The sequence below is a fragment of the Paracoccus sp. SY genome, assembly GCF_002901215.1.
GTDB classification, from domain to species: Bacteria; Pseudomonadota; Alphaproteobacteria; order Rhodobacterales; family Rhodobacteraceae; genus Paracoccus; species Paracoccus acridae.
In genome coordinates, this window is the sequence record NZ_NWMQ01000007.1 from 109905 (window position 1) to 150956 (window position 41052).

Consider the following 41052-nt stretch of genomic DNA (forward strand, 5'->3'; position numbering starts at 1 on the left):
ACCACCGGCAGGCCAGCGGCGAACTGGGCTATTTCCAGCACAGCTTCCGCGTCTATGACCGCGAGGGCGCGCCCTGCCCCACCCCCGGCTGCGCGGGCACGGTCCGCCGGATCGTGCAGGGCGGGCGGTCCAGCTTCTTCTGCCCGGCCTGCCAGCGCTAGGCCGCTTGGCTTTCCCGCCGCGCATTTGATAGGGTCCGCCGCGAACGCATCGCAACGGGGACGCAGCCATGGCCTATGAAACCATCATCGTCGAGATCGAGGACAGCGTCGCCCTGATCCGGCTGAACCGCCCCGAGGCGCTGAACGCGCTGAACACCGCGCTGATCACCGAACTGGGCCAGGCCCTGCTGGACGCCGACCGCAACGACAAGATCCGCTGCGTGGTGCTGACCGGCAGCGAAAAGGCCTTCGCCGCCGGCGCCGACATCAAGGAGATGTCCACCAAGACCTTCGTGGACGCCTATGACGAGGATCTGTTCGGCGCGAAGATCGACACCATCACCCGCATCCGCAAGCCGATCATCGCCGCCGTCAGCGGCTATGCCTTGGGGGGCGGCTGCGAACTGGCCATGATCTGCGACTTCATCATCGCATCCGACACCGCCAAGTTCGGCCAGCCCGAGATCAACCTGGGCGTCATCGCGGGCATCGGCGGCACGCAGCGCCTGACCCGCTTCGTGGGCAAGTCCAAGGCCATGGACATGCACCTGACCGGCCGCTTCATGGACGCGGCCGAGGCGGAACGGTCGGGGCTGGTCAGCCGCGTGGTGCCCGCAGCCAAGCTGATCCCTGAGGCCATGGCCGCCGCCCGCAAGATCGCCGAGAAATCCCAGATCTCGGTCAAGGCCGCGAAGGAGGCCGTGAACCGCGCCTATGAGACGACCATGACCGAAGGGATCCTGTTCGAGCGCCGCAATTTCCAGGCGCTGTTCTCGACCGAGGATCAGAAGGAAGGCATGGCCGCCTTCCTGGAAAAGCGCGAAGCCCAGTTCCGCGACCGCTGATTCCAGGCCTTCTTTTAGGGCTTTCCTTTTCGGGCGCCATGCCCTATACGCCCCGGCTTACATGCGCGTGGGCCCGCTTAGGCAAGAATCATGACCGCTTCTCCGTGAAGCGGTTCCTTGGGTCTTTTGCGCGAACGAAACGCTGAAAGACCGATAGGATCCAGAACCCATGGCCAATACGCCCCAGTCCAAGAAACGCGCCCGCCAGATCGAGCGTCGCACCGACATCAACAAGGCCCGCCGCTCGCGCATCCGCACCTTCATCCGCAAGGTGGAAGAAGCCATCGCGTCCGGCAATGCCGATGCGGCCAAGGCGGCCCTGCAGGCGGCACAGCCCGAACTGATGCGCGGCGTGACCAAGGGCGTGGTCCACAAGAATACTGCATCGCGGAAAATCTCGCGCCTGGCGTCGCGCGTGAAGGCACTGTCGGCGGTCTGATCCTTGCGCCCTTCCGGGGCGGAATCCGCTTGAAATCACGGCCCCGCGAAGTGCGATTCCAGACATCGGGTGCGGTTCCTTGCCGCGCCCGATTTTTCTTTGCCGCACCTGCGCAATGTGGCAAAAATGCCTACATATCAAGGCGTTCAAGATTCTTTCCTTTTGAGTCAAGGGTCTCGGAGATTCGATCCGGCAAAGGCTTTGTCAAGCGCAGAGTTCGGTTGCAGCCCCAGCGGCGCCATGGATAACCTGATGATGCGATTCACGTCGCTGTGTTGGGGACGGGCCTGTCGGACGGCGGATTTTTCCGCATCGACAGGTCGGGCACCGGGGCATCAGGCGCCCCGCAAGCCCTCGAGATTCTTGCAGACGGCTGCCACTGGCTGCATGGAAGCTCGTGTCTAGGATTTGAACTCGGGCGCAGGCCCCGTCATGTGACCCGTCTTGGGCCGCAGGATGGGGTGTTGTCTGCAGTTCAGCCATCCGACCCGCGTCGCGGATCCTGTTTCGCCGGAAGGTCCGGCGAAGGCTGGGGACAGGATAGATAGGGCAAGACCATGGACGAGATTTGGGGCCAGGCATGCGCCGCGCTTGAAACAAGCGTGGGACCGAACAACTTCAACCACTGGATCAAGCCGCTGCGCCTGACGGGCGTGGATGCGGGAATCGCGCATTTCGCAAGCCCGACGCGCTTCATCTCGGACTGGGTCAACCGCCACTTCGCCAAGGACATCCTTGGGGAACTCAGCCGCCACGGCCAGCCCGTCGAAAGGCTTCGGTTCGATGTGGTCCCGCAGACCGCGCCCGGCCGCGCCCGCCCCGCGCCTGCGCCGACCGCTGCCGCTGCCGCGCCTGCGAAGCCCATGCGGCCCGTCGCCTCGGCCGCGGCGCCCGCGACGGCGCGGGTGGGGCGCACCGACCTAGGGGCACCACTCGATCCCCGCTATACCTTCGGCAATTTCATCGTCGGAAAGCCCAACGAACTGGCCCATGCCGCCGCGCGCCGCGTGGCCGAGGGCGGGCCCGTGGGCTTCAACCCGCTGTTCCTTTATGGCGGCGTGGGCCTGGGCAAGACCCACCTGATGCATGCCATCGCCCACGATTACCAGACGCGCCACCCGATGGCGCAGGTGCTGTATTTGTCGGCGGAACAGTTCATGTACCGCTTCGTGCAGGCGCTGCGCGAAAGCACCATCATGGATTTCAAGGGCATGTTCCGCAACGTGAACATGCTGATGGTCGACGACGTGCAGTTCATCGCCGGAAAGGACAGCACACAGGAAGAATTCTTCCACACCTTCAACGCCCTGGTCGATCAGGGCAAGCAGATCGTGATTTCCGCCGACCGTGCCCCCGCCGAGATCAAGGGGCTCGAGGAACGGATCAAGTCGCGCCTGTCCTGCGGGCTGATCGTGGACCTGCATCCCACGACCTATGAGCTGCGCCTGGGCATCCTGCAATCCAAGACCGAAGGCTTCCGCGCCCAGCAGCCGGATCTGGAAATCGGCACCGGCGTGCTGGAATTCCTGGCCAACCGCATCACCACCAACGTCCGCGTTCTAGAAGGCGCGCTGCAGCGCCTGTTCGCCCATGCCAGCCTTCTGCGCCGAGAGATCACGCTGGAGGTGGCCCAGGAATGCCTGGCCGACATCCTGCGCACCAACGACCGCAAAATCTCGATCGACGACATCCAGCGCAAGGTGGCGGAACATTACAACATCCGCCTGGCCGACATGGTGGGCCCCAAGCGCGCCCGCAACGTGGCCCGGCCCCGCCAGATCGCGATGTATCTGGCGAAACAGCTGACCAGCCGGTCCTTGCCGGAAATCGGGCGCCGCTTCGGCGGGCGCGACCACACCACGATCATGCACGGGATCCGCAAGATCGAGGAACTGGTCACCGAGGATCACGCCCTGGCCGAGGATGTCGCCCTTCTCAAGCGCCTGCTGGAAGCATAAGCGACTTGTGAGGGCGCGTCGGTCTGGTTACAAATCAGGTCCGTTCACGGGCCGGATGGCCGAAGGCACAGGGAAAAGCGATGAAATTCTCGATCGAGCGTGCGGTTCTGGTCAAGGCCGTGTCTCAGGCCCAGTCGGTTGTGGAACGTCGCAACACCATTCCGATCCTGGCCAACGTCCTGATCGAGGCCACGCCCGATGGCGTCAGCTTCCGCGCCACCGACCTGGACACCGAGGTGGTGGACCAGGCCCCCGCCCAGGTCGAACGCCCCGGCGCCACCACTGTCAGCGCGGTGATGCTGAACGAGATCGCGCGCAAGCTGCCCGACGGCGCCCTGGTGCAGATCAGCACGGATGAGGCCGCAGGCCGGCTGTCGGTGCAGGCCGGGCGGTCCAGCTTCAACCTGGCGACCCTGCCGCGCGAGGATTTCCCGGTGATGGCGTCCTCGGAGTACAGCGTCAACTTCAAGGCCAAGGCCGACCTGCTGCGCCGGCTGTTCGACAAGGCGAAATTCGCCATCTCGACCGAGGAGACGCGCTACTACCTCAACGGCGTCTACATGCATGTGGCGCAGGTTGACGGCCAGCCGATGCTGCGCTGCGTGGCGACCGACGGGCACCGCCTGGCGCGGATCGACGCGCCCCTGCCGGTCGGCGCGGACGAGATGCCGGGCGTGATCGTGCCGCGCAAGACGGTCGCGGAACTGCGCAAGCTGCTGGACGACGACGATACCGATATCGCGGTTTCGGTCAGCGAGACCAAGGTGCGCTTCGCCACGCCCACGCTGACGCTGACCTCCAAGGTCATCGACGGGACCTTCCCCGATTATTCGCGCGTGATCCCCCTGAACAACGCCCGCAAGCTGGAAGTGGACGCCACCGACTTCGCCCGCGCGGTGGACCGTGTGGCGACCGTCAGCAGCGAACGGTCCCGTGCGGTCAAGCTGGCTCTGGACCAAGACCGGCTGATCCTGTCGGTGAATGCCCCCGACGCGGGCGCGGCCGAGGAGGAGTTGATCGTGGCCTATGCCGACGATCCGCTGGAGATCGGCTTCAATGCCAAATACCTGCAGGAAATCGCGTCCCAGGTGGACCGCGACAATGCGGTGTTCCTGTTCAACGGCTCGGGCGATGCGGCGCTTATCCGTGAAGGCGGCGATCAAAGCGCCGTCTATGTCGTCATGCCGATGCGGGTGTGACGCTTACCCGTCTTTCACTTGCGCAGTTCCGGTCCTGGTCCCGGCTTGACCTGGATCTGGACCACCGGCCCCTGGCGATCTTCGGCCCGAACGGATCGGGCAAGACCAATATCCTGGAAGCCGTGTCGATGCTGGCACCGGGCCGCGGCCTGCGGGCCGTGCCCGCGCCCGACCAGGCCCGGCAGGGCAAGGATGCGGGCTGGCGGATCCGGGCCATGATCGACGGCCGCCCGGTCGAGACCGTGGCCCCGCCGGGCCAGCCGCGCGGCGTCAGCATCGACGACAAGCCGGTGGCGCAGACGGCCCTTGGACGCCTGCTGCGGATCATCTGGCTGGTACCCGCCATGGACCGGCTGTGGTCCGACCCGCCCGAGGCACGCCGCCGTTTCCTGGACCGCGTCACGCTGAGCCTGCATCCCGACCATGCCGACCTGGCCCTGACCTATGACCGGGCGATGCGGGAACGCAACCGCCTGCTAAAGGACCAGATCGGCGATCCGGGCTGGTATCGCGCGCTGGAGGCGCAGATGGCCGAGGCCGGGGCCGCCCTGACCCGCAATCGCCGCGACGCCCTGCAGGCGATCATGGCCGCGCAGGACGGCGGCGATTTCCCCGCCGCCGTCCTGGCCCTGCTGCCGGGCGAGGGACAGGCCGACGATCCCGACGAAGGCAGCATCGCCGACCGCCTGTCCGCCATGCGCCCGCGCGACATGGCGGCGGGCCGCACGCTGACCGGTCCGCATCGCGCCGATCTGGGCGCCCATTGGGGGCCGCAGGACATGCCCGCCGCGCTGTCGTCCACGGGGGAACAGAAGGCGCTTCTGCTGTCGCTGATCCTGGCCAATGCCCGCGCCCTGTCCGACCAGCCGGTCGTGCTGCTGCTGGACGAGGTCGCGGCCCATCTGGACGCCGACCGCCGCGCGGCGCTTTACGACCGCATCTGCGGCCTGCCCGCGCAAAGCCTGCTGACCGGCACCGGGGCCGAGCTTTTCGACAGCCTGGGACCGCGGGCGCGCCGCCTTTCGGTGACCAAGACAGAGGGGCGGTCGCAGGCCACCGAAACGACCGGCTGAACCCTGCCAAAAAGGCAGAAAAATCCCGTCTTTCCCGTGACTTTGGCTGCCGGAATGCTTATATCGGCGCTACAGGAACAGGACACATTCACCCATGACCGCAACAGCCGCGCAGACCGCCGAATACGGCGCCGATTCCATCAAGGTTCTCAAGGGATTGGAAGCCGTCCGGAAACGGCCCGGCATGTATATCGGCGACACCGACGACGGATCGGGCCTGCACCACATGGTGACCGAGGTCGTGGACAACGGCATCGACGAGGCCCTGGCCGGTCATGCCGACTATGTGAAAGTCAAGATCCACGCCGACAACAGCGTCAGCGTCCGCGACAACGGTCGCGGCATCCCCGTGGACATGCACCCGACCGAGGGCGTTTCCGCGGCCGAGGTCATCATGACCCAGCTTCACGCGGGCGGCAAGTTCGACAGCAACTCCTACAAGGTGTCGGGGGGCTTGCACGGGGTGGGCGTGTCTGTGGTGAACGCGCTGTCGGACTGGCTGGAACTGCGCATCTGGCGCAATGGCAAGGAACATTACGCCCGGTTCGAAAAAGGCGACACGGTCGAACCCCTGCGCGTGGTGGGCGATGCCGCGCCGGGCGAAAAGGGGACCGAGGTGCGGTTCCTGGCATCCGCCAAGACCACCCACCCGGACGGCACGTTCAGCAACCTGGAATATGTGTACAAGACGCTGGAAAACCGCCTGCGGGAACTGGCCTTCCTGAACAGCGGCGTCCGCATCATCCTGGAAGACGAACGCCATGCCGAGGTGCAGAAGACCGAGCTTTACTATGAAGGCGGCGTGCGGGAATTCGTGAAGTTCCTCGACCGGTCCAAGACCGCCGTCATGCCCGAGCCGATCTTCATGACCGGCGAGCGGAACGGCATCGGGGTCGAGGTCGCGATGTGGTGGAACGACAGCTATCATGAAACCGTGCTGCCCTTCACCAACAACATCCCCCAGCGTGACGGCGGCACCCATCTGGCGGGCTTCCGGGGCGCGCTGACGCGCGTCATCACGAAATACGCCCAGGACAGCGGCATCGCGAAAAAGGAAAAGGTGGATTTCACCGGCGACGACGCGCGCGAAGGCCTGACCTGCGTGCTGTCCGTCAAGGTGCCCGATCCCAAGTTCTCAAGCCAGACCAAAGACAAGCTGGTCTCCAGCGAGGTCCGCCCGGCGGTCGAGAACCTGGTAGGCGAAAAGCTGGCCGAGTGGTTCGAGGAAAACCCCGCCGAAGCGAAATCCATCGTCGGCAAAATCATCGAGGCCGCCCTGGCCCGAGAGGCGGCGCGCAAGGCCCGCGAACTAACGCGCCGCAAGACGGCCATGGACGTGGCCTCGCTGCCCGGCAAGCTGGCCGATTGCCAGGAAAAGGATCCGGCGCTGTCCGAACTGTTCATCGTCGAGGGTGACTCGGCGGGCGGGTCGGCCAAGCAGGGCCGGTCGCGCCAGAACCAGGCGGTGCTGCCCCTGCGCGGCAAGATCCTGAACGTGGAACGGGCCCGCTTCGACCGGATGCTGTCGTCGGAAATGATCGGCACGCTGATCACCGCGCTTGGCACGGGGATCGGGCGCGACGAATTCAACCTGTCCAAGCTGCGCTACCACAAGATCGTCATCATGACGGATGCCGACGTGGACGGCGCCCATATCCGCACGCTGCTTCTGACCTTCTTCTTCCGGCAGATGCCGGAACTGATCGACGCGGGTCACCTGTATATCGCGCAGCCGCCGCTTTACAAAGTGTCGCGCGGGCGGTCCGAGGTCTATCTCAAGGACGAGGCCGCGCTGGAGGATTACCTGATCCAGCAGGGCGTCGAGGGTGCGGTGCTGCGCCTTGCCTCGGGCGAGGAGATCGTGGGTGCGGACCTGGCCCGCGTCGTGGGCGAGGCGCGCATTGCCCGCCGCCTGCTGCGTGCCTATCCGACGCATTACCCGCCCCACATCACCGAACAGGCGGCCATTGCCGGTGCGCTTCTGCCGGGCCGCATCGACGCGGATGCCCAGGGCGCGGCCGATGCGGTTGCCGCCCGCCTGGATATGATCGCCGAGGAATACGAACGCGGCTGGACCGGACGCCCCACGCAGGACGCAGGGATCCGCCTGACCCGCACCCTGCGCGGGGTCGAGGAAAGCCGCACCCTGGACGGGCAGATGCTGCGCAGCGCCGAAAGCCGCCGCCTGGGCGAAATGACCCAGGCCCTGCAGGACGTCTATGGCCAGGGCGCCCGTCTGGTGCGCAAGGACCGCGACCAGCCGATCTTCGGTCCCCTGGGCCTGTTGCAGTCGATCTTCCTGGAAGGCGAAAAGGGCTTGTCGCTGCAACGCTACAAAGGTCTGGGCGAGATGAACCCCGAACAGTTGTGGGAAACCACGCTGGATCCCGGCGCGCGCACCATGCTGCAGGTCCGCATCGAGGACGTGGCCGAGGCCGAGGATCTGTTCACCAAGCTGATGGGCGACGTGGTCGAACCCCGCCGCGAATTCATCCAGCAGAACGCGCTGAGCGTCGAGAACCTGGACACCTGAGCCTGTTGCGAAAATGCCGCGCCTTTGTTCAAGGCGCGGGGTTCCGGTTTGAACGCATGGACTGTATGATCGCAGGACATACAAATCGCGCTTATTCTCGTGATCATTGGGAAACTTGCGCAATTGCTGAGATTTCCTCGAAGAAGGAGGTTTAGATGCGTTATTCCTCGTTCCTGGCGATTTCCGCCCTTGGCCTGATCTCAGGCGTATCTGGCGCCCTTGCCGGCGGCTATGTTGCCCCGGTCGCCGATCCGGTGGTGGCCGCACCCGTCATCGAAGCCGCACCTGTCGGCAACTGGGCTGGTGGTTATGCCGGCGGCTCGATCGGCTATGCCTTCGGCAGCGATGACGAGATCGGTTTGGACCTGCTCGAAGGCGGAGCGTTGATCGACCGTGCGAATGACCTGGGAAGTGTGGATCTCAAGGGTCTGAACGCGGGCCTTCACGCAGGCTATCGCTGGCAGCGCGGGAATTGGGTCTTCGGTCCCGAACTGTGGGTCGAGGGCGGCAGCATCGACGCCTCGGACCGCGTCAGCGTCGACGGCGTCAATTTCGACGTCGAATCCTCGGTGAACTACATCGCCGGCCTGCAGTTCAAGACGGGCTACACCGTCGATCCGCAGACCCTGGTCTATGGCACGGCGGGCGTCGTTCACGGCGACTTCGACTACAAGCTTGGCGGATTGAACAACAGCATCACCGAAAGCTATTCCGAAACCGGCTACTCGCTGGGTCTTGGCGTCGAACGCAAGTTGCGCAACAACTTGTCGGTCTTTGCGGAATGGCAGTACCGCAACTTCGGCAAGACCGAGGTCAGCTATGACTTCGAAGACGACCCGACGATCCTGACGCGCGCCACGCCCGAGCATCACAACGTCAAGGTCGGCGTGAACTTCAGCTTCTGATCCGATCCTGTCCACGGATGAAAAGCCGGGCGCCTGCGGCGGCCCGGCTTTTTCACGACCTGCGGCGCGATGTGCCGCTGCGCATCGGATGGCCCACAGGCACCGCCAGGGCACGGCTGCCGCAGGCGATGGCGATGCCTTGCGGGACCAGGCCCGCCAGCACGGGACTGTCGATGGCAAGCCCGCCGGTATAGGCGCCAAAGGCGGGCAGGATCAGATGGTCCTGTCCGACCAGGAAACAGCGTCGCCGGTCGCCTGCCAGCCGGACACAGGGGTGGAAATGTCCCGACACGTCCGGTCCCTGCCCCGCCTGGTGGCGCAGGACCAGCCCGTCATCCAGTTCCTCCACCGTTTCGCCCGGAAGGCGCGGGCAGACCGGAGAGGGATCGTGGTTGCCGCTGACCCAGATCCAGCGGCGGCCCCAGGCCATGTTCCGCAGCCGGTCGCACAGCGCATCCGGCAGCGCCAGGGCGGCGGCATCGTCGTCGAAGCCGTCGCCCAGGCTGACGACGGCGGCCGGATCGGTGGCGGCGATCTCGGCTTCCAGCCGGTCAAGCGTCACCAGAACCTCATAGGGCGGCAGCAGGGATCCGCCCCGCCGGGCCATGCGCTCGGACTTGCCCAGGTGCAGGTCGGCCACGATCAGCCAGCGGCGTTCAGGCCAGTAAAGCGCGCCCGATGGCCGGGCCTGAAGCGCATGGCCCGCGAAGTCGAAGGCATGGCTCATGCCAGGCCCGCCTCGGCCATCAGAGCCTTGGCCTCGGCCTCGGCCAGGCGGTCGCGCCCGGCGCCGGTGATCGGCACGCGGCCGTATTCCAGCAGCAAGGGCGCGGCCAGGGGTGTCACGCGGCCCGTCATGCGGTGGTCGTGATGGGGCAGGTGGTTCAGCATCTCCTCGATCCGGTCGAAATCGACAAGGCCCCGGCGCGCCTCATCTGCGGTGATGCGCAGCAGAAGATGGTCGGGGTCATAGCGGCGCAAGGTATCGTAAAGAATGTCGCTGGAAAAGGTCGCCTGCTTGCCCGACTTGCGCTGCCCCGGCATGTTGCGCTGGATCAGGCCCGAGATCACCGCGACATTCTTGAAGGTCCGCTTCATCACCGCATTGCCCGCCAGCCAGTCGCCCAGGCCCGCGCGCAGGGCGTCGCGGTCCAGCAACGGCGCGGGATCGGCCACCGGGTCCAGCGACCAGATCAGCAGCGCGTAATCGGTGGCGATGAAGCCCAGGGGACCCAGGCCCGCATCCTCCATCGTCTTGGTCATCAACAGGCCCAGTGTCTGCAAGGCATTGCGCCCGGCAAAGCCATAAAGCGCGAAATGCCACTTGCCCTGAAAGGGAAAGCTCTCGCTCAGCAGGACGCCCGGCTGTGGAAGGGTGCTGATGCGGGCCTGCATGGCCAGCCAGTCGGCGGTATCGGGGGGCAGAACCCAGTGGCGCGACCGGTCGCCGATCAGCGCCTGGACCCGGTGCGACAATTGCGTGGATGTCGCCAGCTTCATCCCGGAATAAAGCGCGATGCGCGGCTGTTTGGTGGGCTGCTTCGTGACCTCGACCACCATCTCGCGCAGGGCGTCGTACCTGACGGTCTGCCCGCCGATCAGGAAGGTGTCGCCGGGCACCAGGGTCGCGGCAAAGCCTTCCTCGACCTCGCCCAGCAGGCCGCCGCCGCGCCGGAACCGGACCTTCAGCATCTCGGCCTCGACGATGGTGCCCACGTTCATGCGCAGGTCGCGGGCCGCGCGCGGATCGCGCAGACGCCACAGCCCGTCGCGCTGCATCAGACGCTGCCAGCGGTCATAGGCCCGCAGGGCGTATCCCCCGGTCGCGGCGAAATCCAGGCAGTCGTCGAACTGCGCCCGCGTCAGCCCGCGATAGGGTCCGGCGGTGCGAACCTCGGCCAGCAGCGCGTCGGCATCGAAGGGCCCCGCGCAGGCGGTCAGCAGAATATGCTGGCACAGCACGTCCAGGGGGCCGGGGCCGCGCGGATCGCCGTCAAGGTCGTGTTCATGGACGGCTTCAAGGGCGGCGATGCATTCGACCACCTCGAATCGGTTGGCGGGCACGATGCGCGCGCGCGAGGGCGCGTTGTAGCGGTGGTTCGCCCGCCCGATCCGCTGGACCAGCCGCTTGACGTTCTTGGGTGCGCCCACCTGGATCACCAGATCGACCGCGCCCCAGTCGATGCCCAGATCCAGGCTGCCCGTCGCCACGACGGCGCGCAATTCGCCCGCGGCCATCGCGGCCTCGACCCGCTGGCGGGCCTCGCGGGCCAGGCTGCCATGGTGCAACCCGATGGGCAGGTTGTCGTCATTGGCCGCCCACAGGGCCTGGAAGAACAGTTCGGCCTGGGCGCGGGTGTTGATGAAGATGATGGTGGTGCGGGCCTGCCTGATCTCGGCCAGAACCTCGGGGACGGCGTAATGGCCGCCGCCGCCCGACCAGGGCGCGGGACGGGCGGTGGCCAGCATGGCGATGTCGGGTTCAGGGCCGGGATCGGCATGGATGATCGCCGCGCCGCCCATGAAATCGGCCAAGGCGCGCGGATCCTCGACCGTGGCGGACAGGCCGGTGGCGGTCAGATCGGGGGCAAGGCTCCGCAGCCGCGCCAGGCACAGCATCAACTGATCGCCGCGCTTGTTTTCCGCAAGCGCGTGCAGTTCGTCCAGCACCACGCGGCGCAGGCTGCCGAAGATCTGCGGCGCCTGTTCATAGGACAGCATCAAGGCCAGCGATTCCGGCGTGGTCAGCAGGATCTGCGGCGGATCGACCCTTTGCCGCGCGCGTTGCGAGGATCGCGTGTCGCCGGTCCGATCCTCGACACGGACGGGCAGGTTCAGCTCGGCCACCGGGCGCGCGAGGTTGCGGGCGATGTCCGCCGTCAGCGCCTTCAGGGGCGAGACATAGAGCGTGTGCAGCCCCTTGTGCCCGTCCTTCAGCGCCACCAGCGAGGGCAGGAAACCCGCCAGCGTCTTGCCGCCCCCGGTCGGCGCGATCAGCAGCGTGTCGCCCTGCGCCGCCAGCAGATCCAGCTGATGCGGGTGCGGCTGCCAGCCTTGGGCTGCGAACCAGTCCTGGAATTCGGGCGGAAGGGTCACGGGATCATGGCCTTCAGCGTGGACAGGTGGTCGGCCTCGATGGCCGGCTTGTCCCAGCGGATGCGGCTGATGCGGGGAAAGCGCATGGCGACGCCCGACTTGTGGCGGCCGGATGCGTTCAGCCCTTCGAAGGCGACCTCGAGCACCAGCTTGGGCGCGATGGATCGCACGGGGCCGAAACGTTCGATGGTGTTGTTGCGCACGAAGCGGTCCAGTTCGCGCAGTTCCTCGTCCGTGAAGCCGAAATAGGCCTTGCCGACCGGGACAAGCTGGTCCGCGTCCCACAGGCCGAAGGTGAAATCGCTGTAGAAGCCCGACCGCTTGCCATGGCCGCGCTGTGCGTAAAGCAGCACGGCATCGACCACATGCGGGTCGCGCTTCCACTTGAACCACGGCCCACGCGGGCGCCCGCCGACATAGGGGCTGTCGCGGCGCTTGATCATCACGCCCTCGATCACCTGGGCGGGGGGATCGGCGCGCAGGGCCGCCAGATCGTCCCAGGTGGCGAAGTCCAGCAGGGGCGAGACGTCGATGCGGTTGCTGCCGAAATCCGCGCCTTCCAGCACGGCGCGGCGGTCGATCAGCGGCAGATCCCGCAGGTCGCGGCCCTGCCAGATCAAGGCGTCATAGACGCGCAAGCCCGCAGGGTGGCTTTCCAGCATCCCCTTGCCCACCTGCTTGCGGCCCAGCCGCTTTTGCAGGTCGCCGAAGACGGCGACATCCTCGCCGCGCCTGACCAGCAGTTCGCCATCCAGGGTGCCGTCGAAGTTCAGCGCCTCGATCAGGTCGGGAAAGCTGTTGCCGATGTCCTCTCCGGTGCGGGAATAGAGCCTGCGCACCCCGCCGTCGTTGATCGCCTGCACACGGATGCCGTCCCACTTCCATTCCGCGACATAATCGGCGGGATCGAAGGCCCCAAGCTGGTCCAGATCGACGGGCGTGGACAGCATCACCGGGCGGAAGGGCGCGCGGGCGGCCTGTTCGGGGCGCGTGCCCCCTGCGATCCAGTCGAACAAGGGCTGATAGGGCGGGGTCAGCCCGTGCCAGATCTCCTCGATCTGGGCCACGTCGGGATCGCCCATATCCGCCAAGGCCATGCGCGCCATGCGAGCCGACAGGCCGATGCGCATGTTGCCCGTGGCAAGCTTCAGGAAGGCCAGCCGCTGCGACGGGCCCAGCCGGTCCAGCATTCCGGCGATGGCCGCGGGCAGGCCCGCCTTGCCGGTATCCGACAGCAGCGCCACGGCCTGATGCAGGGGCACGTCCTCGTCCCGGTCACTGTCCCACAGCAGCGCGATGGTTTCCGCCAGATCGCCCACGAAGTCATAGGACAGCGCGAACAGCTGTTCGTCCACGCGTTCGACCATCAGCCCGCGCAAAAGGCCCGGCGTCACGGTGCGCAGCTTCAGATCGCCCGTCAGCGCGGCCAGAGCGAAGCCGCGATCGGGGTCGGGCGTCTGTTCCAGGTAATGCCGCAGAAGGCGCAGCTTGGCGTTGCGCGCGGGCGTGAAGGCCAGGCGTTCCAGCAGGTTCGCGAAGGCCCTCATTCCGGCTCGTCCTCATAGCCGACCAGCCGCAGCGGGCGGGCGGGTATGTCCTGCAATTCGCACCAGCGCAGCAGCCCGTCCTCGGCCCCGTGGGTGATCCAGACCTCTTGCGGGGCCAGTTCGCGGATGGTCTGCGTGACCTGCGGCCAGTCCACATGGTCGCTGATGACCAGGGGCAGTTCGACACCCCTTTGCCGGGCACGCGCCCGCACCGCCATCCAGCCGGACGCAAAGCCGATCACCGGGTCGCGGAACCGCTGCACCCAGGCGGATGCAAAGGCCGAGGGCGGCGCGATCACCAGTTGCGCGTCCACCTGTTTCGCGGTGGCAGGCACCAGGGGGCCAAGGTCGATGCCCTGTTCCACATGGTAATCGCACAATCGTTGCAGCGCGCCGTGGATGGCGATGGGACCGTCGATCCCCGCCTGTCGCGCCAGCATGATCAGCCGCTGCGCCTTGCCCAGAGCATAGGCGCCGATCAGGTGGTGGCGTTCGGGAAATTCGGCCATGCTGGCCAGCAGGCGGATCATTTCGCCCGCCGGGTCGGGATGCTTGAAGACCGGCAGGCCGAAGGTCGCCTCGGTCACGAAGATGTCGCAGGGCACGGGTTCATAAGGCGCGCTGACCGGGTTCGGGTGACGGCAATAGTCGCCCGAAACCACGATCCTGGGCCCATGATCCGGCTGCACGGCGATCTGCGCGGAACCCAGGATATGCCCCGCCGGATGAAAGCTGACGGTGGTGTCGCCGATCCGCAGCGGCTCGTCCGCCGCCTGCCGCTGGCCCGCGAAATCCTCGCCATAGCGGATCGCCATGATCTCCAGCGTCTGGCGCGTGGCAAGGACCGCGCCGTGGCCCGACCGGGCATGGTCGCCATGGCCATGGGTGATCAGCGCGCGATGCACCGGACGGACCGGGTCGATGTAGAAATCGCCAGGGGGACAGTAAAGCCCAGCCGGCGTGGGGTGCAGGATCTGATCGGCGCGCATGGAAACCAAGATGGTGAACATTCCATGAAAATCAACGCCTCGCGGCTTGGACGTGTTCCCGGTGGGCATCGGCATAATCGCGCACCAGCGCCACGCGCCGGGGGCGGAAGCTGGCGCCGGTCAGGCTGGCCGCCGCGATGCGGTTGACGTGGAAGACGCGGTAATCCATGCGCAACCGGCAATAGGCCAGCAGCATCAGCGACTGGTCGGAATAGGACAGGCCCAAGGGCCAGATCACCCGGTGCGTCTTCGCGCCGTTCAGGTCCAGATAATCGATCAGCAGCGCCTGTTCGTCCCAGCAGGCCGCGCGGATCAGCGCCAGATCGACCTGCGGCGCGGCGCGGTCGGGGCCCTGCAGGAAACAGCGCATGATCGCGTGCATGGCCTGACGCGCCTGGCGTTCGGGCAGCGTCGCCACGATCCGCGCCAAGGCGTCGCGTCCCGCCCGAACCAGATCCTCGTCGCCGATCCCGGCCAGCGCTTCGACGGCCAGGCGCAACGCCTCGATCTCAAGGCGCGAAAAGCTTTGCGGCGGCAGGGCCGGATCCTCGGTCAGGGTATAGCCAAGGCCCGCCGCCCCGTCGATCAGCGCGCCGCCCGCGCGCAGGGTGGCGATGTCGCGGTAAAGCTGGCGGGGCGACACGCCGGTTTCCTCGGCCAGACGCGCGGCGGTGACGGGGCCGGGCAGGCGGCGCAGCGCATCCATCAGGCGCATCAGGCGGTCGGTGCGGGCCATGCTGTCACCTTCTGTCAGGGCTTTGCGCTATCCTGTCGCGACACCAACCCCGGAGACAAGCCCGTGCCCACGCTTTATCACGCCCCCGACAGCCGGTCCGACAGCATCGTCACCCTGATCGACCTGATGGGCATCCGCGACCGGATCGACATCGTCGAGGTGACGATCCCCCGCCAGGACGGCAGCGGCAGCCGCGACCCAAGGAACCCTCATCCCGAAGGCAAGGTGCCCTATCTGGTCGATGGGGACGACCATGTCCGCGAACGGGGGGCGATCATCACCTGGCTGACCGACCGCTTTCCCGAAAGCGGTCTTGGCCGCCCCGTGGGCCATCCGCAACGCGGCGCCTTCCTGTCCTGGCTGTTCTATTACCAGGGCGTGATCGAGCCGGTGTCCCTGCTGCATTACCTGGGGATCGACCATCCCGCGCTGCAGGCGACCTTTCGCGACCACCACGCGATGCTGGCTCGGATCGGAGAGGCCCTGACGGACGGTCCCTTCCTGCTGGGGCAGGATTTCTCGGCCGCCGACCTGCTCTGCGCCTCGCCCTTTATCTTCTTTGGCGAAGCGATGCCGATGACGCCCCCGGTCAGGGACTGGGCGGATCGCTGCGCCGACCGGATGCGCGCGCCTTAGGCAGGCGGGGCGGGCCTGACGGGAACCACGGGGGCCGGCGCCTTGGACAGCTGCACCGCCAGGATGCCGGCCATGATGACGCCGACGCCGATCACGTCGCCCATGGCAAGCCGTTCGCCCAGCAAGGCCGCGCCCGTGGCGACCCCGAAGAACGGCGTCAGGAAATGGAATGTCGCCGCCCGCACCGCGCCGATCCGGCCGACCAGCTTGAACCAGACCCAGGTGGCGACAAGGCCTGGCACGATCACCGTGTAAAGGAAGGCCCAGACCAGCCTGGGATTGGGATCGACATGCCAATCCTCCAGGATGGGGGCGATGCACCACAGGGTCACGGATCCGACCAGCATCTGCAAGCCGACGATCATCATGACGTTGCCCCCCGAACTGGCCCCGCGCACCGTCAGCGTGGCGACGGCAAGCGCCAGGGCGGCGGCAAAGCACATCACGATGCCCACGGGATCGCTGCCCCCGCCCTGCAGCCGCGCGCCCATGATGATCGCCACCCCGGCAAGGCCCAGGACCAGGCCCGCCACCCCCATGGGCCGCAGCCGTTCGCCCATCAGCATCCAGCCCAGCGCGGCCACGATCAGCGGCATGGTGGCCGCGATGATCGAGGCCAGCCCCGCCTCGATCCACTGCATCGCCACCCAGTTCAGGCCCAGATACAGCGCATTCTGGCACAGCCCCAGGATCACCACCGCCCGCCACTGCGCCCGCGTCAGCGCGCGCCAAGTCTGGCCCATCAGCAAGGCAATGACCACCGCCATGACCCCCGACAGGGCAAAGCGCAAGGCCAGGGCGAACAGCGGCGGCACCTCGGTCACGATCATCCGGGTCGAGGTGAAGGCCGAGGCCCACATCACCGCAAAGAACACCCCCATGAGGATTGCGCGAATGTCCATGCCGGCCTCGTTTGCAGATGATGCAGAAGGGCTAGCAGGTCATGGCGGCGGCGGGAAGGGCCGATACCGAAATCCCGCGATCAAGGACCGTGTTAGTCGAACACATGCCTTCCCTAGGCATTTTGCTTGCATCCGTCGCGGACCCTGCCGGGCCAACGAAAAAGGCCGCGCCCGGCGGCACGGCCCTGTCATCTGCGGCGTCGCAGGGATCAGCTGTTGACGCTGTCCTTCAGCGACTTGGCGACCGTCACCTTGACCTGCTTGTCGGCCGGCTTGGTCATCATTTCCTGGGTCTGCGGGTTGCGGACCTGGCGTTCCGGGCGGGCGCGGCAGGCGATCTTGCCGATGCCCGGGATCGTCACGGAACCGCCGGCGGCGACTTCACGGGACACAACGGCAGCGATCGCGTCCAGCGCGGCGGATGCCGATTTCTTGTCCGAACCCATCTCCTCGGCCAGGGTCGCAACCAGCTGGGTCTTGGTCATCGGTTTGTCAGCCATTGATCTGTCTCCTCTTGCCCGGTTCTGCGGGGCCTATGGATGGCGCCGTTTGCGGCATATCGCCTGCTACACACCGTTTTCCCCAACAGATCAAGCCTTTTTCGCCGTTTCCTGCCAAAGCGGAGGGCTTGTGACCGGTTGACGCAAGGTCAAAGGAAGGCCGTTTCGTTGAACGACCGCAGCTTGCGCGAATGGATCCGTTCCAGCGGCATCTCGCGCAGCTTTTCCATGGCGCGGATGCCGATCAGCAGGTGGTTGGCGACCTGGGTGCGGTAAAAGTCGGTGGCCATGCCCGGCAGCTTCAGTTCGCCATGCAGCGGCTTGTCGCTGACGCACAGAAGCGTGCCATAGGGCACCCGGAACCGGAACCCGTTGGCGGCGATGGTGGCGCTTTCCATGTCCAGCGCGACGGCCCGCGCCAGCGACAGCCGATGGATCGGCGTGTCGCGCAGTTCCCAGTTGCGGTTGTCGATGGTGGCCACCGTGCCGGTCCGCATGATCCGCTTGAGTTCATAGCCTTCAAGCTGCGTCACCTCGGCCACGGCTTCCTGCAAGGCCACCTGCACCTCGGACAGGGTGGGAAGCGGGATCCAGACCGGCAGGTCGGCGTCCAGGACGTGATCCTCGCGCAGATAGGCATGGGCCAGCACGAAATCGCCCAGCCGCTGGCTGTTGCGCAGCCCCGCGCAATGGCCGACCATCAGCCAGGCATGGGGCCGCAGAACCGCGATGTGGTCCGTCGCCGTCTTGGCGTTCGACGGCCCCACGCCGATATTGACCAGCGTGATCCCCTGCCCGTTCGCGCGCTTCAGGTGATAGGCGGGCATCTGCGGCAGCTTGGCCAGCGTGGCCAGGGGCGTATCCGCATCGGTGATCACCTGGTTGCCCGGCGCCACGAAGCTGTCATAGCCCAGATCGGGGTTGCCCAGAACGCGGCGGGCAAAGGCTTCGAACTCGTCCACATAGAACTGATAGTTGGTGAACAGCACGAAATTCTGGAAATGTTCCGCCGCCGTCGCCGTGTAATGCTGCAGACGCGCCAGGGAATAGTCGATGCGCTGCGCCGTGAACGCCGCCAGATGCAGCGAACCGTCCGGCATCGGCCCGGCCACGCCGTTCACGATGTCGTCGTTCATGGTGTTCAGGTCGGGCACGTCGAAGACATCGCGCAGCGAAAAGTCCAGCACGCCTTCCTGCGGCACCGCCAGGTCGCTTTGCGCGGCCACCGCGAAATGGACGGGCATGGGCGTGTCGCTGACCCCCACGGTCACGGGAACGCGGTGGTTGCGGATCAGCAATCCGATCTGCTCGCGCAGATAGTTGCCGAACAGGTCGGGGCGGGTGACCGTCGCGGAATAGCTGCCGGGCGCCACCACATGGCCGAAGGCCAGGCGCGAATCGACGGCCGGATGCGTGGTCACGGTCAGGCGCAGCTCGGGATAATAGGCGCGATACCGGGCGGTGGGCTTGTCGCCTTCCAGGGCCCTGGTGAAGCGGTTCAGCAGAAAGCCGGTCGCCTGCGCATAAAGCGCCTGCAGATGCGCGACGGCGGCGGCGGCATCGGTGAACTGCTGGCGGCCCGGCGTGTCGGGGGATTCGACCGGCAGGTAGCGGGGATCCGTATCCATTCTTGTTATCCTTCTTTGTTCCGACCCTGCCAGCCGGACCAGCCGCAGGCAAGCGTCTGGCGTCCCGACTGCCGGACGGTTACCGTGCCGTCATGAAGATGCTTGTTTTCGGTCACGGCTATTCGGCGGGCTTCCTGACGCCCCTGCTTCGCGCGCGGGGCTGGCAGGTCACGGGGACCACCCGGAACGATCCCGACCGGGTGGTGGCGGCGGGCGCGCAGCCGGTCCTGTGGCCGGGGGAGGAGGAACGGTTGCGGTCCGAGATCGCCTCGGCCGATGCGGTCCTGGTCTCCGCCGCACCCGGGCCGCAGGGCGATCCCGTCCTGGCTGCCTTCCGCGATGATCTGGCCCGGGCGCGGCCCTTCTGGCTGGGCTATCTGTCGACCACCGGGGTTTATGGCGACCGCAACGGCGGCTGGGTGGACGAGGACAGCGCACTTGACGCCACCGGCCCGCGCGGGGCGGCCCGAATCCGGGCCGAAGGCGACTGGCGTGCCCTGGCCGACCAGGCGGGGCTGCCGCTGCACATCTTCCGGCTGGCGGGGATCTATGGTCCCGGCCGGGGGCCGTTCGAAAAGGTGCGAAACGGCACCGCCCGGCGGATCATCAAGCCGGGCCAGGTCTTTTCGCGCATCCATGCCGAGGATATCGCCCAGGTGCTGCTGGCCTCGATCAACCGGCCCGCGCCGGGGACCGCCTATAACCTCTGCGACGACGACCCGGCCCCGCCCCAGGAGGTGCTGGCCCATGCGGCGGCCCTGCTGGGCCTGCCCCAGCCGCCCGAGATGCCTTTCGACAAGGCCGAGATGACGCCGATGGCGCGGTCCTTCTATGCCGACAGCAAGCGGGTGTCGAACCGGCGCATCAAGGACGACCTGGGCGTCAGGCTGCGTTATCCCAATTATCGCAGCGGCCTTGCCGCGATCCTGGCGGCCGAGGACGCATCGCCGCATGGACATCGCCCCGCACCCGTGCATGATCGCGGCAATGGAGCTTGATACCGATATCCTGATCGCCGGTGGCGGGCTGAACGGCCCTGCGCTGGCGCTTGCCCTGGCCCAGGCGGGGTTGCGCGTGGCGGTGGTCGATCCCCGGCCTGCGGACGACCGCGCGGGCGACAATTTCGACGGGCGCGCCTATGCGCTGGCGGTCGCCTCGCAACGGTTGCTGAAGGCGCTGGGGCTTTGGGCGGGGCTTGCGGGCGACAGCCAGCCGATCCGGCAGGTCAAGGCGTCCCAGGGCCGCCCCGGCGAAGGGGCCGCGCCCTTCTTCCTGCATTTCGACAGCGCCGAGATCGAGGAAGGCCCGGTCGGCTACATGCTGGAGGATCGGTTCCTGTATCGCGCCCTTCTGGCGGCCATGCGGGATCGGGTGCAGCATCTGTCGGGCCTGTCGGTCGTGGACCAGCAGATCGGACCTTGGGGGGTCGAGGCCGCGTTGTCGGACGGCCGGCGGCTGCGCGCCCGGCTTCTGGTGGGCGCCGACGGCCGCGGGTCGGGCGTGGCCGCGCGCGCGGGCATCCGGCGGCAGGGATGGGATTATGGACAGACGGCGCTTGTCGCGGCCATTGCCCATGACCGCCCGCATGACGGCATTGCGCAGCAGTATTTCATGGCGACGGGTCCGCTGGCGATCCTGCCGCTGCCCGGCAACCGCAGCAGCGTCGTCTGGTCGGAAACCCATGACAATGCCCGCGCCATTGCGGCGCTGCCCGACGAGGCCTTCCTGGACGTGCTGCGCCCGCGTTTCGGCGATTACCTGGGCGATATCTCGCTGGCCGGGGCGCGCTTCACCTATCCGCTGAGCCTGTCGCTGGCCGACCGCTATGTCGCCGACCGCGTGGCCCTTGTGGGCGATGCGGCCCATGGGGTGCATCCGATCGCGGGCCAGGGGCTGAACCTGGGCCTGCGCGACGTGGCGGCCCTGGCCGAGGTTCTGGTGGATGCCGCCCGCCGGGGCGAGGATATCGGGTCCGACCTGGTGCTGGAACGATACCAGGGCTGGCGGCGGTTCGATGCCACCAGCCTGGCGCTTGGCATGGACGGGGTGAACCGGCTGTTCGCCAGCGACAATCCGGCGCTGTCGGCCGTGCGGGGGATCGGCATGGGGGTGGTCAGCGCCGTTCCCGGCCTGCGGCGCCGCTTCATGCGGCAGGCGGCGGGGCTGTCGGTCGATCCGATGCCGCGGCTTCTGACAGGACGGGCGTTGTAGGGGGCTGCCGCCCCCGTCCACCAAGGCGGACTCCCCCGCGGATATTTGAGCACAGAAGATGGGTATCAGGCCGCCATCAGCCGTGCGGCCTGCGACAGGTCAAGGGCGAACTGTTCGCGCGCCGTGGCTGCCGCGCCGGGATCAAGGCGCAGGATCAGGCTGGGATGCCAGGTGATCAGCACCGGCCCGCCGTCCAGCGTCGTTTCCACCCCGCCACGCCGAGGGGTCAGGGGCAAGCGGTTGCCGGTCAGGGCAAAGGCCGCTGTCGCGCCAAGCGCCACGGTCAGGCGCGGGGCGATCATCCGGCGTTCGATATCTAGCCACCATTTGCAATGCCGAATATCGCCTGCGTTGGGGTTCTGGTGGATGCGGCGCTTGCCGCGCGGGGTGAACTTGAAGTGCTTGACCGCATTGGTCATCCAGGCCCGGGCGGGATCAAGGCCGACCTGGTCCATGGTCTGGCGCAAAAGCTGCCCTGCCGGCCCGACAAAGGGGCGGCCCTGCAGATCCTCGTGATCGCCCGGCGCCTCGCCCACGATCATCAGGGGGGCTGAGGGATCGCCCTCGCCCCAGACAGTCTGGGTCGCGGCATGGCAGAGATCGCAGCGGGTGCAGCGCAGGGCCTGGTCGCGCGCGGCCTCCAGCGTCTCGGGCAGGCTGTCGTCGGGGATCTGGCGGATGCGGGCGGTCACGCGGGCGGCGAAGGCGGGGGCGTCGGTCGCGCCGGCGTCCCGCATCGCCTGCACGCGGCGGGGGGCATCGGCCAGCATCTGCGCGATCAGGTCGGTTTCGGGCAGGTTCTTCCAGTATTTGCGCGGCATTTCGGACCGCATGGCCTGGGTCTTGATCCGGGCGGGGTTGAAGATATTGGCGAAATAGGTCTGCCACAGATCGTGGCTGGCGTCCGGGGGCAGGTTCGGGCGCGGACCGGGCGGGTCGAAATGCAAGCTGCCGTCGAACCGGGCCATGCCCTCGGGGGTGGCGATCAGCCAGTCCATGTCGGCGAAACGCCTGGCAAAGAACGGCGCGCCCGCTTCCAGGATCAGGTGTTCGGGTTCGAACCAGGCGCCGAAGCTGCGGCGCGGACCGTCCGAGGGCAGTTCATGGAAGCGCACGAAGGCGTGCATCTTGTGCAGGTCGCGGCGCACGGATTTCGCCATGCGCGACAACCGGCTGGTCAGCGGGTCGGCAGGATTGGCGATGAAGCCGCGATCGTCCTGCAATCGGATCAGCGCGCCGTAAAGCAAGGCCCAGCGTTCGGGATCGGAATGGCTGGCGACCGTCCGGGCCAGATCAAGAAAATCCTTGGTCGCGACTACGGGATGCGGACCGATGGGCGGGGGCGCATCGCCGCCGAACAGCCCCCCGTCGCCCCAGGCCACGTCACCGGGCGTCACCCGGTTCGACGCCAGTTGCCGGGCCACGTCGCGCCAGGCGTCGAACCGGCCGAAACGGGGCAGATCGACGCGGATCACAGCAGTTGCAGCTGTTCAGGCGGGGGTGCGAAACGCGCGCGAAGACCTGCGCTGTCGGTCAGCACGCCGGGATGCCAGTCGGGCAGCGTCACGAACGGCTTGGCCTTGGACATGATCGCCCCCATGCGCAGCAGGTCGCCATATCGCACCGGCCCGTTGCGCCGCGCGGCCAGGATGCGCGTCACCGTCTTTGTGCCGAAACCGGGGACGCGCAGCAGCATCTCCTTGCTGGCGCGGGCGACATCGACGGGGAACTGCGCGCGGTTCGCAAGCGCCCAGGCCAGCTTGGGGTCAATCGCCAGATCCAGGAAGCCCGACGGATGGGCCGCGCCGATCTCCTCGGCCTCGAAGCCATAGAAGCGCATCAGCCAGTCGGCCTGATAAAGGCGGTGTTCGCGCATCAAGGGCGGCTTGACCAGCGGCAGAACGGCAGATGCGTCGGGGATCGGGCTGAAGGCAGAATAATAGACCCGCTTCAGGTCATAGCCGGAATACAGGTTCGCCGAGGTCTTCAGGATGTCGCGGTCGGTGGTCGCGTCCGCGCCGATGATCATCTGCGTGGACTGGCCCGCCGGGGCAAAGCGCGGCGGACGCTTGCCGGTATGCGTCCGTTCCTTCGCGGCCTCGCGCGACAGGCGGACATCGGCCATGGCGGCGCGGATCGTCTCGGGGCGCTTTTCGGGGGCCAGTTCGCGGATGCTGGCATCCTGCGGCAGTTCGATGTTCACGGACAGCCGGTCCGCATGAAGCCCCGCCTCGGCCACCAGTTCGGGCGAGGCGTCGGGGATGGTTTTCAGGTGGATATAACCCTTGAAGCCATGATCCACCCGCAGCATCCGCGCGATGCGGACCATGTCGCCCATCGTCTGGTCGGGGCTGCGGATGATGCCCGACGACAGGAACAACCCCTCGATCATGTTGCGGCGATAGAATTCCAGCGTCAGCGTCACGACCTCCTCGGGGGTGAAGCGGGCGCGTTCGACGTTGCTGCTGACGCGGTTGATGCAATAGGCGCAGTCATAGATGCAGAAGTTCGTCATCAGGATCTTCAGCAGGCTGATGCAGCGCCCGTCGGGCGTATAGGCATGGCAGATGCCCATGCCTTCGGTCGATCCCAGCCCGCCGGAACGAGAGTCCCGCCGGGTCGTGCCGCTGGACGCGCAAGAGGCGTCGTATTTCGCCGCGTCCGACAGGATCGCAAGCTTCTGTTGCAATGTTCGCGCTGCCATGGGGCAGATATATGTTCGCGCTGTGTTCCGTTCAACCTTTGCCCCGCAGGAACCCTCACGCCGATGCGAGCGTTCGCCGCAACGCCATCCGCCAGACGTGATGTGCATCCCGCCACCGAAAGGATATGATCGCCCGCATGAACCTCAGATCCCTCGCGCTTGCGCCCGCCCTTGTTCTTGCCCTTGCCTTCCCGGCCCTGGCCGAGAAGATCCCGCTGAACGAACTGTCGCGTTATCTGAACCGGATGACGACAGCGACGGCCGAGTTCACGCAGGTCAATCCCGATGGCTCGATCTCGACCGGGACGGTCTATATCCAGCGGCCCGGGCGCGTCCGGTTCGAGTACAACAACGACAGCACACTGGTCATGGCGTCGGGCGGGAACGTGGCGGTGTTCGATCCGAAATCCAGTGGGCCGCAACAATATCCGCTGTCGCAGACGCCCTTGTCGATCATCCTGGATGCGGACGTGAACCTGGGGCGCGCGAACATGGTCACCGCGCACACGGAATCGAAGAACGCCACCGTCGTCACCGCGCAGGATCCGCAGAATCCGCAATACGGCAATATCCAGATGGTCTTCACCGCAGGGCCCACGCAGTTGCGCCAATGGGTCGTGACCGACGACAGCGGGCAGAAGACCACCGTGATCCTGGGCGAGATGCGCGAGGGCGGGTCCATCCCCGCCTCCAAGTTCTCGATCAACAACGAGATGGCGCGGCGGAACTGATCCTTTGGTGCGATCCCATCATTGCGGGTGATGGATCGCATCATGCCGACGGGGCTTGATCTTCGGGCCTGACGGGTTCAACGCTGGCCGCGACACATGGCCGCGGGGGTTCCGTCATGCCTTCCTCTCGTTTGTTCACGCCCATCCTGATCGGCGGATCGCTGATCCTGCTGATCAACTTCGCCCTGCGGGCCAGTTTCGGCGTCTTCCAGATCCCCATCGCCGCCGATTTCGGCTGGCCGCGCGCGGAATTCTCGCTGGCGATCGCCATCCAGAACCTGGCCTGGGGGATCGGGCAGCCGATCTTCGGCGCGCTTGCCGAACGCTGGGGCGACCGCTGGGCGATCATCCTGGGGGCGATCCTGTATTCGGCCGGCCTGATCCTGACCGCCTTCGCCACCAGCCCCGCCACCATGCAGCTGCTGGAGGTGATGGTGGGCTTCGGCATCGCGGGCACGGGCTTCGGCGTGATCCTGGCCGTGGTCGGCCGCGCGGCCAGCGACGAGAACCGCAGCCTGGCCTTGGGCATCGCCACCGCCGCCGGATCGGCGGGCCAGGTCTTCGGCGCCCCCCTGGCCGAGGTTCTGCTGGGCTTTTATGCCTGGCCTACGGTGTTCATCATCTTCGGCGTGATCGTGCTGGCCTGCATGGCCTTCCTGCCGATGCTGGGCGACGGCAGGCCCGCCAGCCGCCACGAGCTTGAGGAAAGCCTGGGCAGCGTCCTGGGCCGCGCCTTCCGCGACCCGTCCTTCCTGATGATCTTCGTGGGCTTCTTTTCCTGCGGCTATCAGCTTGGCTTCATCACCGCCCATTTCCCCGCCATGGTGACCGAGATGTGCGGCCCCATCAGCCCCATGGGCACGCTGGCCAGCATCGGGATCACCACCACCTCGGCCCTGGGGGCGGCGGCCATCAGCCTGATCGGGCTTGCCAATATCGCGGGCTCGATCCTGTCGGGATGGCTGGGCAAGCGTTATACCAAGAAATACCTGCTGGCGGGGATCTATACGCTCCGCACCATCGCCGCAGCCACCTTCATCCTGATGCCGATCACGCCCGCCAGCGTCATCGTCTTTTCGCTGGTCATGGGGGCGCTCTGGCTGGCCACGGTGCCGCTGACCTCGGGGCTTGTCGCCTATATCTATGGTCTGCGCTATATGGGGACGCTTTACGGCTTCGTGTTCCTGTCGCACCAGATCGGATCCTTCCTGGGGGTCTGGCTGGGCGGCAAGCTGTATGACGCTTATGGCGACTATACCCTGGTCTGGTGGGTGGGCGTCGGTGTCGGCGCGATCAGCGCCCTGATCCACCTGCCGGTGCGCGAGGCGCCCTCGCGACTGCCTGCGGCTGCCGCAGCGGTTTGACGAAGGCGGATGGCGGTCCTAGGGTCCGGCGCGCCAAGGACAGGATTCGCCATGACCACCCCGCCCCCCCGCCATCACCCGTCGGAACGCGCCATCGCGATCCGCTATCAGCAACGCTCGGCCGAGGTGAAGGCCCTGCAACGGCAATGCTATGCCCTGGCGACGCTGCGCCTGCGCGCGGCGGTGGAGGCGAACGGCACCGGCAAGGGCCTGGCCGTTGTCAGCGACATCGACGAGACGATCCTGGACAACACCGCCGTCATGGCCCACGCGATGGCCCTGGGCGAGCATCTGGACGGGTTCGAGACCTGGAAGCTGTGGGAACGCGAGGGCACGCCGCATCTGCTGCCGGGCGCGAGCGATTTCTTCCACCTGGCCGACAGCCTGGGCGTCACGATCTTCTATGTCTCGGACCGGTTCGAGGAAAACAAGCTGGCGACCATCGCCACCCTGTCGCGGCTTGGCCTGCCGCAGGTCCATGCAGACCAGGTGCTGCTATTCGGGCCGCCCAAGGCCGAACGCCGCGCCGCCGTGGAAAGGAACCACCGCGTGATCCTGCACCTGGGCGACACGCTGCACGATTTCCACGGTTGCTTCGCGGGGGTGACGCTGGACGAACAGCACAAGCTGGCCGAGGATCACGCCGACCGCTTCGGCGAGGACTGGATCGTCTTTCCGAACGCCGCCCACGGCACCTGGATGGAGGCCGAACTGCGCCCCTGGAACCTGCCGGGCGCGACCAAGCCGCGCTGACGCCTGCCGTCTGGCCCTGCCTTATTCGCCCAGGTGCGCCGCGATGGCCCGGCCCAGGGCGAAGGCGCGCTGTTCCAGGATCACCGGCGTTTCGCAGACATAGGTCAGCGATTGCTGGCGTTCGGTGAAGATGCGCTGATCCCAGTCCAGCGCCTCCTCGGCCGCGTCGATGGCATCGAAATCGGGTTCCGCCGCAGCTTCCAGTTCGGCCATCTGCGCACGGCGTTCCTCGATCCTCTGGGCCAGGGCCACCTGGCTGCGGCCATAACGCGCGATCCCCTCGATCAGGGCGGACCGGTCCGGCTCGATCTTGCCCATGACCGCGACCATCAGCGCCGTCAGCCGGGCATCGTCGGCATCGGCCGCGAAGTCGGCGATGGCGGCCTCGGCTTCCTCCATCGGCAGGCGGCGCTGTTCCAGCCGGGCGGCCAGCGCGTCGATCCGGGGATCGCGGGCCAGTTCCGTCACGCGGTCGTCGGGGACCGGCCCGGTCCAGACCTGGCCCAGCGACAGATGCGGCTGCTTTCGCTGGATGCATGGCCATTCGGGGTCGGTGCCGGCGGCCGACCATGCCGGCCCTGCGGCGATCGTCAATGCGAACAGGATGCGTTTCATCCCCTCTCCTTCCGTCTGGCCCACAGGCCCTTGGCGGGATCATACATGAAGACGGCTGCGCCGAAAAACGCCGCCAGGCAGCCCGCCACCACGGCAAAGGCCTGCCCGTTCCATTCAAGGTAAAGCGCAAAGCGGATCAGTTCCACCGCATAGGTGAACGGATTGGCCGCGCAGATGTCGTGCAAAAGGGGCGAGCTTTCGTTCATCCGCCACAGCGGATAAAGCGCCGACGAGGCAAAGAACATCGGGAAGATCACGAAGTTCATGACGCCTGCGAAATTCTCCAGTTGCCGGATCGCCGATGACAGGAACAGCCCCAGCGCGCCCAGCATCAGCCCCGACAGGACCAGCGCAGGAAAGACGGCGACATAGCCCCAGGCGGGCGGGCGGATGTCCCAGAACCAGGCGATCAGCAAAAAGGCATAGGCCTGGATGATCGACACGATCACCCCCGCCATCAGCTTGGACCCCAACAGGAACCAGCGCGGGAACGGGCTGACCAGCAGCGTCCGCATGGCCCCGGTTTCGCGGTCATAGACCATCGACAGCGACGATTGCATCCCGTTGAACAACTGGATCATCGCCACCAGGCCGGGGGTCACATAGACCTCGTACAGCACATAGGTCTGATAGGGCGGCGTGATCGACAGGCCCAGCACGGCGCGGAAACCCGCGGCAAAGATGAACAGCCAGACCAGCGGGCGGACCAGCGCCGCCATGAAGCGGCCGCGCTGCTGGACGAAGCGCAGCGTCTCGCGCCAGGCGATGCCGCGAAAGGCGGTGGCCCAGGCGCGGGCCGGAAAGCGGCGCGCGGTCATGCCGCCGCACCGGTCAGCGACAGGAAGGCCTGCGTCAATCCCGACGGCCCCGACACGGCCGCAGCCTTGCCGCTGTTCAGCACGCGGCCCTTGTGCAGGATCACCAGATCGTCGTCCGGCTGGATTTCGTCCAGGATATGGGTGGCCCATAATGCGGACACCCCTTCGGACGCGATCAGGCTGCGGGTCAGGGCCAGAACCTCGGCACGGGATTTCACGTCCAGACCCACCGTGGCCTCGTCGAGAAGCAGAAGGTCGGGACGGTGGATCAGGGCACGGGCGATTTCCGCCCGGCGCTGCTGTCCCCCCGACAGGGCCGAGACCCTGTCCCCTGCCCGGCTGTCCAGCCCGACCTGGGCCAGCACCTGTTCGATGCGGTTTCTTGCATCCTTGCGGGATATCCCGTGCAGGGCCGCGTGATAGGCCAGGTTCTGCGCCACGCTCAGATCGGCATCCAGGGCGCGGCTTTGAAACACCACGCCCAGCCGCGCCATGGCCTGTGCGGGCTGGCGGCGGACGTCATGGCCCGCGACCTCGATGCTGCCGGTGACATTGCTGTAAAGCCTTGTCACCAGCGAGAACAGCGTGGTCTTGCCCGCGCCGTTCACGCCCAGCAGCGCGGTGAAGCTGCCGCGCGGGACCGTCAGCGACACATCCGACAGCGCCTTGACGCTGCCGAAGCTGTGGGACAGGCCGGTGATGCGAAGCGCGTCTGTGGACACGTCACTCCTATTGGATATTGAACACGGCCTGCTGGCTTTCGCCGGACGATCCCGGCACCGACAGTGTATAGCGTCCGGGCGTGACTGCAATGAAGCTGATCACCGCCGTGCCCGCATTGTCGAATTCGATGCTGTGGACGCCCATCGGGCGGATCTCGATGTCGTTGATGACGATCTCGTTGATCCAGATGTGGCGGAAGAAGTCGCCGCCCGACAGCGCAAGTTCCTGGCTGCCGTCGGCATTGATGGCGATGCGGTAGAAGCCGCCCGACTTCAGGGTGTATTCCCCGCCCGCGACCGGCTGTCCCGAGGCCAGCGTCAGCGGCGCCAGATCGGTGCGGTTGTCGCGCGCCATGATCCCCGAGAAGCCGTAGTCGAACTTGCCCTGCGCGTCGTAAACGGCGGCAGCCTCGCCGCCCGCTTCGCCTTCGGCGTCGTCATCGTCGTCGTCGTCATCTTCCTCGGTCGCGGCGGCGTCGGCGGGCGCGGCTTCGGTCGCGGCGGTCCCTTCGGCGGGGGCGGCGGCATCCTGGGCCGCGGCGGGAACGGTCAATCCGGCCATGATCATCAGAACGGTCAGCAAACGGGTCATGGGATTTCCTTCTTCAATGGATGGATGGGGCCGCGTCAGTTCGGCGCGACCACGACGCCCCAGGGCTGCTGGCCCACGGCGACGGATTTGATGACTTCCTCGGCGGCGACGTCGATCACCGACACGTCGTTGGAATTGCCGTTGGTGGTGAACAGGTATTTCTCGTCGGGGGTGAAGGCCATCTGCCAGACCCGCTGGCCGACCAGAAGGTAATCCTTGACCTCGTCCGTTTCGCCGTCGATCACGGCCACCCGGTTCGACGGCCCAAGCGCCACGAAGACCTTTTTCCCGTCATTCGTCACGCGCACGCCGACGGGCTGGATCGCCTCGGGCAGGACGCCCGGAACCTCGAAGGTGATCTTCCTGGTGATTTCCTGCGTAGCGGGGTCGATCACGCTGACGGTCCCGCCGATCTCGGCGCTGACATACAGCTTGGTGCCGTCGTGATTGTATTCGGCAAAGCGCGGGCGCGAATCCACCAGGACGTTGGCAACGATCTCGAACGTGTCCGTGTCGATGAAATGCGCCATGTTCGTCGTTTCCGACGTGTTGATGACGATCTTTCCGTCCGGGCTGACGCCCATGCCCTCGGGCTCGACGCCCACGGGGATCTCGGCCAGCACCTGCTTGGTCTTCACATCGACCACGGTGACCAGGTTGTCGTCTTCGTTGGCGACATACAGCGGGTTGCCCGAGGGATGCAGCACGAACAGTTCCGGGTCGGGACCCGAGGGAAGCGTGTGCAGTTCCTCCATCGTGTTGGGATCGAAGACACGCACCAGGTTGTCGTCGGAGGCGCAGACGTAAAGTTCGGTCCCGTCCGGCGAAATGGTGATGCCGCGCGGGCGGTTGCCGACCGGATAGGTCCCCAGAACCTCCAGCGTGTCGCTGTCCAGGACGGTGACGTCGTTGCCCTTTTCATTGGTGACGAAGACGCGGTTGGCAAGTGCCGGTTCCGCCAGAAGGGCAAGGGCGGGGGCCAGGACCAGGATATGCTTCATGGAACCTCTCAAAAGGAACATTCGGTTTCGGGACGGTCGATGCCCAGGGTGTCCAGCGCACTGGTCTGGTGCAGATACTGGTCCTGCGGGCTGACCGAGGTGGTCAGGACGCCGGTGGTCAGCAGGATCGGCTGGCGGACCTGGTGGTCCCAGTCGCGCACGGTCAGCTTCTGGCCCTTGAAGCCCGCCACGTCGAACTGATCCGACAGGATGAATTCGCGCAGCGTGTCGGGGTCGGCCGACTGCGTCCGGGTCGCGGCCTCGCCGACGATGCGCAGGGCCAGCCAGGCCTGGTAATCCTCCTCGCGGATGGGGCGGTTGGCCAGTTTCTCGAACCGGTTCTGGTATTGCGTCCCGCCCCAGGCCTCCATCGCCGGATGCCAGCTTCGCGGCACCAGTCCGGCGGATCCCGCCACGGGGCGCGGATCCCAGGTCAGATAGGGTAGATAGGGGGCAAAGATGTCGCTTTCGTCCGCCGCGATCAGCACGTCATAGTCAGGCGCGCGCTGCGTGAAGACGGGCATCTGCGCCTGCACCTGGACATGGCCGGAATCGGTGCTGCGGGCGCCGCCGGTATCCTCGAAGATGCGCTCCTCGACGATCTTCGCGCCGAACTTGGCCGCGGACCGGCGCCAGGCGCCTGCCAGGGCCTGATCCTCGGGGTGGCTGCCATGGACCAGAAGCCAGTCGGGCCAGTTCTTCCACATCAGGAATTGCGCCAGCGCATCGGTCAGCATGGCATGGCTGGGCGCGACATGGATGGTGTTGAACCGGCAATCGACCCCGCGCAGGCTGTCGCCCCGCGCCCGTGCGTTCAGCAGCATCGCGCGGTCGCCCGCCTGGTCGGCCAGGGCAAGCGTCGTCGCGTCGTCGGCCAGGACCACGACGAACTGGATGCCCTCGGCCAGGATCCTGTCCAGTTCGGCCGCGGCGGTGTCGGGCGTGGCGGTCACCTCCAGCGCCTCGAAGTCCTGGCCCATGAAGCGGCCGGTGGTGTCGTTGTCCTCGATCGCCAGACGGGCGCCCGCGAATCCCAGATCCTCGACCGGCAGGTCCAGCCGGGAAATGGGTGGCAGTCTTTCCTCGTCCACGCGCAGAACGGCCGCGCGGATCTGCTGCATCTCGGGCTGGGGCTGCTGGGCCATGACAGGCCCGGCCAGCGCCACGCCAGCCAAAAGTCCTATGATTCCCTTGAACATTTCATCTCTCCCTGGCGGCATGTTGGGTCGTGCAAGGCCTTGGGACAAGACGGTTTTTATTCCCGCCCATGGCGGGAAGATTTGGATCAGTCTTAGGTCTTATGGACTGACCGCCCGCTCCGGCGCATGGTCATGGCATTTGGAGGAAAGCGGACAGATGATGCAGAAGATCCTGGGCCTTGCCGTCGCCGCCACGCTGGCCATGACCCTGGGCGCGCAGGCGCATGGACCCGCGCGGCTGAAGACCGAGCAGTCGGTGGTTCTGGACGCCACCCCGGACGAGGTCTGGCAGGTCATCGGCAAGTTCGACGACATGAACTGGCACCCCGCCGTCGCCCGGACCGAGATCACCCCCGAAGGCGCCCCCATCGACGTCCCCGAGGAATCGACCCGGATCCTGCATCTGAAAGCGGAAAGCGGCGATCCGACCATCACCGAAAGGCTGATGTCCACCAATCCCGACAAGCGGCAATACAAGTACATGATCACCGATGTCGCGGTCGAGGTTCTGCCGGTCACGAACTATTCGTCCACGCTGCAGGTCAACGACAAGGATGGCCGCGCCGAGGTCGTCTGGAAGGCCGGCTTCTATCGTGGCTATCCGAACAACGATCCCCCTGCAGACCTGAACGACGACGCGGCGATGGCGGCGGTCAACGGCATCTATCAGGCGGGCCTTGATGCCCTGGTCGAGCGATTCGGCAAGGCCGAGTGAGGCTTGCCGCCGTTCTTCTGATGCTAGCATCCCCCGCCCTGGCGGGGGATTTGGCATTCGTGACCAGCCAGAACGCGGACATGGTGACGCTTGTGGATACGGAGACGGGCACGGTGCTGGCCCGAACGCCGGTTCCGGGAAAGCCCGCGCCGGTCGCCTATGACCCGGCAGCGGGGCGTGCCTATGTGATCGCGGCGGATACCGGGCTCCTTTTCGTGCTGGATGAGCAGGGCGGCATCACCGAAAGCCTCGATCTGGGCGAGGGGGCCTTTGGTCTGGCCGCTGCCCCGGCGGGCGGGCTGTTCGTCACTGACTGGTATGGGGCACGCCTGATCCACCTGGACAACGATCTGCAGAAGATGTGGGAGGTTCCAACCGGCGCCGCCCCGGCGGGGGTCGCCGTCAGCGATGACGGGCAATGGGTGGCGACGGCGGATCGCGATGCGGATGCGGTCAGCATCTTCGACGCCCAAAGCGGCGCGCTGCTGCACCGGGTCGCGACGGCCGGGCCCCATCCCTTCGGCATCACCTGGCATGGCGGGCGGTTCTGGACGGCGGATGTGCAGGGGGACACGGTGTCGGTGATCGACCCGGTTGCCGGCAGCCTGGCAGGACAGGTCCCGACCGGCAGCCACCCCTATGCCGTTGCCTTCGCCGGGGGACGGGGGTTCGTCACCAATCAATATGCCGGCACGCTGACGGTGTTCGATCCGGCAAGCCTGGCGGTGCTGACAGAGATTCCGGTCGGCGATTACCCCGAGGGCATCAGTCCCCTGCCGGACGGTGCTGCCGTGGCGGTGGCGAATTGGGAATCGGACACGCTGACCGTGGTGGATGCCGAAAGCCTGGCCATCACGGCGGAAATCGACATGCCGTCCGGCCCGCGCGCCTTTGGGCAGTTCACGGGTCGGCAGGTGTCGCCCTGACCAAGGGCGCCCCGCCTGCGGCCAGCCAGCCCTCGATCCCGCCGGGAAACCAGTGGATCCCGGTATAGCCCAGGGCGACCGCGCGGCGCGCGGCGTTCCAGCTCATCCAGCAGTCGCTGCGGCAGAAGATCACCAGGGGTGCGGCCCGGTCGCCCCTGCTGGCCTGTTCCAGCCCGCGTTCCAGGCGCGCCTGTTCGGCCGGGGCCAGGGCCTCCCAGCCGGTATCCCACAGCCAGACCGCGCCGGGGATCGTCTCGTGCGGGGGTTCGCGCCAGATCGTGCCTTCGGGCAGGCCCTCGGGTCGGGTCTTGCGGGGCAGCACGTCCAGGAAGGGAACCCCATCGGCGTGCAGGCGCATCGCCTGGGCCGCGTCGATGACCGTGGCGCCCTGCAGGGTTTCGGGCACCGGGGCGCGATACGGCTCGCCTCGATAGGCATCGGGTTCGGCAACCTGGGCGGTGGCCGGTCCCGCCAGCAGCAAGGCCAGCAGGACCGCGCGGATCATTGGATCAGCTCCTTGCCATAGTCATCGACGAGGGGCACGCCCGCATCGCGCAGGATGGCGTTGATCTCATCCTGGTGGCGGCGGATCAGGCTGTTGAGTTCCCGTTTCCATTCCTGTTCCGGCAACCGCACCCCCATGGTGATGCGATAGAACATCTTCGGGCCCGCGATTTCCTTCAGCAATGGCGTGAATTGCAGATCCGGGTCGTCCTTGACGCGCGGCCCGGCCAGCGGGCCCCACAGCACGGCGGCGTCCAGCGTGCCGTCCTTGACGCCGGCGATCAGGTCGCCCACCGGATCCTTGACCCGGCGGTCCACGAACAGATCGACGCCGCGCATGTCCTTGGCAAGCCCCGCCCGCGCCATGATCGAGGCCGGCGGCGATCCCGCGACCACCCCGATGGGATGGTCCTTCAGCGCCGGATCCGACAGGTGATCCACCTGGGCCAACGCGCCGTCCTTGCGCGTCACGATGCCGAAGACCGAGGTATAGTAATGGTTCGTGTTCTGGACCAGTTCATCGCCCTGGGCGTAACCCATGACCACGTCGCATTCCCCGGCCCGCAAGGTCTTGGCGATGAAGCCCATGCCAGATGGAAACCAGGTATAGGTGACGGGCAGGCCCAGCCATTCCCCGAAGGCGTCGGCCAGCTTGTTTTCGAAGCCCGTCCCGTCACGCGATGACATCGGGGCATTGGCCGGATCCGCGCAGACGCGGAACTGCGTGGTGGACCGCAGATCCGCGACCTGCGCCGCGGCGGGCACCGACCCAAGGGCCAGCGCCACCATCACCCAGCGGATGATGCCCATCTTACATCGACATGCAGGAATCTTCCTGCGCCGTGTATTCATCGGACTTGTCGGCCCGTTCGGCGGGACGGCCGCGCGGAATCTCTCCGGTCCCGTGGGCCAGAAGATAGACATAGATGTCGTCGACATAGCACCAGACGTTCTTGTTGGTCCCGAAGGCCGGCATGACCGAGTTGGTCCCCTGCTTGCCCGAGGCCACGATTTCCTGGAATTCGTAATAGTCGATCCGCAGCACCGAGTTCTTCAGGGCGGGGGCATAGGTCGAACCCTCGCCATCGGGGCCGTGGCAGACATGGCATTCCGCGTGATAGCGGCGGAAGCCGTTGAAGGTCGCGAAATCGACGACGCCATCCTCGATCTTGAAGGTCGGGATGCCCTCGGCGTTGTACCAGCGGCCGTTTTCCTGGGTTACGGGAGTGATGTCCATGCCGTTGGGAAGGGTGGTCGCGCCTTCGGCCATCTCGACAGGCGCATCGCTCCCCTCGGTTGGGGCGGCAGCTTCCGCCGCCGGTGCCGTGCCGGACGTGGCGGCTGCGGCGCCTGCGCCGGCCTCGGCGGGCGGGGGGGTCTGGGTCGTCGCGTCCTGCGCCAGGGCAGCTGTCGCCACCGATGTGGCGAAGACCAGCGACGCAAGGCTGGTGATGGCTTTCATGCTGTCATTTCTCCCGAATTTCAATTTACCCGTCCTCCTCAGGTAAAACTCCCCCCGAAGATATCCTCGGGGGGAGCGTTGGATAGCGCAACTTTACGTTAGCGGGCCGAAAGTATTAGCCGCTGGTGCCGCCTTCGGCGGGTGCGGGTTCCGCCGCCGGGTCGGCCGCGGGTTCGGCTGCGGCCGAAGCCTCGCCCGGCAGTTCGAACACGGTCAGCTGGCCGCCCAGTTCAGTGTAATCGGACAGCGCGGCATAGCCGCCCACGGCGCCCAGACCTTCGTTCGGGTTGGTCAGGCCCGCTGCCAGACCGATCCCGGCCCAGCCGCCGACACCCGACAGGATGCCGATATACTGCTTGCCGCCGTGGATATAGGTCATCACGTTGCCGATGATGCCGGACGGGGTCTTGAACTTGTACAGTTCTTCGCCCGTGTCGGCGTCGATGGCCTTCAGATAGCCTTCAAGCGTGCCATAGAAGACCACGTCGCCAGCCGTCGCCAAGGCGCCGGACCAGACCGAGAACTGCTCGGGCAGCGACCACTTGATCTTGCCCTCGATGTTGTCCCAGGCGATGAAGTTGCCCATGCCGCCATGGCTGTCCGGGGCCGGATACATCGACAGCGTTGCGCCGACATAGGGCTGGCCCGCGGTATAGGCGACGCGGAACGGTTCATAGTCCATGCAGACGTGGTTGGTCGGCACGTAGAAGGTCTGGGTCTTGGGCGAATAGGCCGCCGGCTGCTGGTCCTTGGTGCCAAGGGCCGCGGGGCAGACGCCGGTGGTGTTCTCGTCCTCGCCGTTCTGCGACGTCGAGTATTCGGCCACGACCTGCGGGCGGCCATACTGGTCGCTGTTGGGGTCCATGACCACTTCGGTCGCCCAGTTCACGACCGGGTCGAACTTCTCGGCCACCAGCAATTCGCCGCTTTCGCGGTCCATCGTGTAGGCAAAGCCGTTGCGGTCGAAATGGGTCAAGAGCTTGCGCATCTGACCGTCGATTTCCTGGTCGGTCAGGATGTTCTCGTTGACGCCGTCATAGTCCCATTCGTCATGGGGCGTCATCTGATAGAACCACTTGGCCATGCCGGTATCGGCGTCGCGGGCCATGATGGTCATCGACCACTTGTTGTCGCCCGGCCGCTGGGACGGGTTCCAGGTCGAGGGGTTGCCGGTGCCGTAATAGACCAGGTTCAGGTCCGGATCATACGAGAACCAGCCCCAGACCGTGCCGCCGCCGATCTTCCACTGGTCGCCTTCCCAGCTGTTGAGGCTGCTGTCGGCACCGATGGGCTTGCCCAGATGGGTGGTCTTTTCCGGGTCGACCAGCATTTCCTCGTCCGGGCCGGTGGAATAGGCTTTCCAGGCTTCGGTGCCGTCGGCCAGGTTCAGCGCGGTCACACGGCCGCGAACACCGTATTCGCCGCCCGAGATGCCGACCATCAGCTTGTCCTTGGCGGGCATGGTGGACATCGTCAGGGTTTCGCCGATGGCCGGATCGCCGACCTTGGTGGACCACTTCACCTCGCCCGACTTGGCGTCCAGGGCGACCACGGTGGTGTCGGCCTGGGACAGGAAGATCATCCCATCGGCAAAGGACAGGCCGCGGTTGACGGTGTCGCAGCACATGACCGCGATCACTTCCGGATCCTGCTGCGGCTCATAGCGCCACAGGATCTTGCCGTCATTGTTCAGGTCCAGGGCGTAGACGTTGTTCGGGAACGGGGTGTGGACATACATGATGTCGTCGATCACCAGGGGGCTGCCCTCGTGCCCGCGCAGCACGCCGGTCGAGAAGGTCCAGGCCACCCGCAGATCGCCCACGTTGTCGCGGTTGATCTGGTCCAGTTCGGAATAACGCGTGTTGGCATAGTCGCCGGTCTGGATCGCCCATTGTTCCGGCTTGGCCGTTTCGGCCAGCACGCTTTCGTTGGCCCAGCCCGCCGTGCCCGTCAGAAGCAGCACGGCTACCGTGCTGTTCAGCAATCTTTTCATGGAAGTTCCTCCGCTATTGGAAGCGAGCGACAGGTTCCCTCCTCCTGTCGCCGTCCTGGAGGTAGTCTTTGACGGACAATGCCTTGCGTCAATCTGGCGTTCTGGCAATTGCCCCTAAAGTCTTAGGGGCGAATTGCCAGAACAAGCGGGAAAGTTCGGCAAGGATCACAGCAGCCGTTCGGCATGCCACATCACATGGTCGCCCATGAAGGACTGCACGAAGAAGTAGCTGTGGTCATAACCGGCCTGCATCCTGAACTGCCCCGGCTGCCGGCGCGCCATCATCGCCTGGGCCAGCGATTCGGGTTTCAGCTTGTCCAGGAACTGGTCCGCGCTGCCCTGGTCGATCAGCACCTCTCCGGGATAGCCGCGTTCGGTCATCAGGATCGTCGCGTCATGGGCGCGCCATGTGCTGCGGTCATCCCCCAAATAGGCCGAAAGCTGCTTCTGGCCCCAGTCGGATTCGGTCGGGTTGGCGATGGGTGCGAAGGCCGACACCGACTTGTAGCGTTCGGGATGGGTCATGGCGATGGTCAGCGCGCCATGCCCGCCCATCGAATGGCCGGTGATGCCCATCGCCTCGGCGTCGATGGCGAAATTGCCGGTCACCAGTTCGGGCAGTTCGTGGACGATGTAATCCCACATCCGGTAATGCGGCTTCCACGGATCCTGCGTGGCGTTCACATAGAAGCCCGCGCCCTTGCCCAAGTCATAGGCCTCGTCGTCGGCCACGTCGTCGCCGCGGGGCGAGGTGTCGGGAAAGACGATGGCGATGCCGGCCTCGGCGCACCATTGCTGGGCCGCGGCCTTGGTCATGGCGTTTTCATGGGTGCAGGTCAGCCCGGACAGATACCACAGCACCGGCACGCGTTCGTTCGCCACCAGTTCCGGAATGAAGACCGCAAAGGTCATGTCGGTGCCGGTCGATTGCGAGCGGTGGCGGTAAACGCCCTGCGTGCCGCCGAAGCTGCGGTTTTCGGAAAGGGTTTCAAGCGTCATCCGACATCCTCCAGGTTCTGAAACATGACCAGCCCATCGACCGGCCCAAGCCTGGGGTGAAGAAACGCCCCCGGCAGGCAGCCGACAATGGCAAATCCCGCCTTCTGCCACAAATGGACGGCATCGGTATTGGTGGCGACGACGAAATTGAACTGCATCGCCGCGAAGCCCTGCGCCCTGGCCCAGGCTTTCGCATGATCCACAAGCGCCCGCGCGATCCCCCTGCCCCGCGCGCCTGAATGCGTGGCAAAGGAGGCGTTCGCCACATGCGATCCGCCGCCCGGCCGGTTCGCGCCGACATGGCTGGTGCCCAGGATCCGGCCGTCCAGTTCGGCGACGAAGGCGGTAAAGGGCTTGGCGAACCAATCCGCCAAGGCATCGTCGCGGGAAATGTCGCGCGGGATGCAATAGGTTTCCCCCGCGCGATAGACCGGTTCCAGGATCGCCCAGATGGCGTCGTGGTCGGCACTGGTGGCGGGGCGGATGGTGATGCCGCCCTGCCCCGTCATTTCAGTTCGTCAACGGACCGGATGACCTTGCCCAGCAGGCCATAGTCCAGCGCCTCTTGCGTGTTCAGCCAGAAGTCGCGCTGGGTGTCCTTCTCGATCCGCTCGACCGTCTGGCCGGTGGCGTCGGCGAAGATCTGGTTCAGGCGGTCGCGCATCAGGCGCACCTGTTCCGCCTGGATCATCATGTCCGACGACGTGCCGCCGATCCCGCCCGAGGGCTGGTGGATCAGGAAGCGCGTGTTGGGCAGGCAATAGCGGTTTTCCGTCTTCGCGGCCACGAAGATCAACGCGCCCGCCGATGCCACCCAGCCCGAGCCGATGGTGCGCACGGTGGGACGGATGAACTTGATCACGTCATGGATCATGTCGCCCGATTCCACATGCCCGCCGGGCGAGGAAATCAGCATGTTGATCGGCTTGTCGCTGTCCTCGGCCAGGGCCAGAAGATGGGCCACGGTGCGCTGCGCCAGCTTGTCGTTGATGGTGCCCGCGACGATCACCGTGCGCGACTTGAAATACAGCTTGCCGATCTTGTCGCCTTCTGGAAGGCCCAGGCCGCCGTCCTTCTCGCCCTCGTGGCGGCGGTCGTCTTCTTCCGGTTCGTCGTCGTCATCGTCCAGCCACTGGTGACGCATCGGCCTGCTCCTTTTTCTCATGGCGACGGCGGGACCATGGCCCCGCCGTTCTTTTACCTATGCAGCGATGAACGATCAGTAAAGGACGACCGAGCGGATCGACTCGCCCTTGTGCATCAGGTCGAAGCCCTTGTTGATGTCGTCCAGCGGCATGGTGTGGGTGATCATCGGGTCGATCTCGATCTTGCCCTCCATGTACCAGTCGACGATCTTCGGCACATCCGTGCGCCCGCGCGCGCCGCCAAATGCGGTGCCTTTCCAGACCCGGCCGGTGACCAGCTGGAACGGACGCGTGCTGATTTCCGCGCCTGCGGCCGCCACGCCGATGATGACCGACTGTCCCCAGCCGCGATGGGTGCATTCCAGCGCGTCGCGCATCACCTTGGTGCTGCCGGTCGCATCGAAGGAATAATCCGCGCCGCCGATCTGGTCGAAGGGGGTCTTGGTCATCTCGACGATATGCTGGACGATGGAACCGTCGATTTCCTTGGGGTTGACGAAATGGGTCATCCCGAAGCGTTCGGCCATTTCCTTCTTGTCGTTGTTCAGGTCCACGCCGATGATCATGTCCGCGCCCGCCAGACGCAGGCCCTGGATCACGTTCAGCCCGATCCCGCCTAAGCCGAAGACCACCGCCTTGGCGCCGATCTCGACCTTGGCGGTGTTGATCACCGCGCCGATGCCGGTGGTGACGCCGCAGCCGATATAGCAGATCTTGTCGAAGGGCGCGTCCTCGCGGACCTTGGCCACTGCGATTTCCGGCAGCACGGTATAGTTCGAGAAGGTCGAGCAGCCCATGTAATGATGGATCGGCGTGCCATCCAGCATGGAAAAGCGGCTGGTCCCGTCGGGCATCAGGCCCTGGCCCTGGGTCGCGCGGATGCGGGTGCAAAGGTTGGTCTTGCCCGACAGGCAGGACGGGCATTCGCGGCATTCCGGCGTGTAAAGCGGGATGACATGATCGCCCGGCTTGACCGATTTCACGCCGGGGCCGACCTCGACCACCACGCCTGCGCCTTCATGGCCCAGGATCGCCGGGAACAGGCCTTCCGGATCGTCGCCCGAACGGGTGAATTCGTCGGTGTGGCAGATGCCGGTGGCCTTGATCTCGATCATCACCTCGCCCTCTTTCGGGCCGTCGAGGTTGACCTCCATCACTTCCAGCGGTCGGCCAGCCTCCAGGGCTACGGCGGCACGGGTTCTCATCGTCACTCTCCTATCCGTTCGGGCATTCCGTAAGGGCAAAAGGGGCCGCAAGCAGCCCCTGTGCAGCTGTGTTCATTCAGTCCAAGAGGTCAAGCCGCCAGCTTGCCCGACCGCTTGGCAACATGGGTGGCGATGGCGTCCATCAGCGGCGGGGACAGCGCGTCATAGGGTTCCAGCCCCAATTCGCGCAGCCGCGCGCGGATGCCGTCCATGCGCGAGGGATCGACACCCGATTCGATCACCGAA

Annotated in this window: 40 protein-coding genes and 1 pseudogene (1 of these 41 cut by a window edge); 16 read left to right on the forward strand and 25 right to left on the reverse strand. The window is 66.3% G+C overall.

Annotated elements, in window-relative coordinates:
* The 8 genes from mutM to CK944_RS08395 all read left to right on the forward strand — a co-directional run.
* Positions 1-161, forward strand: partial view of a bifunctional DNA-formamidopyrimidine glycosylase/DNA-(apurinic or apyrimidinic site) lyase gene (gene mutM, locus CK944_RS08360; protein ID WP_103172600.1) — the final stretch only. The gene continues 685 nt to the left of window position 1, outside the view; 161 of the gene's 846 nt are visible here — the last part of the coding sequence; its start codon lies off the left edge, out of view; the stop codon is at positions 159-161.
* 68 nt (positions 162-229) lie between these two features.
* Entirely contained in the window at positions 230-1006 is a 777-nt protein-coding gene (locus CK944_RS08365) for an enoyl-CoA hydratase (RefSeq protein WP_103172601.1), read from the forward strand.
* Between the two features lie 169 nt (positions 1007-1175).
* A complete protein-coding gene (rpsT, locus tag CK944_RS08370) occupies positions 1176-1445 on the forward strand; it encodes a 30S ribosomal protein S20 (RefSeq protein WP_103172602.1) in 270 nt (89 codons plus the stop codon).
* A gap of 557 nt (positions 1446-2002) precedes the next feature.
* Positions 2003-3403, forward strand: coding sequence for a chromosomal replication initiator protein DnaA (dnaA, locus tag CK944_RS08375; RefSeq protein WP_103172603.1), 1401 nt, complete (start codon positions 2003-2005; stop codon positions 3401-3403).
* Positions 3404-3483: 80 nt separating this feature from the next.
* A complete protein-coding gene (dnaN, locus tag CK944_RS08380) occupies positions 3484-4602 on the forward strand; it encodes a DNA polymerase III subunit beta (protein WP_103172604.1) in 1119 nt (372 codons plus the stop codon).
* Positions 4599-5675 (forward strand): DNA replication/repair protein RecF, encoded by a 1077-nt coding sequence (gene recF / locus CK944_RS08385; RefSeq protein WP_103172605.1) that lies wholly within the window; start codon positions 4599-4601, stop codon positions 5673-5675. The genes dnaN and recF overlap by 4 nt, the downstream gene beginning before the upstream one ends.
* 94 nt (positions 5676-5769) lie before the next feature.
* On the forward strand, positions 5770-8208 hold the full coding sequence (gene gyrB, locus CK944_RS08390; RefSeq protein WP_103172606.1) for a DNA topoisomerase (ATP-hydrolyzing) subunit B: 2439 nt from the start codon (positions 5770-5772) through the stop codon (positions 8206-8208).
* A 155-nt stretch (positions 8209-8363) separates the two neighbouring features.
* Positions 8364-9113 (forward strand): outer membrane protein, encoded by a 750-nt coding sequence (locus CK944_RS08395; protein ID WP_103172607.1) that lies wholly within the window; start codon positions 8364-8366, stop codon positions 9111-9113.
* Positions 9114-9165: 52 nt separating this feature from the next.
* On the opposite strand, the gene pdeM is transcribed toward CK944_RS08395, so the two are convergent.
* Genes pdeM through CK944_RS08420 form a run of 5 tightly spaced genes read right to left on the reverse strand, consistent with a single transcriptional unit; the run spans position 9166 to position 15481 of the window.
* The gene (gene pdeM / locus CK944_RS08400) at positions 9166-9840 is read right to left on the reverse strand and encodes a ligase-associated DNA damage response endonuclease PdeM (protein ID WP_103172608.1); all 675 of its coding nucleotides are present in this window, start codon (positions 9838-9840) and stop codon (positions 9166-9168) included.
* Positions 9837-12209, reverse strand: a complete 2373-nt coding sequence (locus CK944_RS08405; RefSeq protein WP_103172609.1) for a ligase-associated DNA damage response DEXH box helicase — start codon at positions 12207-12209, stop codon at positions 9837-9839. The genes pdeM and CK944_RS08405 overlap by 4 nt, the downstream gene beginning before the upstream one ends.
* Complete coding sequence (locus CK944_RS08410; RefSeq protein WP_103172610.1) at positions 12206-13756, reverse strand: cisplatin damage response ATP-dependent DNA ligase; 1551 nt, start codon at positions 13754-13756, stop codon at positions 12206-12208. Before CK944_RS08410 ends, CK944_RS08405 begins: the two co-directional genes overlap by 4 nt.
* Entirely contained in the window at positions 13753-14745 is a 993-nt protein-coding gene (locus CK944_RS08415; RefSeq protein WP_103172645.1) for a ligase-associated DNA damage response exonuclease, read from the reverse strand. The genes CK944_RS08410 and CK944_RS08415 overlap by 4 nt, the downstream gene beginning before the upstream one ends.
* A 31-nt stretch (positions 14746-14776) precedes the next feature.
* On the reverse strand, positions 14777-15481 hold the full coding sequence (locus CK944_RS08420) for a YafY family protein (RefSeq protein WP_103172611.1): 705 nt from the start codon (positions 15479-15481) through the stop codon (positions 14777-14779).
* Between the two features lie 63 nt (positions 15482-15544).
* Here CK944_RS08420 and CK944_RS08425 point away from each other — a divergent pair, with 63 nt between their 5' ends.
* Positions 15545-16117, forward strand: coding sequence for a glutathione S-transferase family protein (locus tag CK944_RS08425; protein WP_103172612.1), 573 nt, complete (start codon positions 15545-15547; stop codon positions 16115-16117).
* On the opposite strand, the gene CK944_RS08430 is transcribed toward CK944_RS08425, so the two are convergent.
* The 3 genes from CK944_RS08430 to CK944_RS08440 all read right to left on the reverse strand — a co-directional run bounded on the left by CK944_RS08430 (position 16114) and on the right by CK944_RS08440 (position 19147).
* Positions 16114-17019: a DMT family transporter gene (locus tag CK944_RS08430; protein ID WP_103172613.1), complete on the reverse strand. Its 906-nt coding sequence runs from the start codon at positions 17017-17019 to the stop codon at positions 16114-16116. The two genes, CK944_RS08425 and CK944_RS08430, sit on opposite strands and share 4 nt — an antisense overlap.
* A gap of 209 nt (positions 17020-17228) precedes the next feature.
* A complete protein-coding gene (locus CK944_RS08435; RefSeq protein WP_103172614.1) occupies positions 17229-17519 on the reverse strand; it encodes an HU family DNA-binding protein in 291 nt (96 codons plus the stop codon).
* 149 nt (positions 17520-17668) lie between these two features.
* Positions 17669-19147, reverse strand: coding sequence for an AMP nucleosidase (locus tag CK944_RS08440; RefSeq protein WP_103172615.1), 1479 nt, complete (start codon positions 19145-19147; stop codon positions 17669-17671).
* Between the two features lie 92 nt (positions 19148-19239).
* Between CK944_RS08440 and CK944_RS08445 the strand changes: the two genes are divergently transcribed.
* Both CK944_RS08445 and CK944_RS08450 read left to right on the forward strand, forming a co-directional pair.
* A complete protein-coding gene (locus tag CK944_RS08445) occupies positions 19240-20145 on the forward strand; it encodes an SDR family oxidoreductase (RefSeq protein WP_103172616.1) in 906 nt (301 codons plus the stop codon).
* Positions 20135-21358 (forward strand): UbiH/UbiF/VisC/COQ6 family ubiquinone biosynthesis hydroxylase, encoded by a 1224-nt coding sequence (locus tag CK944_RS08450; RefSeq protein WP_371411658.1) that lies wholly within the window; start codon positions 20135-20137, stop codon positions 21356-21358. The genes CK944_RS08445 and CK944_RS08450 overlap by 11 nt, the downstream gene beginning before the upstream one ends.
* A gap of 65 nt (positions 21359-21423) precedes the next feature.
* On the opposite strand, the gene CK944_RS08455 is transcribed toward CK944_RS08450, so the two are convergent.
* Positions 21424-22833 (reverse strand): UdgX family uracil-DNA binding protein, encoded by a 1410-nt coding sequence (locus CK944_RS08455; RefSeq protein WP_103172618.1) that lies wholly within the window; start codon positions 22831-22833, stop codon positions 21424-21426.
* A complete protein-coding gene (locus CK944_RS08460; RefSeq protein ID WP_103172619.1) occupies positions 22830-24062 on the reverse strand; it encodes a putative DNA modification/repair radical SAM protein in 1233 nt (410 codons plus the stop codon). The genes CK944_RS08455 and CK944_RS08460 overlap by 4 nt, the downstream gene beginning before the upstream one ends.
* Before the next feature lie 137 nt (positions 24063-24199).
* Between CK944_RS08460 and CK944_RS08465 the strand changes: the two genes are divergently transcribed.
* The 3 genes from CK944_RS08465 to CK944_RS08475 all read left to right on the forward strand — a co-directional run bounded on the left by CK944_RS08465 (position 24200) and on the right by CK944_RS08475 (position 26910).
* Complete coding sequence (locus tag CK944_RS08465) at positions 24200-24793, forward strand: outer membrane lipoprotein carrier protein LolA (protein ID WP_103172646.1); 594 nt, start codon at positions 24200-24202, stop codon at positions 24791-24793.
* Between the two features lie 116 nt (positions 24794-24909).
* Complete coding sequence (locus tag CK944_RS08470; RefSeq protein WP_103172620.1) at positions 24910-26157, forward strand: MFS transporter; 1248 nt, start codon at positions 24910-24912, stop codon at positions 26155-26157.
* A gap of 51 nt (positions 26158-26208) precedes the next feature.
* Positions 26209-26910: a 5'-nucleotidase, lipoprotein e(P4) family gene (locus CK944_RS08475; RefSeq protein WP_158247974.1), complete on the forward strand. Its 702-nt coding sequence runs from the start codon at positions 26209-26211 to the stop codon at positions 26908-26910.
* Positions 26911-26931: 21 nt separating this feature from the next.
* Here CK944_RS08475 and CK944_RS08480 read toward each other — a convergent pair whose 3' ends face one another.
* The 6 genes from CK944_RS08480 to CK944_RS08505 are packed head-to-tail and all read right to left on the reverse strand — an operon-like array spanning position 26932 to position 31803.
* Entirely contained in the window at positions 26932-27525 is a 594-nt protein-coding gene (locus CK944_RS08480; protein WP_103172622.1) for a hypothetical protein, read from the reverse strand.
* Entirely contained in the window at positions 27522-28343 is an 822-nt protein-coding gene (locus tag CK944_RS08485) for an ABC transporter permease (protein ID WP_103172623.1), read from the reverse strand. Before CK944_RS08485 ends, CK944_RS08480 begins: the two co-directional genes overlap by 4 nt.
* Positions 28340-29065, reverse strand: a complete 726-nt coding sequence (locus CK944_RS08490) for an ABC transporter ATP-binding protein (protein ID WP_103172624.1) — start codon at positions 29063-29065, stop codon at positions 28340-28342. Before CK944_RS08490 ends, CK944_RS08485 begins: the two co-directional genes overlap by 4 nt.
* Positions 29066-29072: 7 nt before the next feature.
* On the reverse strand, positions 29073-29657 hold the full coding sequence (locus CK944_RS08495) for a hypothetical protein (RefSeq protein WP_103172625.1): 585 nt from the start codon (positions 29655-29657) through the stop codon (positions 29073-29075).
* A gap of 35 nt (positions 29658-29692) precedes the next feature.
* Positions 29693-30658 (reverse strand): YVTN family beta-propeller repeat protein, encoded by a 966-nt coding sequence (locus CK944_RS08500; protein ID WP_103172626.1) that lies wholly within the window; start codon positions 30656-30658, stop codon positions 29693-29695.
* A gap of 8 nt (positions 30659-30666) precedes the next feature.
* Positions 30667-31803 carry an ABC transporter substrate-binding protein gene (locus CK944_RS08505; RefSeq protein ID WP_239986009.1) on the reverse strand — a complete coding sequence of 379 codons (1137 nt, stop codon included), beginning with the start codon at positions 31801-31803 and terminating at the stop codon, positions 30667-30669.
* 214 nt (positions 31804-32017) lie between these two features.
* Here CK944_RS08505 and CK944_RS08510 point away from each other — a divergent pair, with 214 nt between their 5' ends.
* Entirely contained in the window at positions 32018-32572 is a 555-nt protein-coding gene (locus CK944_RS08510) for an SRPBCC family protein (protein WP_103172648.1), read from the forward strand.
* 20 nt (positions 32573-32592) lie between these two features.
* Positions 32593-33498 carry a YncE family protein gene (locus tag CK944_RS08515; protein ID WP_103172649.1) on the forward strand — a complete coding sequence of 302 codons (906 nt, stop codon included), beginning with the start codon at positions 32593-32595 and terminating at the stop codon, positions 33496-33498.
* Here CK944_RS08515 and CK944_RS08520 read toward each other — a convergent pair.
* The 9 genes and pseudogenes from CK944_RS08520 to CK944_RS23975 all read right to left on the reverse strand — a co-directional run.
* Positions 33473-34003 (reverse strand): PQQ-dependent catabolism-associated CXXCW motif protein, encoded by a 531-nt coding sequence (locus CK944_RS08520; RefSeq protein ID WP_103172627.1) that lies wholly within the window; start codon positions 34001-34003, stop codon positions 33473-33475. The genes CK944_RS08515 and CK944_RS08520 overlap by 26 nt on opposite strands.
* A complete protein-coding gene (locus CK944_RS08525; RefSeq protein WP_103172628.1) occupies positions 34000-34812 on the reverse strand; it encodes a substrate-binding domain-containing protein in 813 nt (270 codons plus the stop codon). The genes CK944_RS08520 and CK944_RS08525 overlap by 4 nt, the downstream gene beginning before the upstream one ends.
* A gap of 1 nt (position 34813) precedes the next feature.
* A complete protein-coding gene (locus CK944_RS08530; protein ID WP_103172629.1) occupies positions 34814-35464 on the reverse strand; it encodes a c-type cytochrome, methanol metabolism-related in 651 nt (216 codons plus the stop codon).
* A 115-nt stretch (positions 35465-35579) separates the two neighbouring features.
* Positions 35580-37457 (reverse strand): methanol/ethanol family PQQ-dependent dehydrogenase, encoded by a 1878-nt coding sequence (locus CK944_RS08535; RefSeq protein WP_103172630.1) that lies wholly within the window; start codon positions 37455-37457, stop codon positions 35580-35582.
* A 165-nt stretch (positions 37458-37622) separates the two neighbouring features.
* The gene (fghA, locus tag CK944_RS08540) at positions 37623-38456 is read right to left on the reverse strand and encodes an S-formylglutathione hydrolase (RefSeq protein WP_103172631.1); all 834 of its coding nucleotides are present in this window, start codon (positions 38454-38456) and stop codon (positions 37623-37625) included.
* A complete protein-coding gene (locus CK944_RS08545) occupies positions 38453-38965 on the reverse strand; it encodes a GNAT family N-acetyltransferase (RefSeq protein WP_103172632.1) in 513 nt (170 codons plus the stop codon). The genes fghA and CK944_RS08545 overlap by 4 nt, the downstream gene beginning before the upstream one ends.
* Positions 38962-39600, reverse strand: coding sequence for an ATP-dependent Clp protease proteolytic subunit (locus tag CK944_RS08550; RefSeq protein ID WP_103172633.1), 639 nt, complete (start codon positions 39598-39600; stop codon positions 38962-38964). The genes CK944_RS08545 and CK944_RS08550 overlap by 4 nt, the downstream gene beginning before the upstream one ends.
* Positions 39601-39675: 75 nt before the next feature.
* Positions 39676-40806, reverse strand: a complete 1131-nt coding sequence (locus CK944_RS08555) for an S-(hydroxymethyl)glutathione dehydrogenase/class III alcohol dehydrogenase (protein ID WP_103172634.1) — start codon at positions 40804-40806, stop codon at positions 39676-39678.
* 89 nt (positions 40807-40895) lie between these two features.
* Positions 40896-41052 (reverse strand): annotated as a pseudogene (locus CK944_RS23975) (aldehyde-activating protein); the annotation flags it as partial.

Bases quoted from the DNA above. Each gene is read 5' to 3' on its own strand.
- CK944_RS08365 (WP_103172601.1), top strand. From the start codon at position 230: ATGGCCTATGAAACCATCATCGTCGAGATCGAGGACAGCGTCGCCCTG.
- rpsT (WP_103172602.1), top strand. From the start codon at position 1,176: ATGGCCAATACGCCCCAGTCCAAGAAACGCGCCCGCCAGATCGAGCGT.
- dnaA (WP_103172603.1), top strand. From the start codon at position 2,003: ATGGACGAGATTTGGGGCCAGGCATGCGCCGCGCTTGAAACAAGCGTG.
- dnaN (WP_103172604.1), top strand. From the start codon at position 3,484: ATGAAATTCTCGATCGAGCGTGCGGTTCTGGTCAAGGCCGTGTCTCAG.
- gyrB (WP_103172606.1), top strand. From the start codon at position 5,770: ATGACCGCAACAGCCGCGCAGACCGCCGAATACGGCGCCGATTCCATC.
- CK944_RS08395 (WP_103172607.1), top strand. From the start codon at position 8,364: ATGCGTTATTCCTCGTTCCTGGCGATTTCCGCCCTTGGCCTGATCTCA.
- pdeM (WP_103172608.1), bottom strand. From the start codon at position 9,840: ATGAGCCATGCCTTCGACTTCGCGGGCCATGCGCTTCAGGCCCGGCCA.
- CK944_RS08410 (WP_103172610.1), bottom strand. From the start codon at position 13,756: ATGAGGGCCTTCGCGAACCTGCTGGAACGCCTGGCCTTCACGCCCGCG.
- CK944_RS08415 (WP_103172645.1), bottom strand. From the start codon at position 14,745: ATGCGCGCCGATCAGATCCTGCACCCCACGCCGGCTGGGCTTTACTGT.
- CK944_RS08420 (WP_103172611.1), bottom strand. From the start codon at position 15,481: ATGGCCCGCACCGACCGCCTGATGCGCCTGATGGATGCGCTGCGCCGC.
- CK944_RS08430 (WP_103172613.1), bottom strand. From the start codon at position 17,019: ATGGACATTCGCGCAATCCTCATGGGGGTGTTCTTTGCGGTGATGTGG.
- CK944_RS08435 (WP_103172614.1), bottom strand. From the start codon at position 17,519: ATGGCTGACAAACCGATGACCAAGACCCAGCTGGTTGCGACCCTGGCC.
- CK944_RS08440 (WP_103172615.1), bottom strand. From the start codon at position 19,147: ATGGATACGGATCCCCGCTACCTGCCGGTCGAATCCCCCGACACGCCG.
- CK944_RS08445 (WP_103172616.1), top strand. From the start codon at position 19,240: ATGAAGATGCTTGTTTTCGGTCACGGCTATTCGGCGGGCTTCCTGACG.
- CK944_RS08450 (WP_371411658.1), top strand. From the start codon at position 20,135: ATGGAGCTTGATACCGATATCCTGATCGCCGGTGGCGGGCTGAACGGC.
- CK944_RS08460 (WP_103172619.1), bottom strand. From the start codon at position 24,062: ATGGCAGCGCGAACATTGCAACAGAAGCTTGCGATCCTGTCGGACGCG.
- CK944_RS08465 (WP_103172646.1), top strand. From the start codon at position 24,200: ATGAACCTCAGATCCCTCGCGCTTGCGCCCGCCCTTGTTCTTGCCCTT.
- CK944_RS08470 (WP_103172620.1), top strand. From the start codon at position 24,910: ATGCCTTCCTCTCGTTTGTTCACGCCCATCCTGATCGGCGGATCGCTG.
- CK944_RS08475 (WP_158247974.1), top strand. From the start codon at position 26,209: ATGACCACCCCGCCCCCCCGCCATCACCCGTCGGAACGCGCCATCGCG.
- CK944_RS08480 (WP_103172622.1), bottom strand. From the start codon at position 27,525: ATGAAACGCATCCTGTTCGCATTGACGATCGCCGCAGGGCCGGCATGG.
- CK944_RS08485 (WP_103172623.1), bottom strand. From the start codon at position 28,343: ATGACCGCGCGCCGCTTTCCGGCCCGCGCCTGGGCCACCGCCTTTCGC.
- CK944_RS08495 (WP_103172625.1), bottom strand. From the start codon at position 29,657: ATGACCCGTTTGCTGACCGTTCTGATGATCATGGCCGGATTGACCGTT.
- CK944_RS08500 (WP_103172626.1), bottom strand. From the start codon at position 30,658: ATGAAGCATATCCTGGTCCTGGCCCCCGCCCTTGCCCTTCTGGCGGAA.
- CK944_RS08505 (WP_239986009.1), bottom strand. From the start codon at position 31,803: ATGGCCCAGCAGCCCCAGCCCGAGATGCAGCAGATCCGCGCGGCCGTT.
- CK944_RS08510 (WP_103172648.1), top strand. From the start codon at position 32,018: ATGCAGAAGATCCTGGGCCTTGCCGTCGCCGCCACGCTGGCCATGACC.
- CK944_RS08515 (WP_103172649.1), top strand. From the start codon at position 32,593: ATGCTAGCATCCCCCGCCCTGGCGGGGGATTTGGCATTCGTGACCAGC.
- CK944_RS08520 (WP_103172627.1), bottom strand. From the start codon at position 34,003: ATGATCCGCGCGGTCCTGCTGGCCTTGCTGCTGGCGGGACCGGCCACC.
- CK944_RS08525 (WP_103172628.1), bottom strand. From the start codon at position 34,812: ATGGGCATCATCCGCTGGGTGATGGTGGCGCTGGCCCTTGGGTCGGTG.
- CK944_RS08530 (WP_103172629.1), bottom strand. From the start codon at position 35,464: ATGAAAGCCATCACCAGCCTTGCGTCGCTGGTCTTCGCCACATCGGTG.
- CK944_RS08535 (WP_103172630.1), bottom strand. From the start codon at position 37,457: ATGAAAAGATTGCTGAACAGCACGGTAGCCGTGCTGCTTCTGACGGGC.
- fghA (WP_103172631.1), bottom strand. From the start codon at position 38,456: ATGACGCTTGAAACCCTTTCCGAAAACCGCAGCTTCGGCGGCACGCAG.
- CK944_RS08545 (WP_103172632.1), bottom strand. From the start codon at position 38,965: ATGACGGGGCAGGGCGGCATCACCATCCGCCCCGCCACCAGTGCCGAC.
- CK944_RS08550 (WP_103172633.1), bottom strand. From the start codon at position 39,600: ATGCGTCACCAGTGGCTGGACGATGACGACGACGAACCGGAAGAAGAC.
- CK944_RS08555 (WP_103172634.1), bottom strand. From the start codon at position 40,806: ATGAGAACCCGTGCCGCCGTAGCCCTGGAGGCTGGCCGACCGCTGGAA.